The organism is Ensifer sp. VA4 (genome assembly GCF_055710065.1).
Genome location: NZ_JBVQPO010000024.1, coordinates 1 through 52,392, shown reverse-complemented (window position 1 = coordinate 52,392; position 52,392 = coordinate 1). Strand labels below are relative to the sequence as shown.

Here is a 52,392-nt window from a genome sequence, read left to right as displayed (position 1 = left end):
CGCCAAAGGCGCTGCGGACGGCGCGCCGGACTTCCGGCGGCTCGGCTCTGCCGGCTGCTGCAATTATCCGGATAAGACGCAAAGACGTGTTCAAATCAAAAAGAGGCTCTGCCTCACCAGCTTCTCAATACGGTTTTGCCATGCCATGCATGCGAAACTCGTTCTGATCCAACGGTGCCTCCTCGTGAGGTGCCCGGATGGCCAGCGCGGCTGCCCTTCGAGCGACTAGCGAGAAGGACAAGCTTAGCCGCGCCAGCAAAGAGCGAGATTGAGCCTGCATCGCAGGCACAATCTTGCGCTTTGCCGACCTGGTGGTTCTGGCGGGGTGGCTGCACCCGTTCCCATTCCGAACACGGCCGTGAAACGCCCCAGCGCCGATGGTACTTCGTCTTAAGACGCGGGAGAGTAGGTCGCTGCCAGGTCTGCAAAACGCAAGATAACAAACCGCAAACGCCGCTCCCCTTCGAGGCAAGGCCGAGAAGGACAAGGCAGCGGCGAAACAAAGATCACCTTCTCGACACAAGCCTCGGCCCAGCCGAAACAACGGGCCGCCAACAAGCGGCCTTTTTGTTTGGCTAGACTGAAATTCCCCTTACGCGAGACAAATTGCTGAAGCAATTTGCTCGGCACAGACCGCAAATCCAACGGATTTGCGTTACCGTGATAAATCCCTTCGGGATTTACACTTGGCGCGGGGTGGAGCAGCCCGGTAGCTCGTCAGGCTCATAACCTGAAGGCCGCAGGTTCAAATCCTGCCCCCGCAACCAAATTCTCCCAAATCCATCAAAGCGCTCCGGGGAAACTCAGAGCCCCTTTTGCCGTCTCTGGGACATAAGCGCCCAAGGCAAACGCCAGCCCAAAGTCCGCGCCGTCTTGCCAAGGGCCAAACGCCGCCCGTTGCCTCGGCAGTTGCCACGCTCTCTGCTGCATGTCTTCGTCCTTAAATCGAGGTCGATTTAGTGAGACATGCAGCAAAATCAAAGCGCTACGGCGACCTTTGCGCGTCTCATAAGACGCGCGGCGCTGTAGGCAGATACCACAAAAGCAGCGGCCCATGACCGCCACACTCCGCTCACTCCAGGGGAGTGGGCGAAGCAATCGCGTCTCGCTGGAGTGGTAGAGCGAGGAGGGCCGACGCGCTATCGCGTATCCCTGCAGATGCCCCTCAGAATCGGACAAGCCGAAGCGTGGGCAGCCGTAGCGTCTCCGGCAACAGACGCACGTACACCAATGCGATCGGCGCGGCAGTCGCCGCGCTGCGAGCGTTGAGGGAGGTCCGGCGTCCAGCCGGGCCGCCGCTCAATCGGGTACGACGTCCCATTTGTCGTCGGGATCGAAACGATCGATGAAGGGCACGATCTCCGCGGTGCTGGGCCCGAGATCGCGTTCGTAGACGATGCCCTGCTGGTTGACGACGAAGGTCTTGACGCCGGTTTCGGCATAGCTGACCGGCCAGGCAATCAAGGCGAAACCGCCGATCATGTTGCCGTTGATGACATAGTCATAGCGGCCGCCGGCAATATTGTCGCCCTGCGATGTCAGAATGCGGAAACGGTAGCCGAAATAGCCTTGGCCCGCCTTCGCCTTTTCCAGCGCCGCTTCGCTGATCGCGTCGCCGACCGGGCTTTCGCCATCGCCGTGGCCGGCCGGCCAATAGAGCCCGTCGGTCTGGCCTGGCGTGCTGATCAGTTTCTGCGCATATTCGAGGACGCCGTCGGCGTCGCGATCCCGCGAGGCATATACCCGCTGGGCATCGACATAGGCCTGTACCGTATCGATCGCCTCGAGCTCGTTCTCGCCGACGCGGCGATTGAGGATCTCCTCGAGCCCGACATAGGTGTCGAAAGCCCATTTGCCGTCCTCGCCCTTGGTGAGCGGGAAAGGCAGGGGCCAGAGCCGATCACCGATCTGGATGATCTTGCGCCCTTCGAGGTCGCGGACAGTGACATTGCGGGCGGCACCTTCGCGGATGAGCGCGAAAGTATCCATCGCCCCTTCACCCGCCTTCAGCTTCTCCGCATTGAGCCCCAGTAGCTTCGCCAGACCGGCGAAGTCGTTGGCGGCGAGCTTCGCCTTGAATTCGTCGACCGCCTTGGCGGGATCATCGAAGACCGGTGGATCCTCGTCCGCCGCATAGGCATCCAGGCCCGCGGCCATTTGATCGGTTGGCGCCTGTTCCGCAGGCGTCTGTGTCTGCGCGAAGGACGCGTCGATTGGCACGGCGGCCAACGCCAGAACCGATGCCAGGAGAAGCGGATTGAAGAGCTTGGTCATGGTCGATCTCCTGTGATCCCGTCAACGCCTGCGGCCGCCGCCGCGCCCGCCGCCACCGCCGCGGTGCATCGGCGGCCTGCCGCCGCCGCGGCTCATCTGTGGCCGCCCGCCGCCGCGATGGCCGCCGCCCATGCTCTGACCGCCGCGGCGTGACGAGTTGATTTCGCGTCGTCCGGGGTTGACGTTGCCGAGGCCCGACGGCTTGTTCGGTCGGTTCTGCGCCTTGGCGGCCATCTTCTTCTTGCCGCCCTGACGGTTCACCTGGGAGGGCTTGCTGCCGCCAGGACGGTTGAGGCTCGGCTTGCCGTCGCCGGGCCGCGCTTTTGCCGCCGCCTGCCCGCCTCCGGGCCGGGCCGCCGGCCTCTGTTGCGCCTTCAGCCCTTCGAGCGTGCTCTTGCGCACGTCCCTGATCTGGCCGCCGCCACCGCCGCCCGGACGCGCGTTCGGCCGATCGCGATTGATCTCGGCGGCGCGATTGCGCAGATTGTTGTTGCCGTTCGCCTTGATGTCGTTCTTGATGCTGTTTCGGTCGAAATGCTGAAGCTGGTCGCGATCGAAGTTGATCTTGCTGCGATCGACATTCTTCCAGTCGATGTCGTTCCACTTCACCTTGCCGTTGATGTTGTTGAAGCAGTTGTTGCAGTCGACATCGATGTCGCCGTTCCAGCGGCCGCCCCAGACGCCCCAATCGTCCCAGTCGACGATCGCCGCGAAGGCAGCACCTGTCACTGCGCCGGCGAAGAAAGCCGCTCCCGGATACCAGTAGGCGGGATAGGGTTCTTCATAGTAGCCGATCGGCGCTGGCGCATAGTTGGGCTCATACAGCATCTCCGGCGGATACTGCGGCACGTAGATCGTTTCAGGGTTGGCTGCCTGGATGACGACGTTGTCGCCTTCCTGGACCACCTTCACCTTGTCGTCGCTCTTGATGATGTTCTTGGCGACGGCCTCGTCGCGCAATTGCTGTATGGCGATCAGCACGTCTTTCTGCTGATTGGCAATCGCCTCGCCGAAGGACTGCGTCCATTCGAGGTCTTCGCTCATCATCTTGACGATCTGGGGATAGTTGAGCAGCGAGATGACGCTGCCGTCCCAATCGTCCTTTGGCTTCATGTCGGGCTTCTTCTGGCGAGCCTCCAGGAACCGCTCCGCCTCGACGATCTGCAGCGGGTAGAGCGCGGCAGCGGAAATGAGCGCCACCAGTTCGTCCGGATAAAGCGCGATGCGCGCGACCAAAATCTCGAGCTCGTCGTCGCTGAGCGGTTCCGGCGCTGTCTGCTGTTCGGCGGCCGGCGCGCTCGCCGTCTGCTGTGCCAAAACAGCCGTAATGGGCATTGAAACCAGTATCGTCACTGCGCTACCGAGCGCGATGATCGTTTTCCGGATCATCTATCCAGCCTCCCTTTGTTGGCTGAGGCGCGCGAGCGCTTGAACAAGCGCGCGTGACAGCCCCTGTCGGCGCTGTTTCTGCTGCAACCAGAACTTGATCGTGTCGCAGCTTGCGTTCCTTCTGCCGTCCGTCACTGGTATCTCTAGAGGAGGCTTGCCGATGAGGAAGCCCAAATGACGTATGCTACTGTATGTTACTGCCGATTGGCACTCGCCGGCATCGGATCCGCATGACTGTTGCACGAGGGGAGCTATGCTGGCCGCCTGGGTTGCAGGGGCAGCCCCAGGCCTATTGGTTTCTGCAGGACGTGTGGCCGTCGAGAAGCCGCAGCGAAGCGGTGAACAGCCGCATGAAGGAGTGAGAGATAAGAATGGCGGAAGATTCCTCCCGAACGGGCGTGGTTCGCGATGGGCCGACCGGTCCCTCCTTCGAGGCGAAAATTACGGATATCGCCAGGATCGGCATCGTCGGGCTTTTTGCCTATTGGTCGCTGACGCTGATCGCGCCATTCGCTATCATTCTCATATGGGCGACAATCCTCGCCGTCGCGCTCTATCCTGCTTATGCCCGGCTTGGTCGCCTTCTCGGTTCGCCGCGACTGGCATCATTTCTCATCACGCTGGCCTGTCTGGCCGTCATCGTCGCACCATTGACCGCGATTGCGGTCAGCTTTGCCGAAGGGCTCCAGGCGCTGCTTGCAAAACTTGCCGACGGTTCTTTCACCGTACCGGTACCGCCGGATTACGTTCGCGACTGGCCGATCGTCGGCGAACGGGCTCATGCGGTCTGGAGCATGGCATCGGATAATCTCGAAGCCCTCCTGCGCAAGCTCGAACCTTCGCTGATGCAGGCCGGCAGCAAGGCGCTTGGCAAGATTGCGAGCGTCGGCGCCGAGGTGCTGAGCTTCGTGGTGTCCGTCCTGGTGGCTGGCTTTCTTTTCGGCTCCGGCGAACGGCTGGCGGAGATAGCACAACGCTTCTCCGGCAGGATCGGTGGCGACAGGGGTATCGGCTTCCTGCGTCTGGCGGCTGCGACGATTCGAAACGTCGCGCGGGGCGTCATCGGCGTCGCGTTGCTGCAGGCGTTTCTCTGTACCTTAGTGCTCGGGCTGTTTCAGGTTCCGGCGCCCGGTGCGATCGCCTTCGTCGTGCTTGTTCTCTGCATCATCCAGATCGGCCCGGCGCTGGTTCTGCTGCCTGTGATCATCTGGGCCTGGGTGACAATGGATTTCGGTCCGGCGCTGCTTATGACAATTCTGTTGGTCCCGCTCTTCGTCATCGACAATGTGATGAAGCCGATCCTGGTGGCCCGCGGGCTTTCGACGCCGACGCTCGTGATTCTGCTGGGGGTACTCGGCGGGACGCTTTCCTACGGATTGATCGGCCTCTTCCTGGGGCCGATCGTCCTCAGTGTCGTCCACGATCTGCTGATGGTCTGGATGCAGGGGGAGACGGTGCGGGAAAAGCCTCAACCCGATGCATCGCAATCGCCGCGGCCGGTCTGATCACAGGTCGGTCAGTGAATGGAACTGTCGCTGCGCGCCTGCTCGAATTCGGATTCGGGAATCGGTACGCCCGCCTTGCGCAAACCGTCAAGAAGCTGTTGCCGGTCCTGCGGACGGCGCAGCCTCAGGGCGGTCTCCTGGGGGACAGCCTCAAGCAGGCCCGGCAGGTTGGTTTCGATCCATTTCCGTTCTTCCTGGGCCTCGGCGCCTTTGCCAAGCTTGCCCAGAGTGGCCAGAAGCATGACGCGGGAGAATGGATGGGTGCGAAGATCCGCCATGCGCGCCCATCGCTCGGCAGCGACATAGTCGCCCCCGAAGTAGGCGCAGACCGAGAGTGCGGCTTCGAAATAGCCGGCGGGACCGGAGTTGCGGGCGACGGTTTCCGACAGAAGCTTGCAGCCGGAATCCCATTGGCCCGACAACGCCAGCCGGAACCCGTATTCGCCGGCGAGTTCAGCGTCGTTGGGATTGATCGCAAGTGCCCGCGCGCCAACGGCCAAGGCAGCATCGACGTCACCACGGAAGAACAGCGTAAGCATCCGCGCCTCAAGGGCACGCACGTCCTGGGGATCCAAATCCATGGCGCGGACTGCCGCTTCGGTTGCCCGCTCCAGCGTCGCCGATGAGGAACGATAGAGGCGTCCCTCGAAAGCGTCGATATAGGTCATCGACAGCAGCGCCCAGGCCGTCGCGTAGGTCGGGACCTGCCGGGTCGCCTGTTGCAGGCACCCCTGAACGGCGGCCAGGCTTTGCGCACTGACGTCGCCGCGGTGGTCGTAGTAGCTCAAGGTGCAGGCATAGGCTTGCCAATCATCGGGAACCGACTGCTTGAATGCAGCGGCGCTCGCCTGGAAAATGGCGCCATAGGGTTGTGCCACCGCACCGGCTACAGCCGCTGCGGTCCTTGCCTGCAGGTTTATGGCGTTGCCGGCTTCCATCTGCTCATCGTAGGTATTCGCCCATACCACCGATCCATCGGATCGATGGAGGAGTCTCGCCACAAGCCGAAGTCTTTCGCCGTCGAAGCGGACCCCGCCCACCAGGGCAAAGGCCGGCCCCCCTTGTGGCGAGGCGTCGGCCTCGTCACGGGTCGCGACGGTGATTTCCTTGAACTTGGCCAAGCTGCCGACGACCTCGTCCATGAGCCCGCGGGTCATCATCGCCGATTGAGGGCTGCCTGAGAGATCTTCAAAGGGCGTGACGACGAGCCTCGGGATCTTCGGCGGCATGCTGGTAGCGGTATCGCTGTCCTTCTGAAGGAGGAGTGCACCGGCTGTCAGGCCACCGCCGATGCAGACCATGGCCGCTGCGGCGAGCCAGGCTCTTCGCCTGGCGAGTGGTGCGGTAGGATCTTGTCCAGCGCCTTCGTTGGCGCTCCTGTCGGACGGGGGCGACGCGTCGAGGCGTCGTTCGAAGATCGGTACGTAGGCGCCCTTGGGAATGCTGATGATGATCGGGTCGGATCGCCCGGCGACGAGATAGTAGCGTTCCAGCGCCCGGCGGATGCGGCCTGCTTCGATCCGCACCGCCGGATCCGTCTGTGGGTCGAAAGAGGAATCCCGGCCGAAGACCTCGGTTGCAATCGAATAGGCCTTTATGCGATCTCCCCGGCCCGCGAGCGTTTCCTCGATGACATAGGTCAGGAACTTGCGGTCACGCTCCGGTGCGTCGAACTCGGCGCTGCGGCGAATTCGATCAAGTTGCGCCAGAATTTCCGCATCGGTGGCTGGGGCAGTTGCCGGCTCGACCCGGCCGTCCTGCCGACTTTCCATGGCCATGCGCGCTCCCATGGTCACAATGTGAGATTGTATCCGGCGGTACCGTAAGTTCCTGTATCCTACGTCTCCACGCGGCCAAAGCGCAATATGTATTGGCGCGCTGTATTAAAGTTGTGCCTCGGTTGTATACAGCGCTCGGGCGCACAGTGGCGCAACCACCTACCCTAGGATCGCGCGCCGTTTCGTAGCGGGATGCGGGGCTTGTCCGGCGGCGTGCGGAAGGTCTCTGCCGGCGCAGGGCGACCGACGTGAAAACCCTGGACCTGGTCGATCCGGAAGCGCCGCATCAGCGCCAGTTGCTCGTCGGTCTCGACACCTTCGATCAGGATCTTGTGGCCGCGGTTCCTCACCAGGCCGATGATGTCCTGCAACATGGCGCGACCCTTGGGTGTACTGCAATCATGCAGGAACGAACGGTCGACCTTCACGGTATCAAAATCGATCAGGCGCAGCCAGGAAAGGCCGGCAAAGCCCGTGCCGAAGTCATCCAGCCATATGCGGATGCCGAGAGTCTCGAGGTCGCTGATGCAGCGCAGGATGCCGGAGTGCATCTCCATCTCCAGCCCTTCGGTGATTTCGAAGGCAAGGCGGCTGCCGGCCACGCCGGTCTCGCCGAGGATCGCGGCGACCGAGGTTGCAAAGCCCGGAGTCTTCAGCTGAATCGGCGAGACGTTGACGCTGACCAGCGGAATGTGGTTGTCGACGAGGAGCTCGTGGCAGACGGTCTTGATCGCCCAGCGGCCGAGGTCGAGAATGGCGCCGGTGCGCTCGGCAACCGGAATGAAAAGGCTCGGCGGGACCGACGTGCCGTCCAACATCGTCAGGCGCATCAGCGCCTCGACGGCTTCGACCTCACCGGTCATCACGTTCCTGATCGGCTGGTAGACGAGCGATACCAGATTCTGATCGACCGCGATCTTCAGAAGCGCGGCAATGTTCTCGCTTTCGTCGCTGCTTTGCGGATCATTCGGGTCGAACAACTTGGCGCAGTTTCGGCCGCTCGCCTTGGCGGCATAGAGCGCACGGTCGGCCTCGTGGATGATCTTCTCGAGCTTGGCGCCGGTCTGGTTGCGGGTGAAGGCAGCGCCGACGCTGACGGTCACGATGGAGACCCCGTCGCGCCGCTGCTCATGCACCAGCCGCATGTTCTCGACGGTACGGCAGATGACCTCGGCCAGCTCGGCTGCCTGCGCCAGGGTGTCCAGGCGGGCAAGGACGATGAATTCTTCGCCGCCGTAGCGGCCGATCGAACCGTTATAGTCCTTGATCGCCTCGCCGAGCGCATTGGCCACCAGAACCAGGCAGCGATCGCCCTCCTGATGGCCGTAGCAGTCATTGTATTTCTTGAAGAAATCCACGTCGATCAGCATGGCGGCGAAGCTCCTTCCGAGCTTCTGCCAATCGTTCCAATAATCGCGCAGTTGCTGGTCGATGGCGCGGCGGTTGTCCAGGCCGGTCAGGGGGTCGGTGTTGGATAGCCGCAGGAGCGCCATGCCGCGTTCCGACGCCTCGTTCTGCTGGATCTTCGCCTCGAAGGCGTTCAGGAAAACCTTATAGCGCTCGCGGTTGAGCTTCCAGTTCACATAGGAGGTGAAGATGAAACAGGAGACATAGAAGGTCCCGAAGGCGATCAGATAGGCAGGATCGTGTTCGGAGAAGAACGACAGCGCGACGAAGAACGTCGTGAGCACGATGCCGGAGGCGACGACCGAGAGGCGGAATCGGAAGCTGAAGAAGAGATTGGCGCCCATCATGAAGATCGCGCCGAAGATCATGTAGTAGGACATGCTGGCCGAGTCCGCCGTCGTCATCGCGGGGACGAGCCAGCCGATATAACCGAAAACAAGCGCCGCGGCGCAGGTCCCGTCGAGCCACTTGGTTCGCGCCTTGATGCGATAGAGGATCTCGAAACACAGGAGCGCGCTGATGCCGATGACGAGGCGTGCGAGGATCGTATAGAACGCGACATCGGGGACCAGCAGGATGTCGATTGCGAAAAACAACAGGTAGACGGCAACCGCGACCCACAGGCCCTGCCTGGTTGCCGCGCGCCGGCCAGCCTCGCCCTCCATTCGATAGAGTGTCTGAAGCTCAGCCAATTGCGGCCTGTGCGGCTGCTTGTGCAGGTCGATGTCAACTACGTCGGCCAACGTGTGCTTCATGCACTGATCCATCGCGTTGCGTCACGGTCAACGGAAACGGTCGTCGCTTTTCCATCAATGGACGTTGTTTCGGACACTCCATGCTTGCCATCCGCTTCAAGCCTGCAACAGAAGCGGGTGGTGCGGGGTGGGATGATAGGAGGTGTCCATTAAGTTTTGTTAAATTAAAGGGCCGGAACACCCAGGATTAGGTGTAACCCAAAGGGAGGAAGCACGAGAATTTACCTTATTATATACAAAAACTTGCAAACCGAGCCGTAATGCGCGCATCTTCGCGACCATTGTTAACAAAGCATTAACGGATGGTCTCGCGTGCGCCAATTTCAAACGGTTTTCGACGGTCAAAGCCTGATTACTCCCAAGGCGATGGCCGATGAGTTCATTTCGCCCAGGAGCGATCGACACGACGAACAGCTCACGGTCGGCAAGGCCGAGCTCGCAGTGATTCTCAGGATTGCGCAGGAGCAGTTCTTGCAGGGAACGGACCCGGCGAAGATTATCGATCGGCTTGCCGCCGCTCTTCATGATACCCGGGCCAAGTTCCACCCGAACGTTTGGCAGGAACTGATTCCGATCGCCCAGGCGCACCCGGTGTCGGAGTACTTCCTCCAGGATCCGTTCACCCGGTGGTCCTTCGAAAAGCCCCGGGGTTACTCGGGCGACGCACAATTGCTCGATTTCATCTATGGCCACGCGAGCGTTGCCAACGAGATCGAGCGTGCATCACCCATCGGACGAGCGCTCTATGATTACACCAAGGACGCGTCTTCCTCGGTCGCGGTGCGTGAGCGTCGCGACCTTCTGACCCGTCACGTCGACGAGATCGCAGCCAGCCGCGGTACCCAGGCGGAAATTCTGACGATTGCCGCCGGACATCTGCGCGAAGCCAACCGCTCGGTGGCGCTCGAAGAGCGCCGCATCAAGCGTTGGGTGGCGCTCGACCAGGATCCGCTCAGCGTCGGTTCGATCAGCCGCGACTTCGGCGGCACCTGCATCGAAGCCGTGGATGGCTCCGTCCGCAGCCTGCTTGGCCGCGACCAGAAGCTCGGCAAGTTCGACTTCATCTATGCCGCCGGCCTCTACGACTATCTTGCCGACAAGGTGGCCATCAAGCTGACCCATCGCTGCCTGCAGATGCTGAAGCCGAACGGTGTTTTCCTGTTTGCCAATTTCGCCCAGGATATCGGCGTCGACGGCTACATGGAGACCTTCATGAATTGGGCGCTGTTGCTGCGTTCGGAGGCGGACATGTGGAACATCATCCGTAAGAGTGCGGGCAAGGCCGCCGTCGACGCGCGCGTCCAGTTCGGCGCCAACCGGAACATCGTCTACGGCATCATCCAGAAGCATTCCTGATTTGCTTCCGTCTTGACGGGCCCTCCGGCGAAGGCCGGAGGGCCTGAAATCAATGACCGCGGCAAGCGAATGCTTGCTTCGCCCATTCCGTTCGCAAGGCATTAGCCTTGCGGGCGGAGAAACCGGGTCAGGAGGAGCCGCAGCATCGCGCCTTCATCCTTCGGCTTGAAGCCGGGGTCGACAGCGACCCGGCTGAAGATGCCGTCGATGATTGCGGCGATCCATCGGGCGGCACCGGCGGCGTCCACAGTCCGATCGATCTGATTTCTGCTGGCCGCGCCGCGAAGCAGCGCTGCAAGGGCTCCCTGAAGCTCGGCGTCATTGGCGGCGGCGAGCGTGCCGATCCGCTCGTCGCGCATCGCTTCAGCGGCGATTTCAAGCGCCAGGCTCGAATAGGTCGGGTCGCCCGCGAGCTCGAGAACAGTATCCATGAAACCGAGCAGCGCGGCGAACAGGTCTTCGGCTTCACCCAATTTACGGAAGATCTCCGCCGTCTCTTGACGCTCCTCCTCCACGATCGCCGCGATAATGGTGTGCTTGGTCGGAAAATAATGGAAAAGATTGCCCGGGCTCATGCCTGCCTCGGCACAGATTTCGGCAGTCGATGTGCCGTGAAAGCCCTTTCGCGCAAAACAGGCGATTGCTGCATCGAGGATCAGTCGGCGTTTGGCGGCGTGTTTCTCGGGGTCGACCTTGCGCATCGCCAATTCTCCTTGCTGGCCGGTCTCATTATTAGACCGAACACTCTAATTTCGTGGGGTAGCGCGCCGCTGTCAAGGTCGTCCGCTGACAGGAACTCCGCCATCTTCCCGCAATGCTGGTGTGGGATCTGCCTTACAATTGTCGCTTTTGATGGATCAGATAATTAGATCGATTGATCTAATTATTATACGGCGCACTTTGCCCGACCTCGAGGCCGAGAGCTCGGACCGCCCATTTCCGATCCGACCGGCCTTGCCAATGGAAAGCCAATGAAATGAGACGTACAGTTGAGTTGAACGTCATCCTTGCTGCGCTCGTCGCACTCGCCATGACACATGGTGTGGCGCACGCCTCCGGGGAGGCTGCAGCCTCCGTTCCCGTCGACGGCGCCGCAATCGCCCGCACCGTGTCGACATTCGTCGCCGACAGCCGTCCCCAAGAGTGGACACGATCCTTTGCCGGTATCTTCGTCGCTCGCGAGGAGATTGCCGTCGGCACGACCCTGACCGATCAGCGTATCGCCAAAGTCGAGGTAGAGATCGGCGACCGGGTTACGGCCGGGCAGGTGATTGCCCGATTGGAGACCGACATGCTGGAAAACCTTCTGCGCGAGGCGGAGGGCCGGGTGGCGCGTGCCGGCGCTACGATGGCGCGGGAGGCGGAAACGGTCACGCAGGAGCAGAGGAAGCTCGCCCGTGCCCGGCAATTGCGCCACCTTCAAGCCGAAACCATTCTCGAGGAACGGGTCTCGGCGCTCGCGATCGCCGAGCAGGCGGTGAAGGTGGCGCGGGCCGACTACGAGCAGGCGGAAGCGCTCGCGGCCGAGGCCCGCCGCAAGCTCGAACGCGCCGTCATCCTGGCTCCCGCCGCGGGAATCGTCTCCGAGCGGCTTGCCCGCGCCGGTGCGCTTGCGGGCTCGGATCCGCTCGTCAAGCTGATCCGCGACGGCGAGATCGAGTTCGCCGCAGAGGTCCCGGAAACCGAACTGCCGCTGCTCGCCGTCGGCCAGATCGTCAGGGTCAGGCTCTCCGGTCGCAGTGACTGGATCGAGGGGACGGTGCGGGTGATCAATCCGAAGATCGATCGCGAAACCCGGCTAGGCACCGCTCAGGTCACGCTGAAAACGGGCACGCCGCCCTTTGCCGGCACCTTCGGCCGGGCGGAGATCGTCGTGGCCGAGCGCAAGGCGATCATGGTCGGCGATTCCGCGCTGCTTTACGGGGCCCCCGACGGTACGGTTTCGGTCTTTGTCGTCGATGCCGGCAAAGTGACCCGCAAGACGGTTCAGCCGGGCATGCGCCAGGGTGGCAAGGTCGAAATCGTCTCCGGGCTCGCACCCGGCGACCGGGTCGTTCTCAAGGCCGGGGTGTCGCTGCGCGAGGGAGAGGCGGTCCTGGCGAGAGATGTCCAGCCGGCACAGGCGGGCGAGCTGCAATGACCAGCAACATCTCTGCCTGGGCGATCCGAAAGCCCGTTCCGACGATCGTTCTGTTCGTCGTCTTCACATTGATGGGCATCGCCTCGTTCCTGCGGCTGCCGGCCAATGCCAATCCGAGCGTATCATTCCCGGTCGTGACGGTTGTGATCACGCAGCCGAGCGCCCAGCCGGCCGAAATGGAAACGCAGGTGACGCGCCGCGTCGAAGGCGTGGCCGCCGGCCTTGTCGGGGTCAGCCACATGCGCTCGACCATCACCAATGGCGTGTCGACGACCACGGTCGAGTTCAAAATCGGCACGGATCCCGACCGCGCCGCCAACGACGTGCGCGAGGCCGTGGCGCAGATCCGCTCCGACCTGCCGCAGTCGATCCAGGAACCGATCGTCTCGCGCGTCGATGTCGACGGCAGCGCCATCGTCTATTACGCGGTGCGCGCCCCCGACATGTCGCCGGTGGAACTCACCTGGTTCGTGGACGATACGATCAACAGCGAACTGCTGACGCTGCCCGGCGTGCAGAAGGTACAGCGTCTCGGCGGCGTCAATCGCGAGGTCCGCGTGTCGCTCAATCCCGAGCGTCTGCTGGCGGCCGGGGTGACGGCCGACCAGGTGAATACGGCGCTGCGTGAGATCAACACCAACATCCCGAGCGGACGCGGTGAGATCGGTGGCCGCGAGCAGTCGATCCGCACGGTTGGCAGCGCCGCCTCGGTGGAGGAATTGTCGCGCCTGTCGATCCCGCTATCGGGCGGCCGCTGGGTGCAGCTTTCCGATATCGCGACGATCGAGGATACGTCGTCCGAACCGCGCAACTTCGCGCGCGTCGACGGCGAGCCGGTCGTCAGCTTCTCGGTCTCGCGCAGCAAGGGGGCGAGCGATACCGTCGTTGCCGACGCCGTTGCCGCGCGACTGAAGGAAATCCGCCAGCGCATGCCGGGGGTCGAATTCACGGAGCTGATCTCGCTCGTCGAATACACGCAGGAAAGCTACGACGCGGCCGTCACGGCCCTGATCGAAGGCGCGATCCTGACCGTCGTCGTCGTTTTCGCCTTCCTGCGCAACTGGCGGGCGACGCTGATCTCCGCGCTTGCCATGCCGCTCTCCATCCTGCCGACCTTCGCGGTGATGGACCTGCTCGGCTTCACCCTCAACGGCATCAGCCTGCTGGCGCTGACGCTCGTCATCGGCATTCTCGTCGACGACGCCATCGTCGAGATCGAGAACATCGAACGCCACGTCGATATGGGCAAGCGCCCATTCATCGCAGCGATCGACGCAGCCGACGCGATCGGTCTTGCCATCGTCGCCACGACCCTGACGATCGTCGCGGTCTTTGCACCGGTCAGCTTCATCGGCGGCGCAGTCGGGCAGTATTTCAAGCAGTTCGGCCTGACCGTTGCGATCGCCGTGCTGTTTTCGCTGGCGGTGGCTCGCCTGCTGACACCGCTGATGGCGGCCTACCTGCTGCGGCCAAGGGGCGGCCATGGCCATTCCGGCAAGCCATCGCGCATTGCCGACGGCTATCGCCGCTTGCTCGGCTGGACGCTCGATCATCGCAAGACGGCTTTGTCGCTGGTCGCCCTGATCTTCATCGGCTCGATCGGGCTGCTGACGATGCTGCCGACCGGCTTCCTGCCGACGAGCGACAGCAACGTGTCGCAGCTCAAGATCACCCTGCCGCCGGGCACGCGGCTTGAGGAAACGGCCCGCATCTCCGACCACCTGGTCGCTCAGATCAAGGCAAAGCCTGAGGTCGACAGCGTTCTGGCGACGGCGGAAAACCTCAACGAGGTGTCTCTGCGCATCAAGCTCAAGCCGCGCGAGGAACGCGGGCTCGATCGCAAGTCCTTCGAGCTTTCGCTGCGCCCGCTGTTGGCGGCGACGCCTGATATCCAGGCAACGTTCTCGTCCGTCGAGGGGGTCAAGGATCTGTCGATCTATCTGACGAGCGACGATCCGGAGGCGCTGATGGCTTCGGTGCGCCGTCTCGAAAAGGAGATGCGTGCACTTCCCGGATTGGTCAACGTTCAGTCCACGGAGCCGCTGCTTTCGCCGGAGCTGCTGGTCAAACCGCGCTTCGACGAGGCGGCAAGGCTCGGCGTTTCGGTGACCTCGATCGGTACCGTCGCCCGCATCGCCACGATGGGTGATAGCGAAAGCAATTCGGCACGCTTCAACCTCGGCAATCGCCAGGTGCCCATCCGCGTCATGCTCGACCAGTCGGCCAGGGGTGACGTCGATACGCTCCGCAATCTGAGGGTCGGCACGAATGCCGGCACCGTGGTGCCGCTGACATCGGTCGCCGATATCTCTTTCGGCGCGGAGGAAAGCAGCGTCGAACGCCTGGATCGCAAGCGCCTGATCGCCGTCGAGGCCAACCTCAACGGCATCACGCTCGGGACCGCGTTCCAGGCGATCTCGGCGCTGCCGGCCATGACCGAACTGCCCTTGGGCGTGTCGCAGGCCAACTACGGCGAAGCGGAGTACATGTCGGAGATGTTCCGCAACTTCGCGCTGGCGTTGCTTGCCGGCATCCTGATGGTCGCGGCGGTTCTGGTGCTGTTGTTCAAGGATTTCCTGCAGCCGATCACCATCCTGGTGGCCCTGCCTTTGTCGATCGGCGGGGCGGCGCTCGCCTTGCTGCTCTTCGGCGCTTCGCTCGATCTCTCGTCGACGATCGGCATCCTCATGCTGATGGGCATCGTCTGCAAGAACTCGATCCTGCTCGTCGACCATGCGATCGAGTGCCGCAACGGGGGTGCCGATCGGCGGACGGCCTTGCTGACGGCGGGCGTCACCCGCGCGCGGCCGATCATCATGACGACCATCGCCATGGTGGCGGGCATGGTACCCGCCGCGATCGGCATCGGCGCCGATGCCGCGTTCCGGGCACCGATGGCAATCGCCGTGATCGGCGGCCTGATTACCTCGACGATGCTCAGCCTCGTCTTCGTTCCCGTCATGTTCACCGTGATGGACGACATCAATGCGAAGCTTGGTCGCCGGCTGAAGCGGTTCTCTTCTGTGACGGACGAGGACAGGGCAACGGATGCGGCCCGGATCGGCCAGGGCGCACGGGGCGCCGCTGGGTAGCGCAGAGCGCGCAAGCGCGGTCCTATCGATCAAGGCGCGTTGCACGGGATTACCGTGCGGCGCGCTTAGAGCATCCGCCCTATTCGAAATAATTGACCAACCGCTTTTCGCCGACGGCGTGAACGTGGCAATCGACGTCGAAGATCGCTCTCAGGCGGGCTGGCACGATCATCTCCTCCGGCGGTCCCTCGAAGGCGAGGCGACCGCCCTGCATCGCGACGATGCGGTCGGAATAGGCGGAGGCGAAGTTGATGTCGTGCAGGACGACGACCACGGTCTTGGCGAAATCGTCGGCCAGTCGCCGCAAGAGCTTCATCGTCTCGACCGCATGCTTGATGTCGAGATTGTTGAGCGGCTCGTCGAACAGCATGTAGTCGGTGTCCTGGCAGAGCACCATGGCGATGAAGGCACGCTGGCGCTGGCCGCCCGAGAGCTCGTCGAGAAAACGGTTCCGATAGGGATCGAGCCCGAGATAGGCGATCGAGCGTTCGATGTGCTCGGCGTCGGCTGCCGTCAGCCGTCCCTTGGAATAGGGGTAGCGGCCGAAGGCAACGAGGTCGCGCACGCTGAGGCGGGCGGTGACGTGGTTGTCCTGGCGCATGATCGAGAGCCGCCGGGCCAGCACATCGCCAGCCGTGCGGCTGACGTCGAGACCGTCGACCAGCACCTTGCCCGTATCCATCGGCATCAGCCGGCTGACGATCGACAGCAGCGTCGACTTGCCGGCGCCGTTCGGTCCGATGATCGAGGTCAGGCCGCCGGCGGGCAGCGTCAGCGACACCCGGTCGACGACCGTGTTGCCGCCGTAGGATTTCGTCACCCCCTGGATTTCGATCATCGGGCGGAACCTCGGACAAGCAGGAAGATGAAGACAAGGCCACCGGAGAATTCGATGACGATGCTGAGTGCCGTGTTGAAGGCAAACAGCCGCTCGAGGATGACCTGACCACCGACGAGCGTGGCGATCGCGATGGAGACGGCGACCGGCAGCACGAAACGGTGGCTGGCGGTGGGTGTCAGTTGCCAGGCAAGACCGGCGACCAGCAGGCCGAAGAAGGTGACCGGTCCGACGAGCGCGGTAGAAACCGACACCAGTACCGCGATCAACACCAGGAGGAGGGTGACGACGCGCTGGTGATCGACGCCGAGGCCGATCGCTGTCTCTCGGCCGAGCGAGAGCACGTCGAAGGCCGGCGAAAGCCGCCACAAAACGAAGGTCGCGGCAAATGTGGCAACAGCGGCAATGCCAAGCAGATTGGCATCGATGCTGTTGAAGCTCGCAAACAGCCGGTCCTGGAGCACGACGAACGCATTGGGATCGAGGATGCGCTGCAGGAAAGACGAAAGGCTGCGGAACAGGCCGCCCAGGATGACGCCGACGAGCATCAGAAGATGCAGGCTGCGGCTGGCGCCGGAAAACAGGGCGCGAAACAGCAGGAGCGAGAGGCCAACCATGACGGCCATTTCGACGAGGAACTGCAGCCGCGGATCGATGCTGCTGGCGCCTGCAGCACCCAGGAAGAACACCATGATCGTCTGCAGCAGCGTATACATGGCATCGAAGCCGATGATCGATGGCGTCAGGATTCGGTTGCCGGAAATCGTCTGGAACAGCACGGTGGAGACGGCGATCGCATAGGCGACGAGCACCATGCCGAGCAGTTTCGTGCCGCGGAAGGAGAGGAGGAAGGACCAGCTTCCCTTGGCACCGATGGTCATGAAGGCGACCATCGACACGAATGCAAGCGCGGCAGACGCAAGCAGGATGATGGAGGGTGCGGTCCTTTTGACATCAGCCTGCATGGGATCGCCTCGAAAGCAGGAGACGGAGGAAGACCAGGCTGCCGATGACGCCCATGACGGTTCCCACGGGAATTTCGTAGGGAGCGATCAGCCGCCGTCCGACGATGTCGCAGGCGAGCACTAGGCCGGCGCCGGAGACGGCGACCACGGGCAGCGTGCGCCTGAGATTGTCGCCCATGATCAGGCTGACCATGTTCGGGACCACGAGGCCGAGGAACGGGATCATGCCGACGGTGGCGACCACCGTCGCCGTGACCATCGAGACGATGGCAAGCCCGAGTGTCACGACCTTATCGTAGTTGAGCCCGACATTGCGTGCGATCGCCTCACCCATGCCGATCACGGTGAAGCGGGCGGCGGTCGCATAGGCGAGGAGAGTAAGCGCGAAGCCGATCCACAACAGCTCGTAGCGGCCGCGCAGCACCACCGAGAAGTCTCCGGACATCCAGGCGCCCAACGATTGCATCAGGTCGTAGCGATAGGCGATGAAGGTGGTGATGGCGTTGACGACGCCGCCGAGCATGAGGCCGATGAGCGGCACCATCAGCGCCGAGCGCAGGGGAATGCGCCGCAGGATCTGCACGAACAGGGCCGTGCCGGCAAGCGCCGTCAACACCGCGAAAACCATCTTGCCGGCCACCGGCAGATCGGGAGCGATGAGCATGGCGAGCAGCATTCCGAGTGCGGCGGATTCGGCGGTCCCCGCCGTCGACGGTTCGACGAAGCGGCTGCGCGCCAGCATCTGCATGATCGTGCCGGATACCGCGAGGCCGGCGCCTGCGAGCATCAGCGCAAGCGTACGCGGCAGGCGGCTCTCGACGACCAGGAACCAGCCGCGGCCGTCGTCAGTTGTGGCGAGGCTGCCGACGCCCGTGAAAACGCTGACGGTGGCAAGCAGGAGGATGACGGGGATGGCGATCAGGGCCGGCTTCATCGTTCGGGCTCGTCCCGCCTGTTGTTCGTCTTGACCACCGTCTGCATGTTCCTTGCCGTTATGAACGACGCTCCTTCCGGAACGCTCAAGCTTGCCGTCGGGTCGGGGCACTCCCCGGACGGTTCGCCTTAGTCTTATATATGAACTAATCAGTCAAGTTTACTGCGACATCTTCGGCAATCGGAAGCTGTGCATTGCCCTCATCGAAAAATCGCGCTACGACGACCGGAAAAGATGAGGAAAATAGTCATGAATATATCGTCGTTTTCTAATGGTCTGCGCAGCCTCGCCGTCGCGGCGACAATGGCAGTCGTCGGCGCGCCGACCGTCATGGCCGAGACGCTGAAGATCGAGCACAGCAGCGGCGTCACCGAGGTGGAGAAAAACCCGAAGACGGTGCTGGTTTATGACTTCGGCATGCTGGAGACGCTGGACATGCTCGGCATTCCCGTTGCCGGCGTTCCCGGCTCGGCAATTCCGCCTGCGCTCGCAAAATACAAGGCGGATAGCTATCCGAAGATCGGCACGCTGTTCGAGCCCGATTACGAAGCCATCAATGCGGCGGAGGCGGACCTGGTGATCGTTGGCGGCCGGTCGCAGGCGAAATATGCCGACGTCGCCAAGATCGCGCCGACGATCGACCTCACCTCCGACGACAAGGACCTCATCGGCAGCGTCAAGAAGAACGCCGGGATCCTCGGCCAGATCTTCGGCAGGCAAGCGGAAATCAAGGCAAATGTCGACAAGCTCGACGCCTCGATCGAAAAGCTCCGCGGCATCGCGGCGGAGAAGGGCACTGGCCTCATCCTGCTCACCACAGGCGGCAAGATCAGCGCCTACGGCAAGGGATCGCGTTTCGGTGTGTTGCACGACGTCTTCGGCATCAAGCCGGCCGATCCGGATCTGCAGGTGGCCACCCACGGCCAGGCGGTTTCCTATGAGTATATTCTCGAGACCAATCCGGATTGGATCTTCGTCGTCGATCGCGATGCGGCCATCGGCCAGCAGGCGCAGCCGGCGGCGGCGTTGCTCGACAATGAACTGGTGCGCCAGACGAAGGCCTGGAAGGATGGCCATGTCGTCTATCTCGACTCCGCCAAGCTCTATCTGACCGCCTCCGGCCTGAAGTCGCAGCAGGATATCGTCGACCAGCTGACACAAGCGCTCGAGAAGAAGTAGGTTCACCGAGACCCATTATCCGCCTTGCCTTTCGTGAAGGCGCTCGACCGGAGCGAGTGCAAAGACCGAGGCTGGCTCGAGGAGCAGGGATCCGGCCCCCTGGTCGAGGGCGCCGAGGCGGTGTTTCGATTAAATGGGAGCCAACACCAAATACCCTTAAATCTTACGGTATTTTTGCCGGGGTTGGCTCCGTTTTGAGGAAGAAACAGTATTCTAATCCGACTTGTATTGCTTTATCGAAATAAATTTCGACTTTATACTTTTTTTAAATGACGGAGCGGATCGAGATCCGCAATCGATTAATGTATACTCTAAACTTACTCGGGACTACGCTTACGCCACGCGCTGGGTTGAATGGAAATGAGCGGAATAGCGTTCCGCCGAAACCCAAGCTGGATACTCAAAAACGAAATGCCAATGTGACTCCAAATGCGGGCGCGCGGAAGATACCCATTCTAGTTAGTGGGTTGTAATTATTGGCTCTTTTCGGCGTAATCCGCAGCCTCCAAGCCGTTGTTATAGCGTTTGAATTTGCGCAGGCCAACGTGGCCGTCGACGCCGACCATGCGATAGTTCTCACGCATCTTCGCGCGATCGCTCGATCCGCTTCGCCTGCGCCGCCAACTCACTAGCTCGAAGGAAGTATTTTTAGGTATATCGGCCGAAGTGGATGGATCGGCAGCGCCGAGAATACCTGGGGCAGCTAATCCATCTTTTCGTCTCGGAACGGGCTGCCTTTCGCGGAAATGGGTGGGGCGCCGTGTCCGATGGAAGAGCGGTCGTTGCCATCGGGATGGCATTTTTCGCGCGCCAATGCGTGAGCCAGTCGCCGTGTAACCCAAAGATGGTTCGATTTATAACGATTTAAGGACACTCAGGGGGCGCCAATAATCCTTTTGGGTTGTTTCGTAATGAAGATCTTTACGTTACATTAGCTATCGCGAATTTTCTCCGGGGCGGGAAGTCGCCGTGATGCATAGTGGTTCCGAATAAATTTTCTGAAAGTGTGGTGCACTGCGGGAAAAACGCGGCACCCATAAAAACAAATGGAAAAATCCTAGGAGGGCGTAATGTATCCGGGAAGCTCCAGCGTTGATGATTTTGAAGAAAACAACAAGGCATTGTCGCAGAAGAAAAAGATTGTCATGCTCGCCAAGATTGATCTGTTTGCCGAGTGCCTGATGCAGGCGGTCGGTTCGCGGTTTCAGGGGCACGACATCGTCTGCTTTTCCGATCCGGACAATCTGTTGGACGGCAGTCTCGTCGACGTGACGCTGATCATGCTCTACCGTATGCCGGCCAAGTCCTTTCCAGCAATCTTGCGGACCATTCACGAGTTTCACCCCAAGACCTCGATCGGTCTGGTGGTGGAGAATGCCGACGAACTCGATCCGTCGATCGCCGGCTTCGTTGAGGAACGGTTGATCCACGGCGTTCTGCCGCTGAACCTGAACCTGGACGTTTGCCTTGCAGCCATCGATTTGCTGATGAAGGGGGGCGAGCACTTCCCCGCCGCCTTGCTGCGGCGGCTTTCGCCCGAGCCCTTCGCTGCGAGCAGCCTCTATGGCCGGCGGTCAGAGCTGTCCGGGGCGAGCGCGGGGGCAGGTCGGCGCAAGCGCGATGCCGGGCCCGACGGATTGACGACCCGCGAAGTTCAGATCCTCGATCTGATCTGCAAGGGAACGCAAAACAAGATCATCGCCGATCGTCTTGGGTTGTCCGAGAATACCGTCAAGGTTCATGTCCGCAACATCTACAAGAAGATGAACGTTCGCAACCGCACGGAAGCGGCGTCGCGTTACTTCACCAACGATGCAGCGGCCGAGCGCGGTGGCGACACGCTTTCGTCGCGCTGGAAGAACTAAACTCGGAAGCATCGGCCAAGCATTTCATTGCTGTGCCTCGACACGATCGAGAGCGCAGTTAATTGCGTTTTGACTGCCCGTGAGGGTCTTCATGCCAGCTTCCCGTGACCTCGCTTGTGGCGAAGGATGGTCCCACGGCGGAACACGCGACCCGATATCGTTTGACGGCTACTCCCCCGGAAAAAGCAGGATTTCTAGAGTGACCGGTAGTCCGTAGTGATTACATTATGGTTAACAAAGGATTAAGCGACTATTTCTTTCTGGATTATAGCGTAATTACGCATAAGTATTTTAGGATTACTCTATTATTATTTCAGATTATATTATATCAATCGATATTGTTTTAGTTGACTGGTCAGTAGTTATTTGATAACTAGCTAATATTGAAATTGAAGATAAGTAGGTATTGAGATGAGTTGTAGAATTCGTGTTCTGTCGGGTCGTGCGTGAAATTTTAATAAAGAAACAAATTCCTTATTATATTTCCTATGGGCAGCCCGATCTCCAATCGCCATGAGAATGGTGTTTACAATAATTGGAGGTGCGCATGCGAAAGGTCGTTCCGTGGCCGTTGTCAGTCGTCGGGCAACGAGAGTTTCTAAAGAAAATCGCAGGAATACCAAGGAGAATTCTAGTAACAGGCGGAAGTGGTTTTCTTGGTTCTCATATTTGCGAAAGACTTCTTTCTCTAGGTCATACGGTTATTTGTCTCGACAATTTTTCAACGGGACGGCGCGAAAATCTCTCTCACTTGGTGCAGAACCCGCATTTCCACATCATCGATCATGACGTTCGCAATCCCTATCTGATCGATGCTGACGTCATCTTCAATTTTGCTTCTCCGGCATCACCGCCCGACTATCAGGCCGATCCGGTCGGCACTCTCATGACCAACGTCCTCGGCGCGCTGCATGCACTCGAAAACGCGCGCGCCACCGGCGCCACGGTCATCCAGTCCTCGACCTCGGAAGTCTATGGTGATCCGCTCCTCAGTCCGCAGCGCGAGGTCTATTTCGGCAACGTCAATCCGATCGGCCCACGTGCCTGCTACGATGAAGGTAAACGGTCGGCCGAAACCCTGTTCTTCGACTACCACCGATGCCATCGGGTCAAGATCAAGGTCGCGCGCATCTTCAATACCTACGGCCCGCGCATGCGTGCGGACGATGGCCGGGTGATCTCCAATTTCGTCGTCCAGGCCCTGCTCGGCAAGGACCTGACGATCTATGGCGACGGGCAGCAGACCCGGTCCTTCTGCTATGTCGACGACCTGATCGACGGTTTTCTCCGGCTTTCAGTCTCGGCTGGTGATTGCATCGGCCCGATCAACCTCGGCAATTCCGGCGAATTCACGGTTCTCGAGCTTGCGGAAATGGTGCGGTCGCTCACCGGCTCACGCTCGCGCATCGTTCACCAGGCAGCGGTCGTCGACGATCCTCGTCAGCGCCGTCCGGATATATCGCACGCGCTGACGGAGCTCGCCTGGGAGCCGAAGGTCATGCTGCGCGACGGGCTCGAGCGCACCATCGCTTACTTCGAGGGCCGCCTCAGCGCAGGCGATCGCGCAACGGCGGGACAGGCGGTATGAGATGTCCCGCGTCGTACTCGTCACCGGCGGTGCCGGTTTCATAGGAAGCCACACCTGCAAGCGCCTTGCCGAGCAGGATTTCGTTCCCGTCGTCTATGACAATCTTTCGACGGGGCACAGGACCAACGTAGGCTGGGGTCCCCTCGTTGAAGGCGAGCTCGAGGACACGGAACGGCTGGCGACGGTGATCCGGACGTTTCTGCCCGAATGCGTGATCCACTTTGCGGCTTCCGCCTATGTCGGGGAATCCGTCGAAGACCCGGGAAAATACTACCGCAACAATGTCGCAGGCAGCATCGCGCTGCTAGAAGCCTGCCGTGCAACCGGGCTTGCACGCATCGTATTTTCCAGCTCCTGCGCCACCTACGGCGTGCCGCCGCGGCTTCCGATCACCGAGGACACGGAGCAACTTCCGATAAACCCCTATGGGCGCACGAAACTGATGATCGAGCTGATGCTCGGCGACTACGCACGCGCCTATGATTTTCGTTCCGTCGCCTTGCGCTACTTCAACGCCGCGGGCGCCGATCCGGAAGGGCAGCTCACGGAACGGCACGATCCGGAAACGCATCTCATACCGCGCGCCCTGATGGCGGCGGCCGGCGGGATCGAAAGGCTCGACGTCTTCGGCGACGATTATCCCACGCCGGACGGAACCTGCATTCGCGACTACATTCACGTGACCGACCTCGCCGACGCGCATGTCGCGGCCGTCAACTATCTGCGTGACGGCGGCGAGGTGCTGCGCGCCAATCTCGGCTGCGGACACGGAACCTCGATCCGGCAGGTTCTCGAAGCCATCGATCGCGTCACAGGGCGACAGGTTCCCGTGCAGATGTTGCCGCGTCGCCCCGGCGATCCGCCCGTGCTCTATGCCGACACGAGCCGGGCGCGGCAGCGGCTGGGCTTCCGCCCGGCGCTCTCGGACATCGACACCATCATCCGCACGGCGGCGCCAGGTTTCGGGCTGGAGGTGCGGTGATGAGCTGGGCGGCCGCACTCGGTGGTTTTCGCCACTCTGCCGATCTCGCGCATGCGGGGCATGTCAATCCGCATCTGACGGCACTGTTTTCCGGGCGTCTGCAGATGCTGAACATATTGGGCGTTACCGCGTGGTTCGCGGCCTTCGTGTATTTCTGGCGGTGGTGGCTTGATCCGGCCCATGTCATGGACTGGCCGTCCTACATCCTCATCACCGTCGTCGTCGGGTGGATCACTCTGCTGCCGGTCTACTTCATCATGATCTTTTCCGGCGCGAAGGTGGCCACCGTGAGCAACGGTCCGGTACCCCGGGGACGTATCGCGATGGTCGTCACCAAGGCGCCGTCGGAGCCGTTCGCCGTCGTGCGCAAGACGCTGCAGGCGATGCTGGACCAGACCGGCTGCGATTTCGATGTCTGGCTGGCGGATGAGGACCCGTCGCCGGAAACGCTTTGCTGGTGCGCGGCCCACGGGGTTTTCATCTCAACGCGAAAGGGTGTCGCCGAATATCATCGCGCCGCCTGGCCACGCCGCACGCGCTGCAAGGAAGGAAACCTTGCCTATTTCTACGATCACTACGGCTATGAGCGCTACGATTTCGTGGCGCAGTTCGACGCCGATCACGTGCCCGAAAGCACCTATCTCGTCGAGGTAATGCGTCCCTTCAACGACCCGTCGGTCGGCTATGTCTCGGCGCCGAGCATATGCGATGCGAATGCCACCACAAGCTGGGCGGCACGCGGGCGGCTTTATGCGGAGGCAAGCCTGCATGGCTCCCTGCAGGTCGGCTACAACAACGGCTGGGCGCCGTTATGCATCGGTTCGCATTACGCCGTGCGGACAAAGGCGCTGAAGCAGATCGGCGGGCTGGGTCCGGAACTCGCCGAAGATCATTCGACGACGCTGATGATGAACGCCCATGGCTGGCGCGGCGTGCATGCCCTGAACGCCATTGCCCATGGCGACGGGCCGGCGAACTTTGCTGATCTCGTGGTTCAGGAATTCCAATGGTCGCGCAGCCTCATGGCGATCCTGTTGAAGTATTCGCCTGTATATGTGCCGAAGCTGTCGCCGCGGCTGCAGTTCCAGTTCCTCTTTTCGCAGTTCTGGTACCCGCTGTTCTCGTGCTTCATGGCGCTGATGTTCGTGATGCCGATCGCGGCGCTTTTCATGGGGCGGATCTTCGTCGCGGTCGACTTTCCCGATTTTCTGCTGCATTTCGTGCCTTTGTCGCTGGTGCTGGTCGTGCTCGCCTATTTCTGGCGTTCGACCGGCACCTTCCGCCCGCATGACGCGCGGGTGCTGAGTTGGGAGACGATCCTGTTCCTGTTCGCGCGGTGGCCCTGGTCGCTGCTCGGCTGCCTGGCGGCGGTGCGCGATCATCTGAGCGGCTCGTTCGTCGATTTTCGCATCACGCCAAAAGGCGGCGGCGCAGCAGGTCCCCTGCCGCTTCGGGTGCTGATGCCCTATCTCCTGCTTTCCCTGATGTCGGCGCTCGCCGTCTGGTTGATCGCCGATGCGGGAACGGCGCGCGGCTTCTACGTCTTCGCCGGGATCAACGCTCTTCTCTATGCCGGGCTCGTGGTGGTGATCCATGTTCGGCACGCGCGCGAGAACGGGCTGCCTCTCGTGCCGCGTTCGACGATGACCGCGATGATGGCCGGCTCTCAGGTGCTGGTCTCGGTCCTGTCCGCCCAATCGGCCGTGCGTCACGGTGCCGAGGCCACGGAGGCCCTGTCGCACGGCCTGGGCTTCGTGACGTTCACCGAGGCGAAATTCGCGGTTGCCGGCGCCGGACTCGGCACGAAGCTGAGGATCGTTCGCTTCCATCTGCAATGGAAAGGCTTTTCGCAGCCGGCTGAGAGCCGAGCACGGTTCGAACCTGCCCGGTCACGGCCCACCGCTAAGGGCGTCGAAAGACGGAGTGTCAGCGAAGCGGAATACCGGGAAACGACGACGACAAGGAAGGTCGGCCGATACTTCGTGCCGTCATGACAGCGGCGAGAAATCGAGTGTGTAAATCTCCAACACGAGGAGAATGGCGATGAAAGGGTCGACAAAAGTCATGATTCTGCCGCTGTTGCTGCCGTTTGCAGCTGCCGCGGTCTACTTGGGCGCCGAGCCGGTCAAGGCGAAGATGGAGATCAAGCCGACGCCGCTCAGCGCTTATGAAGTCTATTTGCTCTACCGCAACAAGACCTGGCAATGGTCGACCGGCGGCGCACGCTTTACCGCGCATGACCGAAAGCTGGTGGCCTTTGTCGACAAGGGCAACGGTGACCGATCCTTCGCCGAAGGCAACTGGTATGTCAGCGACCTCGGCATGATGTGCATGCAGGCCGTATGGACGACTGCGGTCGATGCGGGCGATGCTCGGACCTGTTTCGGCCACGCCAAGATCGGCGACACGATCTATCAGCGGAAAGTGCCAAACGGCGAGTGGTATGTCTTCAAGCACGCAAAGCCCAAGCCCGATGACGCTTACTACAGCCTCGTCGCGCAGGACGACATCACGGCAAAGGCATTGCATCTCAAGGAACAGTTCCTGGCCAAGAAATAGAGGCAGCAGGAGGATGAAATGAAACGCAAATTGGCATTCGCGCTCAGCACTGCCCTGGCCCTGCAGCTGGACTTCGGCAGCCTGGTGTCCGCGCTGGCGCAGGAGCAAGCCAATCCTGCGGGCAATGCCGGACAGACCGAGACGATGATCGACAAACGTCCCATCATGCACCCCGGCGGAACGAAATTCGGCGCCTATGATCCGCATGGCGACTTCGGCGCCCAGAGCGACGTGACGACCGAGGCCCTGTTCCTGCCGTGGGAAGACGTCGATCTCGCATCCTTGCGCACCGCTGACGAGTATGCGCTTCAGCGCAAGCGCAATCTGCTGATCACCATCGAGCCCTGGTCCTGGTCGCTCGACTGGAAACTGACGCCGACGCAGCTCCGCGACCGGATGCTCAGGGGCGAATATGACCCCAACATGGAAGCGATCGCCGACGTGATTGCCGAGCTGAAAAGCCCGGTCATCGTGCGCTGGGGGCAGGAAATGGAAGACACCTCCGGCCGCTTCTCCTGGGCCGGGTGGCAACCTCAGGATTGGATCAAGGCCTACAGGCACGCCATGGACATCGTGCGCAAGAAGGCGCCGAAAGCGCAGATCATGTGGTCGCCGAAAGGGCTGCCGAACCTCGAAGCCTACTATCCGGGTGACGATTATGTCGATCTCGTCGGGCTGTCCGTCTTCGGGCTCGAGCCCTTCGACAAGATCGAGTACGGCGGACCGAAGACATTCGCCGAGGCGCTGAAGCCCGGCTACGACCTGGTGGCCAAGTACAACAAGCCGATCTGGGTGGCCGAACTCGGATGGGAAGGCAGCCAGGCCTATATGCAGCCGTGGATGAACGCCGCGACACAGCCGGATCCGCAGTTCCCGAAACTGGCCGAAGTCGTCTACTTCAACGATCGTGACGTGATCGAATGGCCGCATGACCTCGGCCGCCCGAACTGGCGCGTCGTCAATGATGTCACGAACTGAGTTCGACGACTGCGCTACCTGTTCGATTGTGCACGCGGACGCGATCGCGTTGTGAGATGTCGGCTCCATAGAAAAGCCCCTCGCTTGGGGCGAGAGGCTCTTGAGCTTCGAGAGGCCGGCCCTGCGTCCGGCCAAGATTTTCCGGGCCAGGCCTGTTTACTCGGCCGCCTGCGGTCCCAGTTCGCCGCGGCGGATCTGGTCGGCTTCGATCGATTCGAACAGGGCACGGAAATTGCCCTCGCCAAAGCCTTCATCGCCCTTGCGCTGAATGAACTCGAAGAAGATCGGGCCGATCACGGTCTTCGAGAAGATCTGCAGCAGGATCTTCGTCATGCCGCCATTCACCACACCTTCGCCGTCGATCAGGATGCCGTGTTTCTTCATGCGCTCGATCGGCTCGTCATGGCCGTGCACGCGTTCGCGTGACATCTCGTAATAGGTTTCCGGCGGGCCGGGCATGAACTTCAGGCCATTGTCGGCGAGCTTGTCGGTGGCATCGTAGATCGCTTCGGTGCCGACGGCGATGTGCTGGATGCCTTCGCCCTTGTACTTGCGCAGATATTCCTCGATCTGGCTCGTATCGTCCTTGGATTCATTCAACGGAATGCGGATCTTGCCGCAGGGCGAGGTGATCGCGCGGCTGACGAGGCCGGTAATGCGGCCGTCAATGTCGAAGAAGTGGATCTGCGTGAAGTTGAAAAGCTCACGGTAGAAGGCCCACCACTTGTCCATGTTGCCGCGATAGACGTTGTGGGTCAGGTGGTCGAGATAATAGAAGCCGACGCCTTCCGGCTTCGGGTTGCGCTCGCCGGTCCATTCGAACTCGGCCTCGTAGGCCGATCCCTTGGCGCCGTAGGTCTCGACGAAATAGAGCAGCGAACCGCCGATGCCGACGATGGCCGGAACGTCGAGACACTTGTCGTTGCCTTCGTAGGGGATCGCGCCCTTCGAGACCGCATGGTCGAAGGCGTGCTTGGCATCGACGACGCGCCAGGCCATGGACGGCGCGCAGGGGCCATGCTGATCGACGAAGCGCGTGGCATGGGAACCCGGCTCGGCATTCAGGATGTAGTTGATGTCGCCCTGCCGCCAGACGGTGATGTTCTTGGTTTTGTGCTTGGCGACCGGGCTGTAGCCCATGCGGGTAAAGAGTTCGGCAAGCTTCTCCGGTTCCGGATGGGCGAACTCGACGAATTCGAAGCCATCCGTGCCAGCGGGGTTTTCGGCCGTGATTTTTGCCGGCGGGGCGTCATGCGGGAAGGGGCCCATCGGAAGTCTCCTCTCATTCTTCCAAACTTTGCTGGAGTATGACGCAATTCCCATGCATGATGCTTGTATTCTTGCGCCGTTTGGACAGGATGGCGCACGAAACATGCGAAATACTGTATTAGGGTGCACGAATGGAGCAACTTGACGGCTTCGATCTCAAGATCCTCAGCGAATTGCAGCGCGACGGGCATCTGACCAACAACGAACTGTCCGAACGTATCGCGCTTTCGCCGTCGCAATGTTCTCGGCGGCGCACCCGGCTCGAAGCGGAAGGCTATATCACCGGCTATCAGGCACAGATCGATCGGCAGAAGCTCGGCCTCGATCTGATGGTGGTGATCTCGGTGACGCTCGCCACCCACAATCGCGACAATGCCAAGCGGTTCGGCAAGCTCGTCTCCAGCCTGCCCGAAGTTCTGGAGGCCTATGCGCTGACCGGCGAGATGGATTATCACCTCAGGGTGGTGACGCCGGATCTCGCCGGGCTTTCGCGCTTCGTCAACGACGTGCTGCTGCCCCATGACAGTGTGCAGCATGTGAAGACCTCGATCGTGCTCGAAACGCTGAAAAGCTTCGAAGGCGTGCCGATCCCGGAGCGGATGAAAGGCTGAGCTCTCAGCCGCGGGCGTTGTCGGGTTTTTCGATCCTGACGATGGCGCGTTCCACTGCTTCCAGGCCGGCAGCCAGCGCCTGCATCTCGGTCGGGCCGATCAGCGTATTCAATTCCGCCTGATAGCGGGCAGCAAGCTCGGTCAACTCGCCATAGGCCCGAATGCCTGTCTTCGTCAGTGCCAGATGCTCGACGCGGCGGTCGTCCTCATGTTCGCGCCGCGTCAGCCAGCGGCGTTTTTCGAGGGCCGCGACGGCGCGGCTGACTTTGGTCTTGTGCATGGCCGAGTGGGCGCCGACCTCGGTCGCCGTCATCGGGCGGCCGGTGCTGCCGAGGGCTGCGAGCGTGCGCCATTCCGGGCGGGTGAGCTGGTAGCGTGCCTTGTATTGGGCGGCAAAGCGCAGGGCGACGAATTCGGCTGCACGGTTCAAGCGATAGGGCAGAAAGGCGTTGAGTTCGAAGCCATCGGTGGCCATCGCGGTGTCCTTGATAGTTACAAAATCGATAGTTACGATTGCAACTAATATGCCGAAAGCGCCGCTCGCGTCCACGAGGATGAGCCGTCGCCGTGGCACCAGAAGTGTGCCGGCCCCTTTTTAAAGGGGGCGCTCCTCTGCTGGAGCCAGGCGCTTGGAGGAGGAGGATCGAACCATGCTCGAGAAGGCAGGACAACAGGCCGATGCACAGGCCAAGGCAGCCGAGGCGCTCGGCTACATGCCGGGCTTTGGCAACGATTTCGAGACCGAAAGCTTGCCCGGCGCTCTGCCGCAGGGGCAAAACAGCCCGCAGAAATGCGCCTACGGGCTTTATGCCGAGCAGCTTTCCGGCTCGCCCTTCACCGCTCCGCGCGGCACCAACGAGCGTTCCTGGCTCTACCGTATCCGCCCGAGTGTCCGCCACACCGGGCGCTTCAGCAAGATCGACTATCCGCACTGGAAGACGGCGCCGCATATGGCCGAACATTCGCTGGCACTCGGCCAGTTGCGCTGGAACCCGCTGCCGACGCCATCGGAAAAGCTCAATTTCCTTGAAGGCATCCGCACGATGACGACGGCAGGCGACGCACCGACGCAGACCGGGATGGCGGCGCATGCCTATGCCTTCAACGCCGACATGGTGGACGACTATTTCTTCAACGCCGACGGCGAGCTCCTGATCGTTCCGGAGACCGGCGCGATCCAGGTCTTCACCGAACTCGGCAAGATGGATGTGGAACCCTCCGAGATCTGCCTCGTGCCGCGCGGTACGATGTTCAAGGTCACGCGGCTTGGCGACGAGAAGGTCTGGCGTGGTTACATCTGCGAAAACTACGGCGCCAAGTTCACGCTGCCGGATCGCGGCCCGATCGGCGCAAACTGCCTCGCCAACCCGCGCGATTTCAAGACGCCGGTCGCCGCCTTCGAGGAGAAGGAGACGCCCTGCCGCGTGCATGTGAAGTGGTGCGGCGGCTTCCACGTGACCGAGATCGGCCATTCGCCGCTCGACGTGGTTGCCTGGCACGGCAACTACGCGCCCTATAAATACGACCTCAAGACCTTCTCGCCCGTTGGCGCGATTCTCTTCGATCACCCGGATCCGTCGATCTTCACGGTCCTGACGGCACCTTCCGGCGAAGAGGGGACGGCGAACGTCGATTTCGTCATCTTCCCGCCGCGCTGGATGGTCGCCGAACACACCTTCCGGCCGCCCTGGTACCACCGCAACATCATGAGTGAGTTCATGGGGCTGATCTACGGCCGTTATGACGCGAAGGAAGAGGGTTTCGTGCCCGGCGGCATGAGCCTGCACAACATGATGCTGGCACACGGGCCTGACGCGTCTGGCTATGACAAGGCGACAAACAGCGAGTTGAAACCGGTGAAGCTCGACAATACGATGGCCTTCATGTTCGAGACCCGCTTCCCGCAGCAACTGACCCGCTTCGCCGCCGAACTGGAGACGTTGCAGGACAACTACATCGATTGCTGGAGCGATCTCAAGAAGCGGTTCAACGGGACGCCGGAAGGCGATTGGTCTTGAGTTCACGCCTCGTTTTGCTCGGCAGCAAGGGCGGTCCGGCGATCCGGCCGGGCGGCCCGTGGCCGACCTCGTCCCTGCTTCAAATCGGCGGCCGGACCATCGTCGTCGATTGCGGCCTCGGCGTCACCCGCGGGCTGACCAGTGCCGACGTGCCGCTGAAGGCGCTCGACCTCATCGTCATCACCCACCTGCATTCGGACCACGTGCTGGAACTTGGGCCGCTGATCCACACCGCGTGGACTGCCGGGCTCGCTGCTCCCGTGCGCGTCTTCGGTCCCGTCGGGACCCGCGCCTATTGGCACGGCTTCCTTCAGGCGATGGCTTTCGACATCGACATCCGCATCGTCGACGAAGGGCGGCCGGACCTGCGTGCGCTGGTCGAGGTCATCGAATATTCCGAGGGCAAAATCTTCTCGGAGAACGGCCTGACGTTGTCGGCGCTGCGCGTCGACCATCCGCCGGTCACCGACTGTTTTGCGCTCCGCTTCGACCATGCGGAGGGCTCGGTCGTATTCTCGTCCGACACGGCCTATTTCCCGCCGCTTGCCGATTTCGCCAGAGGCGCCGACATTCTCGTGCACGAGGCGATGCTCGCCGAAGGCGTCGACCGGCTGGTAGCGCGCACCGGCAATGGCGCGCGGCTGAAGGAGCATCTGCTGGCGAGCCACACATTCGCCGAGCAGGCGGCCGCGGTCGCAATGGCCGCCGGCGTCGGTCGGCTGGTGCTGCACCATCTGATCCCGGCCGATGATCCGGAGATAACCGAAAACCAGTGGATTGCCGCCGCCCGCAAAAACTGGGCGGGCGCCTTGACGATCGCTGCCGACGGCCTTGTTGTGAAGCTTACGGACGATTCGTCCGACTAGGTCGGTTTTCTGCCTGGTGATACGAGAAACAAAGAAAAGATCGAGAGGGAGGACTGCATGAAACTGGCGACACTCAAGGACGGTTCGCGCGACGGAAAGCTCGTGGTCGTCTCCCGCGATCTGACACGCTGCTCCGAGGTCGGGCACATCGCCCGCACGCTGCAGGCCGCGCTCGATGATTGGGCGCATGCCGGCCCTCGGCTGGCACGCGTGGCCGACGGGATCGAGACCGGCTCGCAGCCGACGATCCGGTTCCATGAACATGATGCGCTCTCGCCGTTGCCGCGCGCTTACCAATGGGCCGATGGCTCGGCCTACGTCAATCACGTCGAACTGGTCCGCAAGGCCCGCAATGCCGAGATGCCGTCGAGCTTCTGGACCGATCCGCTGATGTATCAAGGCGGCTCCGACAGTTTCATCGCGCCGCGTGATCCGATCCCGCTTGTTGACGAAAGCTGGGGCGTCGACATGGAAGGCGAAGTTGCCGTCATCGTCGACGACGTGCCGATGGCGGCGACGATCGAAGAGGCGCGGGCGGCCATCCGCCTTATCATGCTGGTCAACGACGTGTCGCTGCGCGGCCTCATCCCGGCGGAGCTCGCGAAGGGCTTCGGCTTCTTCCAGTCGAAGCCGTCTTCCGCCTTCTCGCCGGTCGCCGTTTCTCCGGATGAATTAGGCGACGCCTGGGACGGTGGCAAGCTGCATCTGCCGCTCTGCGTCGACCTCAACGGCAAGCCCTTCGGCCGCGCCAACGCCGGCATCGACATGACTTTCGACTTTGCCCAGCTGGTTGCCCATGCCGCCAAGACCCGTCCTCTTGCTGCAGGCACGATCATCGGTTCGGGCACGGTCTCCAACAAGCTCGACGGCGGCCCGGGCAAGCCGGTCGCCGAGGGCGGTGCCGGCTATTCCTGCATCGCAGAACTGCGGATGATTGAGACGATCGTCGGCGGCGCAGCAAAGACGCATTTCCTGAGGGTCGGCGATGTCGTGCGCATCGAGATGAAGGACAGGGCGGGTCATTCGATCTTCGGCGCGATCGAGCAGACCGTCGAAGCCTACACCAAGGCCTGATACGGCCGGGCGACAGAACGGGCAAAGGCATGAGCGAGACCGTCCTTTACGATTACTGGCGTTCGTCGGCGAGCTACCGAGTGCGGATTGCGCTCAACAGCCTCGGCGAAAGCTATCGTTCGGTGCCGGTCGACCTGCTCGCCAAGGCCCACAAGCAGCCTGAGCATCTGGCCCGCAACCCGCAGGGGCTCGTGCCTGTGCTCGACATCGATGGCGAGCGCCTCACGCAATCGCTCGCCATCATCGAATATCTCGCCGAGACACGCGCCAATTGCGGCTTCCTGCCGGATGATGCCGTCGGGCGCCAACGGGTGCGTACTCTGTCCTTTGCGATCGCCATGGACATCCACCCGGTGTGCAATCTCGGCGTGATCTCCCATGTCATGGCCAATGCCGCGGATGGCGAAGCGGCGCGGCGCGACTGGATGCGCAAGTTCATCGGCGAAGGGCTCGCCGCCTTTGAACGGCTGCTCGACCATCCCGCAACCGGCCGGTTCTGCCATGGCGACACCCCGACGATGGCGGATATCTGCCTCGTGCCGCAGGTCTACAATGCCCGCCGCTGGGAGGTGGATCTCGGCGCTTGTCCGCGGCTTGTCGCGATCGATCAGAATTGTACGGAGATCGAGGCTTTCGCTCGCGCGCACCCGGATCGCACGCCGCGCTGAGGCGGTGCGACTTTCTGCCCGATCCTCTCTCCAGGCACCATCAGGCTGAAGCTCCATTGTGCTGACCGGCTCGTCTGGCCGGTTCCGTCAAGCGAATGTCGCGAATGGATCGACGGCGGCGGAAAGGCCGCGCTAGTTTTTGCGTGACTGGCCGTATATGGGGGGGCCGGAAAAACCTCTGGAGCGAGAGACCTACCGATGAAAAGCTATGTGCTGAACGTCAGCTGCAAGACCACCCGCGGCATCGTCGCCGCCATCACCGGCTATCTCGCCGAAAAGGGCTGTTACATTTCAGACAGTTCGCAGTTCGACGACCTCGAGACCGGCCTGTTCTTCATGCGGCTGACCTTCATCAGCCAGGAAGGCGTCAAGCTCGATGAGCTCAAGGAAGGCTTCGAGCCGGTCGTCAAGCGCTTCAACATGACGGCGGAAATCCGCGACAGCGAAGAGCGCATGAAGGTGCTCCTGATGGTGTCGCGTTTCGGCCATTGCCTCAACGACCTGCTCTATCGCTGGAAGATCGGCGCGCTGCCGATCGACATCGTCGGCGTCGTCTCCAACCACTTCGATTATCAGAAGGTGATCGTCAACCACGACATTCCCTTCCATCACATCAAGGTGACGAAGGAGAACAAGCCGAAGGCGGAAGCGCAGCTCCTGGAGATCGTCGAGCAGACCGGCGCCGAGCTGATCGTGCTTGCCCGCTACATGCAGGTTCTGTCGGATGCGCTCTGCAAGAAGATGTCGGGCCGGATCATCAACATCCACCACTCCTTCCTGCCGTCGTTCAAGGGGGCCAACCCCTACAAGCAGGCCTATGAGCGTGGCGTGAAGCTGATCGGCGCGACGGCGCATTATGTTACCGCCGACCTCGACGAGGGTCCGATCATCGAGCAGGACATCGCTCGCATCACCCACGCCCAGAGCGCGGAAGACTATGTCTCGATCGGCCGCGACGTCGAAAGCCAGGTGCTGGCCCGTGCGGTGCACGCGCACATCCATCACCGCTGCTTCATCAACGGCAACCGAGTCGTCGTCTTCCCGCCGAGCCCGGGTTCCTACGCTTCCGAGCGCATGGGCTAAAGAGCGGCCGATCTGACCCTCTCGCCATCAATGGGAGAGGGGCGAAAGGCAAATCGCCGCTGAAAACGACAAGCGCCGCCCGTTCGATCGGCGGCGCTTCTCATAAGTTGGAGCGGGATGCGGGCGGAAAACCGCGCGCACTTTTCCTCATCCCGCTCGTAACCTACTGCAACAGCTCCAGCCCCACCGCCGTCGCCTCGCCGCCACCGATGCAGAGAGAGGCAATTCCGCGTTTGACGCCCTTGGCGCGCATGGCGTGAAGCAGCGTCACGATGATGCGGGCGCCGGACGCGCCGATCGGATGGCCGAGTGCGCAGGCGCCGCCGTTGATGTTGACGATCTCGTCTGAGAGCCCGAGATCACGGATCGCCGCCATCGCCACCACGGCGAAGGCCTCGTTGATTTCGTAGAGGCCGACGCTGCCCTTTTCCCAGGCGAGCTTGGCCATCAGCTTGTCGATCGCGCCGATCGGCGCGGTCGTGAACCAGGCCGGTTCCTGTGCGTGGCCGGCGTGGCCTGCGACGATCGCAAGCGGCGTCAGCCCCCGCTTTTCTGCCTCGCTTGCACGCATCAAAATCAGCGCCGCTGCACCGTCGGAGATCGACGACGAATTGGCCGCGGTCACGCTGCCGCCGTCGCGGAAGGCGGGTTTGAGCTTCGGGATCTTTGCCGGATCCGATTTGGTCGGCTGCTCGTCGCGATCGAGGTTGGCGGTCTGCCGCTTTCCAGCGCCGCTGACCACTACCGTTTCCTCGGCAAAGGAACCATCTTCAGCCGCCCGGTTGGCACGTTCCAGCGAGCGAAGCGCGAAGGCGTCCTGATCGGTGCGCGAGAATTGGTAGTACTCGGCCGTGTCCTCGGCATAGGTGCCCATCAGCCGGCCAGAGTAGGCGTCTTCGAGGCCGTCGAGGAACATGTGGTCCTTGACCTCGCCATGACCAAGGCGGAAGCCGCCGCGCGCCTTCGGCAGCAAATAGGGGGCGTTGGTCATCGATTCCATGCCGCCCACGGCCAGCACGGTGGCGCTGCCGGACAGCAACGCATCGTGGCCAAGCATCAGCGCCTTCATGCCGGAGCCGCAGACCTTGGAGACGGTCGTCGACGGCGTTTCCTTGCCGAGGCCGGCGCCAAGGGCTGCCTGGCGTGCTGGGTTCTGGCCGATGCCGGCCGGCAGCACATTACCCATCAGCACCTCGTCGACAGCGTCTAGGCCGGCGCGATCGAGCGCTGCCTTCAGCGCGATGGCGCCGATTTCCGGCGCGGTCAGATCCTTGAGGCTACCCTGAAAGGCGCCCATCGGAGTGCGTGCCGCCGAAACGATGACGATCGGATCAATTCTGCTCATGTCTTTCTCCCGTGCGACAATAGGCACAATGGTTGGAGCGGGCGCCGCGTGTGTCCTTCTGCCCGCGTGGCGGGGAGAAGGTGGCCGGCAGGCCGGATGAGGGGCCATTTTACAACGCGTCGATCAGATATGCAGCGCGTGTCCCAGCGCCTTCAGTGCGGATTCCTGGAAGGCTTCCGATTGCGTTGGGTGGGCATGGATCGTCCCGGCGATGTCTTCGAGACGTGCACCCATTTCGATCGCAAGGCTGAAGCTTGCCGAGAGTTCCGAGACCCCGTGACCGACCGCCTGGATGCCGAGCACCAGGTGGTTGTCGGCGCGGGCGACGACGCGGATGAAGCCGTCTTCCGACAGCGTCGTCATGGCGCGGCCATTCGCCTGGAAGGGGAACTGGCCGATCTTGATCTCGATGCCGCTGGCGCGGGCCTCGTCGGGCGAGAGCCCGGCGGTGACGATTTCGGGGTCCGTGAAGCAGACGGCCGGGATGCAGCGCTTGTCCCAGCTTCGCTTATGGCCGGCGACGATCTCCGCCACCATTTCCCCTTGCGCCATGGCGCGGTGTGCCAGCATCGGCTCGCCGGTGACGTCGCCGATGGCGTAGATGCCGCGCATCGAGGTGCGGCACTGGTCGTCGATACGGATGAAGCGGCCGGTGCGGTCGAGGTCGATCTCCTCCAGGCCGAAGCCTTCGGTCACCGGCCGGCGGCCGACGGTGACCAGCACTTTTTCGGCGGCGACGTCGACGGCGCGGCCGTTGTGCTCGGCATGCAGGCTATTGGTCTCGGCGGAGTAGCTCTTGGCGACCGTCTGGGTGAAGACCTCGATGCCGAGTTCTCCGAGGCGCTTGCCGATCGGCTTCGTCAGGTCGGCATCATATTGCGGCAGGATGCGCGTCAGTGCCTCGACGACGGTGACGTGGCTGCCGAGCTTGGCGAAGGCCGTGCCGAGTTCGAGGCCGATATAGCCGCCGCCGATGACGGCGAGGCTCTTCGGCACGCTCTTCAGCGACAGGGCTTCGGTCGATGAAATGATCGGCCCGCCGAAGGGCAGGTCCGGAAGCTCGACCGGTGCCGAGCCGGTGGCGATCACGACCGCCTCGGCGCGGATGCGCTGCAGCCCGGTTTCGGTTTCGACGTCGACGGTCTTGCCATCGACGAAGCGAGCCGACCCGATCACCGCCTTGACGCCGGCCTTCTTCAAGAGCCCGATCACCCCGCCGTTCAGCCGGCCGACGATGCCGTCCTTCCAGGCGACGGTGTGGGCAAGATCGATTGAGGGGTTGGCAAGTGAAAGGCCGAGCGGGCTGCGGCCGGACGCCGCCGCGCGCAGCTTGTGGAACTCTTCGGCCGCATGGATTAAAGCCTTGGAGGGAATGCAGCCGACATTGAGACAGGCGCCGCCGGCCTTGGCCTTTTCGACGATCACGGTGTCGATGCCCAGTTGACCAGCGCGGATGGCTGCGATGTAGCCGCCGGGGCCGGCGCCGATGACGAGCAGCTTGCAGGAAATTTCCTTCATAATCGCCTCAGGCCTCCACGAAAATAAGCGCCGGCGTTTCGAGCAGGGTCTTCAGCCGCTGCACGAAGACGGCCGCATCCCAGCCGTCGATGACGCGGTGATCGAAGCTCGAGGACAGGTTCATGATCTTGCGCGGCACGAACTGCGTGCCGTCCCAGACGGGGCGGATCGCCAGCTTGTTGACGCCGACGATCGCCACTTCCGGGTGGTTGATGACCGGGGTGGAGACGATGCCGCCGAGCGCGCCGAGGGACGAGATGGTGATCGTCGATCCCGTGAGCTCGTCACGGGTGGCGGTGCCGGTGCGGGCTGCCTCGGCAAGACGGTTGAGCTCGTTGGCGCAATCCCAGATGCCACGCGCTTCGGCGTGGCGGACGACCGGAACGGTGAGGCCCGCCGGCGTCTGGGTGGCGATGCCGATATGCACGGCATGATGGCGATGGATGATGCCGGGGCCGTCGTCGAAGATCGCGTTGACGGCGGGCTGCTCGGCAACGGTGCGAACGAGCGCCCGCATCAGATAGGGCAGGATCGTCAGCTTCGGCTGGTCCGCCTTGCGGTCGCGATTCATCGTGGCGCGCAGGTCCTCGAGCGCCGTCATGTCGACCTCCTCCACATAGGTGATGTGGGGAATGCGCGAGGTCGAAAGCGACATCTTCTCGGCGATGCGGCGGCGCAGCCCCGTCACCTTGATTTCGTCGACCGCGGTCTTGCGCTGGAGGCCGGCGGGCGCCAGCGCCGGCTGGGCACCGCGGGCAATGAATTGGTCGAGGTCGTCATGGGTGATCCGGCCGGCTGGACCGGTGCCGGTCACCTGACGGAGATCGACGCCGCTTTCCTTGGCACGCAGCCGCACGGCCGGCGAGGCAAGCGCCTTTTCCTGCCGTTCGGCCGCCGGCGGGATGCCGTTGGCCGCCGGTGCCTTCGCCTCGACTTTTGCCGGTTGAGTGGTTTTCGCTACCGGCGCGGGTGCCTCGACTTTCACATCGGGCTTTTCTTCAGCCTTGGCGACCGGCTTTTCGTCGAGAGGTGCGGCCCGCGCACCTTCGCCGGCGATTTCGATGCGCACCAGCGGCGACTTCACCGCGACGGTGTCGCCCACTTCGGCGCCGAGCCAGAGCACGGTGCCGGTCACCGGCGAGGGGATTTCGACGGTCGCCTTGTCGGTCATGACGGCGGCGAGCACCATGTCCTCGCGCACGGGATCGCCGGGCTTCACATGCCATTCGACGAGTTCCGCCTCGGCCACGCCTTCGCCGACATCGGGCATCTTGATTACAAATTCGCCCATGTCAGGCCTCCATCACTTCGACGAGCGCGCGTCCGACGCGCGCGGGGCCGGGGAAATAGTCCCATTCCTGGGCGTGCGGGTAGGGCGTGTCCCAGCCGGCAACGCGCACGACGGGCGCTTCGAGATGGTAGAAGCAATGCTCCTGCACGAGGGCGGCGACTTCGCCGCCGAAGCCCGATGTGAGTGTTGCCTCGTGCACGACGACACAGCGGCCGGTCTTCTCGACGGATTTCACGATCGTGTCGAGATCGAGCGGCAGGAGGCTGCGCAGGTCGATCACCTCGGCGTCGATGCCGGTTTCTTCGGCCGCAGCGAGCGCCACATGTACCATGGTGCCATAGGCGACGACGGTGACGGCGGAACCCCGGCGGCGGACTTCGGCCTTGCCGATCGGGATCGTGTAATGGCCTTCCGGCACCTCGCCGAGATCGTGCTTCGACCAGGGGATGACCGGTCGGTCGTGATGGCCGTCGAAGGGGCCGTTATAGAGCCGCTTCGGCTCCAGGAACATCACCGGATCGGGATCTTCGATCGAGGCGATCAGCAAGCCCTTGGCGTCATAGGGGTTGGAGGGTACCACGACCTTGAGGCCGCAGACATGGGTGAAAAGCGCTTCGGGGCTCTGGCTGTGCGTCTGGCCGCCGAAGATGCCGCCGCCGGTCGGCATGCGCAGCACGATCGGGCAGGTGAAATCGCCGTTGGAGCGGTAGCGGATGCGGGCCGCCTCCTGGGTGATCTGGTCGTAGGCGGGATACATGTAGTCGGCGAACTGGATTTCGACGCAGGGCTTCAATCCGTAGGCCGCCATGCCGATTGCGGTGCCGACGATGCCGCTTTCGCTGATCGGCGTGTCGAAACAGCGGGTCTTGCCGTATTTCGCCTGAAGCCCCTGCGTGCAGCGGAAGACGCCGCCGAAATAGCCGACGTCCTCACCGAAGACGACCACATTGTCGTCGCGCTCCATGGAGACGTCCATGGCGCTGCGCACGGCTTCGATCATTGTCATTCTGGCCATATCAGTATCCTGCCTTCTGCCGCTGGCGGCGAATGTGCGGCGGCATCTCGGCATAGACGCCCTCGAAGATATCGCGCACCGAGGGTTTGCCGCCAGCATGCAGCGTGCCGTGGCCTTCGGCCTGTTTCTGCGCCTGGATCACCTCGTCCAGGATCTCGGCCTCGGCCTGGGCGTGGCGTTCCTCCGACCAGGCGCCGCGCAGGATCAGGTGCTTCTTCAGCCGCAGGACCGGGTCGCCGAGCGGCCAGGCTTCCGATTCCGTCTTGGGGCGATAGGCGCTCGGATCGTCGGAGGTCGAATGGGCGCCGACGCGGTAGGTGACGTATTCGATCAGCGTCGGGCCGAGGTTGCGTCTTGCGCGCTCGGCCGCCCATTTGGCGACGGCGTAGACGGCGAGATAGTCGTTGCCGTCGACGCGGAGCGCCGGGATGCCGAAGCCGAGGCCGCGGGCGGCGAAGGTGCCGGAACCACCGCGGGCAATGCCCTGGAAGGTCGAGATCGCCCACTGATTGTTGACGATGTTGAGGATGACCGGCGCCTTGTAGGTGGAGGCGAAGACGAGTGCCGAGTGGAAGTCCGATTCCGCCGTCGAACCATCGCCGATCCAGGCGGCGGCGATCTTGGTGTCGCGCTTGATGGCCGAGGCCATCGCCCAGCCGACCGCCTGCACATACTGGGTAGCGAGATTGCCGGAGATGGTGAAGAAGCCGTGCTCCTTGGAGGAATACATGATCGGCAATTGCCGACCGCGCAGCGGATCGCTTTCATTCGAGAAGATCTGGTTCATCATCTCGACCATCGGGTAGCCGTCGGCGATCAGTAGACCCGCCTGGCGATAGGTCGGGAAGTTCATGTCGCCTTTGTTCAGCGCCTTGCGGAAAGCGCAGCTGACAGCTTCTTCACCCAGATGCTGCATGTAGAAGGAGGTCTTGCCCTGGCGCTGGGCCATCAGCATGCGCGCATCGAAGGCGCGCAGAGTCATCATGTGGCGGAGACCGGCGAGAAGTTCGTCGTCCGAGAGCAGCCCGGCCCAGGGGCCGACCGCCTCGCCATCGCGGTTAAGCACACGGATGATCGAATAGGCGAGGTCGCGGATCTCCTCGGGCGCGACATCCACCTCCGGGCGCGGCACCGAGCCGGCCTTCGGAATCTTGACGTTGGAGAAATCCGGTTCACCACCGGGCCGAACCGCCGGTTCGGGGACATGCAGGCTAAGTCGATCGAGATCGCTCATGCGGTTCCGGCCTCCTCCGGAGTGCGCAGCGCACCAATTCAAGAGCGGTTCCAGCCGAACCGCTCTCCATCTCTGTTCTCACGCATTTCCGGACGCAAAACCGCTCAGCACGTTTGCCGGAAATGCTTTTGCTTCGGAAGAACCGTAGGCCTGAGGTGTACGAGGACGTGCAATGTGACCCGCAAGGCTCCTCCGCCCGAGGTCTGCACAGACTCCTCCTAAAAGCCCCCGTTCTCCCGACGGGAATACTCACAGACTGCCACGAGTTCCGGGGCTTATGAAGGTCTTTCCGTCGTGTGGGGCAGGGGCAGGCGAAGAAAGATAGAATCCTGCCGGGAGCGCGCCCACGCGTTGTGTTGCGCATATTGCTGCCGGTCGCTGCTTGTAATTTTCTTTCGCGGCCGGACTCCGGGGACGACGGTCAAACCGGAGGAGCAAGCGTGATCGGCGTTCCATCGAAGAAGCGCGAGAGCCGGAATGGCGTCGGATCGACGATCGGTGTCTTGCCGGTGACGAGATCGGCGACGAGATGGCCGGCACCGGGGCCGATGCCGAAACCGTGACCCGAAAATCCCGTCGCGATGATGAGGCCCGGAACGGCGTCGGCGGGCGAGATGACGGGCACGGCGTCGGGCGTCACGTCGATCAGGCCCGCCCAGATCTGCTGCACCTTGGTTTCGCGCAGGAACGGGAAGGCTTTGCCGGCGGCCTCCAGTGCCTTCAGCGCCCGGCGCGAATCCGGGTTGGGATCGAGCACGCGGTGCCGCTCGAACGCGCCGGGCCGGTCGAGCGGCACGGAACCGATCTCGAACAGTTCGTTCCAGCTCTGGGCGCTGATCCCCACCTGGACAGCCTCGCCCTCGGCCTTTCGCGCCGGCTGGAAATCGCGGAAGAAGGCGAAGCTGTCGGGCACGATCGCATGCAGGTTGGCGGCACCGTCGGCAATCGTGTAGCCGCCGTCGAGCCGCTTGCGATAGGCATAGGTCGCCGTTGCGCCGGCCCCCTCGGGGCCACCGGACACGGCCCCGGTTCTCAGCACCGTATTGCGAACTTTCAGTTGCGGCAGGCGGATGCCAAGGCCTTTGAGAAACAGCCGAGACCAGGCGCCGCCGGCGACGACCACCGTCGACGTTTCGATGCGACCCTTCTCGGTCACAACCGCGGAGATCCGCCCGGCGGCCTTCTCGACGCCGCGTACGGCGCAGCCGGTCAAGATGCGGGCACCGGCGCGGCGGGCGCCGGCAACCAGCGCCGGCACTGCCTTCTGCGGTTCGGCCCGACCATCGCTCGGCGTGAAGAGCGCGCCTTCATAACGGATTGCGGTACCAGGCATCGCGACCCCGGTGGCGTCGGGGCCGAGTTGTTCACTATCGACGCCATAGGGTCTGGCCATGGCGAGCCAGGCCTCGCGGTTGGCGACGTCGCGCTCGTTCTCGGAAATGTAGAGAATGCCGCTGCGGCGAAAGCCGGTCTCGCCGCCAATGCGGGCGTCGAGCGTATCCCAGATCTTCAGCGCCTCGATCGCCAGCGGGATCTCGCGCTCGTCGCGACCCATGACCCTTACCCAACCCCAGTTGCGGCTCGACTGCTCCGCTCCGGGCGTGCCCTTCTCGCAGAGAACGACGTCAACGCCGCGTTCGGCGAGGAACAGAGCGGTGCTGACGCCAATAATGCCGCCGCCGACGATGACGACGTCGGTCTTGGCGGGCAAGGTGGTATCGGTTGCGATGGGATCGAGCGTCGGACCGGGCATGGAGAAGGTACTTTCGGGCAGGACTTGTCGGTAGCATCGGTGCATGTCGAAGGCGCGAGATCAAGACCCGCTATTTGGCCATTGCTCGAAAGCTTGGGTTTGCCGGCTCACTTTGCTTGGGAAACCCGGTCCGCCTCGTCACCGGGCGGACTTCCGGTTTGTTCGGCGAGCTTCTATGCTCGCCCGCATGAGTGACAAACGCCCCGATCTTCGCACCGTCCTGCGCATCGATTTTCCGCCCGCCGATCGGCTCGGTCGCGGCAAGATCATGCTGCTCGAACTGATCCGCGAGACCGGTTCCATCTCCGCCGCCGGGCGGGCGATGGACATGTCCTATCGCCGCGCCTGGTTGCTGGTCGATGCCTTGAACCGGATGTTCGGCGAGCCATCGGTCGATACGCAGCGCGGCGGCAAGCAGGGCGGCGGAGCACTGGTGACGCCGTTCGGCGAAGAGCTGATCCGACGCTACCGGCAGATGGAAGAAAGGGCGCAAGCCGCGATTGCCGAGGATCTCGCCTGGCTCGAGTCCGTCCGCCGCAGCGATGGATCGTCCGATACTGCCGACGCTGTTTCCAAGTAGGCCTAGTGATCAATCGCCACGGACTTGATGATGGCGTAGACCGTCGTGCCAGGAACGAGCCGCAGTGCGTCGCGTGAAAAGCGCGTAATGCGGGCGGCAATCGTCGCATCGCCGCAATTCACCCTGACATCGATGCTGCCGTCTTCCTCGGTCGCGATCGCAAGGATTCGCCCTTCGAGCACGTTCAGCGCACTGATCTCCACCGGTCTTGATGTCGCCAGCATGACGTCGCGCGCGGCAATGTGCAGGCGAAGCCTGCTGCCGGGTGTGGCACTGACGCCCGCAATGCGCAGCCGTTCCCGTCCGACCCGGACGGTCGTCAACTCGTGGGACGGATCGGTTCCCTCGACCTCGCCCTCAAGCAGCACGCCGGCTTCGCGCCGGCCGGTGGCGAGCGTGGCGGCAGGGGCGCTCAACACCTCAGCGGCCGCGCCCGATGCCGTGACCCGACCATTTTCGAGCACCACGACGCGCCGCGCCAGCCGGGCGACTTCGCTGACGGAGTGGCTCACATAGACGATCGGAATGCCGGCATCGTCACGCAGCCGTTCGAGATAGGGCAGGATCTCCGCCTTGCGTGCCTCGTCGAGGGCGGCAAGCGGTTCGTCCATCAGCAGCAGGCGCGGTGCCGCCAGCAGGGCGCGACCGATCGCGACGCGCTGCCGTTCGCCGCCGGACAGGGCTGACGGGTTGCGATCGAGCAGGTGGCCAATGCCGAGCATGTCGACGATACGTGTGAAATCGCTGCCGACACTCTTGCCGGCGAACCAGCGGCCATAGGCAAGGTTGTGGCCTACGCTGAGATGCGGAAAGAGCCGCGCCTCCTGGAAGACGTAGCCGAAGCGGCGGCGATGCACCGGGGTAAAGATCCGGCGCTCGCTGTCGGCGATGACATCGCCGTCGAGCACGACGCGGCCGCTTTGCGGCTTCAGCAGCCCGGCGATGATGTTGATGAGCGAGGTCTTGCCGGAGCCGGAACGGCCGAACAGTGCGGTCACACCGCCGTCGGACGTAAAGGCGGCATCGAGCGCGAAATTGCCGAGCTGGTGGCGGGCTTCGACGGTGAGGCTCATGGGGCCGTCACCCGTCTGGCGGCGAGGGCCGCCAGCAGTTCCGAAAAGGTCAGGGCGGCCATGGAGATGATGATCGAAATGATCGTCAGCCGCATGGCGCCGGCATCGCCGCCCGGCACCTGGGTGAAGGTGTAGATCGCCGAGGATATGGTCTGCGTCTCGCCGGGAATATTGGAGACGAAGGTGATCGTCGCGCCGAATTCGCCCATTGCCTTGGCGAAGGCGATGATCATACCGGCGATGATGCCGGGGATGATCAGCGGCAGTGTAATCGTGACGAATACCCAGGGCGGGCTGGCGCCAAGCGTGGTCGCCGCGTCTTCCAGCTTGCGGTCGACCGCCTCGATCGACAGGCGGATGCTGCGCACCATCAGCGGAAAGGCCATGACGGCGGAGGCGAGTGCCGCGCCCGTCCAACGGAAGGAAAAGACCAGACCGAAATAGTCGGCGAAGAAGGCGCCGAGCGGTCCGCGGCGGCCGAAGAGCAAGAGAAGGAGGAAGCCGGTGACGACGGGCGGCAGGATCAGCGGCAGGTGAACGAGACCGTTCAGCAGCGTCTTGCCCCAGAAGCGGCCGCGGGCGAGCAGGATGGCGACAGCAAGCGCGAAGGGCAGGCTACAAATCATTGCGACGGTTGCGACGCGCAGGCTCAGCATGATCGCCGTCCATTCCGCATCGCTCACTGCAAACCAGTCCAATGGATGTCGCTCCCCCGATACGCGGCCGGTGGGACGCGGCTTCCGCCTGCGTCCGCCGTTGCCTCTGGCACACGATTGCGTCGCCCGCGTTTGGGCGCGGGCGACGCGTGACGATAGATGCTTCGCCTGCCTCTGGACAGCCGAGATCCAACGTCGTTTCAGGCCGACTACTTGAGAACCGTGAAGCCCTGCTTTTCGAAGAGGGCGGCTGCCTTGTCCGACTTGACGAAGTCGACATAGGCGGCGGCATCCGGGCTCTTGCTTTCGGCGGTGATCGCGATCGGATAGACGATCGGCGGATGGCTGTCTTCGGGGAAGGTACCGACGACCTTCACGCCTGGATCGGCCGCGGCGTCGGTCTGGTAGACGATGCCGTAGGGCGCCTCGCCGCGGGAGACGAGGAGCAGGGCGGCGCGAACGCTTTCGGCACCGGCGACCTTCTTCTCGATGGAGGACCAAGCGCCGAGTTTTTCGAGAGCAGCCTTGCCGTATTTGCCGGCGGGAACGGAATCGACCGCACCCATGGCGAGGCGACCGTCGCCGACGAGGGAGGCCAGGTCGAAGCCCTGCTTGATCTCGACCGGTGCCGCGTCCTTCTTGCCGGAGACGAGCACGATGCGGTTGCCGAGCAGGTTCGAGCGGGTGTCATCCTTGATCAGCTTCTTGTCAGCGAGATAGTCCATCCAGGCAAGATCGGCAGAAATGAAGACATCGGCCGGGGCGCCCTGTTCCACCTGCTTGGCGAGCGCGGAGCTTGCAGCGTAGGAGACGGTGGTTTCCTTGCCGCTTTGCTTCTGCCACTCGGCGTTGATCGCATCGAGCGCATTCTTCAGGCTCGCGGCGGCAAAGACCGTCACCTTCTCTTCAGCCTGCGCGGCTGCCGGCATCATGGTGCTGCCGGCCCAGGCGAGGCCGAGTGTCAGCACTAGGCTCCTCAGCCAGTCTCTTCTCTTGATCATCAAATTCCCTCCAACGAAGCGTGATATCTTTTCAGGATACAACGGTTTCGCCTTCTGATTATCGTTGTATTCTTTGAAATACAATGCTCTTGAGCGAGGTTAGTGATCCGCACGGAAGGCGCGCCGATAAATCGGGCAAAACCCGTGCAACATCCGACGGACGCGGGCGATAGTCCTTGCGATGACGGTCGGGCGGCCTAAATTGCTGGCCTCGAACCAAAGAGATGGACCGGAGATGTGATGGAGACGGCGGTGAAGCTCGAAGAGAGCTGGAAAGCGGTGCTGGCGCAGGAATTCGCCAGCCCTTACATGGCCGGCCTCAAGCAGTTCCTGCTCGCTCAAAAGAACGAGGGACGGCAGATCTTTCCGCGGGGAGCCGAGTATTTTCGCGCCCTCGACCTGACCCCGCTCTACAAGGTGCGCGTCGTCATCCTCGGGCAGGACCCCTACCATGGCGACGGCCAGGCGCACGGGCTGTGCTTCAGTGTCCGCCCCGGCGTCAGAACGCCACCCTCGCTCGTCAACATCTACAAGGAACTGAACAGCGATCTCGGCATTCCGCCGGCGCGGCACGGCTTTCTCGAAAGCTGGGCAAAGCAGGGCGTACTGTTGCTGAATAGCGTGCTGACGGTGGAGCGCGGGCTTGCGGCCTCGCATCAGGGACGGGGTTGGGAGCGGTTCACCGACGCGATCATCCGCGCCGTTAATGAGGCCGACCATCCCGTCGTCTTCATGCTCTGGGGCTCCTATGCGCAAAAGAAGGCAGCTTTCGTCGATCGCTCGCGCCATCTGGTGCTCAGGGCGCCGCATCCCTCGCCATTGTCGGCTCACTCCGGATTTCTCGGTTGCCGGCATTTCTCCCAGGCCAATGCCTTCCTCGTGTCCAAGGGTTACGATCCGATCGACTGGCGGCTGCCGGACAATCCGGTCGCAGCCGAGATCAATTGAGGTCGGTCTCGGCCCGACGCGGATGGCGGTCTCGCTGTCGCGCTGAGGCCTTGCGCCGACGGCGACGATGCGCCTAAGACGCCAGGACAGGAATGGTGGAGGCGGGCATGCGCAAAATTCTGATCATCGGCATCGGTTCCGGCAATCCGGAGCACATGACGGTGCAGGCGATCAATGCGCTCAACCAGGCCGACGTGCTCTTCATCCCGACCAAAGGGGCGAAGAAGACCGAGCTTGCCGAAGTGCGCCGCGACATCTGCGCCCGATACGTGACGCGCAACGACAGCCGCACCGTCGAATTCGCGGTGCCGGTCCGCCGCACCGAGGGCGTCAGCTACGACGGCAGCGTCGACGACTGGCATCAACAGATCGCAGCGATCTACGAAAGGCTGCTTGCCGACGAGTTGGGCGAGGAGGGAACCGGTGCCTTCCTCGTCTGGGGCGATCCGATGCTCTACGACAGCACCATCCGCATCGTCGAGCGGGTCAAGGCGCGCGGGCAGGTTGCCTTCGATTATGACGTCATCCCGGGGATCACCAGCCTGCAGGCGCTCTGCGCCAGCCACAGGATTCCACTGAACCTCGTCGGCAAGCCGGTGGAAATCACCACCGGGCGCCGGCTGCACGAGAGCTTTCCCGGGAGGAGCCAGACCTCCGCCGTCATGCTTGACGGCGAGCAGGCGTTCCAGCGGATCGACGATCCGGATGCGGAGATCTATTGGGGTGCCTATCTCGGCACGCCGGATGAGATCGTCATTTCAGGTCGCCTTGCCGACGTGAAAGACCGGATCCTCGAAACCCGCGCGGCGGCGCGTGAGAAGATGGGATGGATCATGGATATCTACCTGCTTCGCAAGGGCGCCGACTTCGAGGAATGACGGGGCGGGCAGATCCGCGTCGCGTTTGATCTCACTCAAGGTTTGCGGCTGTGTTATAGCGTCTGTAGAGGCGTCTTCAGGGAGGAGAGCCTCAAGCTATGACGGATTTGATGATCAGTTGTGCCGTTCCATCGACCGGAGAAATCGGTGCCGCCGCTTCGATGCGGCGCGGCGCCTGTCCGTCGCTCGCAGCACCGATGCAGACCGGCGATGGCCTGCTCGTGCGGCTCAGGCCCGATGACGACAGTCTGACCATTCCAAAGGTCCTGGCGCTTGCAGCAGCGGCTGAAACCTTCGGCAACGGCATCGTCGAGATCACCGCGCGCGGAAACCTGCAACTGCGCGGCCTGAGCGATGCGACGGTGCCGGCCCTGGCACAGGCGATCGGCGATGCGGAGATCACGATCGCCGAGGGACTGGCGATCGAGGTTCCGCCGCTTGCCGGTATCGACCCGGCAGAGATTGCCGATCCCCGTCCGATCGCGGCGGCTCTTCGCGGGGCCTTGCAGGTGCACCGGCCGTCCTTGAAACTCGCACCCAAATTGTCCGTTGTCATCGACGGTGGCGGCCGCTTCGGGCTCGATGCCGTCGTTGCCGATATTCGCCTTCAGGCACTTTCGGCGCCGGATGGTGTCGTCTGGCTGCTGTCGCTTGGCGGGACCGCTGCGAGCGGAAGCATCGTCGGCGTGCTGAAAGGCGACGCGGTGGTCCCGGCGCTGATCGCCATTCTGGAGAAGCTTTCGGGCCTTGGCACGACCGCGCGCGGGCGCGATCTCGATCCCGGCGAGGTTCGCGCCCTTTGTCGTTGCAAGGAGCATTCCGTGCGTCCAGCCGCCCAAGGCCCTGCCGCGATACCCGGCATTCACGAGTTGGGGCACTTCGAAGCAGTTCTTGGGCTCGGCCTCGCATTTGCGCAGGTCGAGGCATCAGTGCTCATCTCCTTCCTTCACCAGGTCGAGGCGCTCGGCGCCACTGCGATCCGACTGGCGCCGGGGCATGCCTTCTTCGTGCTCGGTCTGGCACGCGAAGCGGCAGCTGCGGCCCTGGGCCTGGCAGCGGCACTCGGCTTTCGCATCGCTGCCGCGGACCCGCGCAACGCGATCGCGACCTGCGCCGGCAGCAAGGGCTGCGCCTCCGCGCGGATGGAAACCAAGGCGATGGCGCAGGGTCTCGTCGAGGCGGCGCCCGCGTTGCTCGACGGGTCGCTCACCGTCCATCTTTCCGGCTGTGCCAAGGGGTGTGCCCGGCCGAAACCGTCGGAATTGACGCTGGTCGGTGCGCCATCAGGATACGGGCTTGTCGTAAATGGGGCTGCCAACGACTTGCCAAGCGCCTACACCGATGAGAATGGAGTGAAATCCGCGCTTGCCCGGCTCGGCCGGCTGGTGCGGCAAAACAAAGACGCTGGCGAATCGGCGCAGTCCTGTCTTACACGGCTCGGAGCTGCACACATCTCGGCAGTGTTCGAACAGGGATAGACATGCCTGAGTATGATTACATTCGCGATGGCAATGCCATCTACGAGCGTTCCTTCGCCATCATCCGCGCCGAGGCCGATCTCTCGGGCTTCTCCGACGAGGAAGCGGATCTTGCAGTACGCATGGTGCATGCCTGCGGTTCCGTCGAAGCGACCAAGCAGTTCGTCTTCTCTCCCGATTTCGTGACCTCGGCCCGCGCGGCTCTGAAGGCCGGTGCGCCGATCCTCTGCGATGCCGAGATGGTCGCTCACGGTGTCACCCGCGCTCGACTGCCGGCCGGCAACGAGGTGATCTGCACGCTGCGCGATCCGCGTACGCCTGAGATTGCTGCGGAGATCGGCAACACGCGGTCCGCGGCGGCCTTGAAGCTCTGGAGCGAGCGTCTGGCCGGTTCGGTCGTGGCGATCGGCAACGCGCCGACGGCCTTGTTCTTCCTGCTCGAAATGCTGCGCGACGGCGCGCCGAAGCCGGCGGCGATCCTCGGCATGCCCGTCGGTTTCGTCGGTGCGGCGGAATCGAAGGATGCGCTGGCCGAAAATTCCTATGGCGTTCCCTTCGCGATCGTCCGCGGCCGCCTCGGCGGCAGCGCGATGACGGCGGCGGCGCTGAATTCGCTCGCGAGGCCGGGCCTGTGAGCGGCGCCGGCGTGGGGCGCCTGATCGGCGTTGGAACCGGCCCGGGCGATCCGGAGCTTTTGACCGTCAAGGCGGTGAAGGCGCTCGGCGAAGCCGATGTGCTCGCCTATTTTGCCAAGGCCGGGCGTAGCGGCAACGGCCGCGCGGTCGTCGAGGGCCTGCTGAAGCCCGATCTCGTCGAGCTGCCGCTCTACTATCCGGTGACGACCGAGATCGACAAGGACGACGGCGCCTACAAGAGCCAGATCACCGATTTCTACAACGCCTCCGCCGAAACCGTGGCGGCGCATCTTGCCGCCGGACGTACGGTCGCCGTGCTCAGCGAAGGCGATCCGCTGTTCTACGGATCCTACATGCATCTGCATGTGCGGCTCGCCAACCGTTTTCCGGTCGAGGTGATCCCCGGCATTACCGCCATGTCCGGCTGCTGGTCGCTTGCCGGCCTGCCGCTGGTGCAGGGCGACGACGTGCTCTCCGTGCTTCCAGGCACGATGGCCGAAGCCGAGCTTGGCCGGCGGCTCAAGGATACCGAAGCCGCCGTGATCATGAAGGTCGGGCGCAACCTGCCGAAGATCCGCCGGGCGCTTTCCGCCTCCGGCCGTCTCGACCAGGCCGTCTATGTCGAGCGCGGCACCATGAAGAACGCGGCGATGACGGCGCTTGCGGAAAAGGCCGACGACGAGGCGCCCTATTTCTCGCTGGTGCTCGTTCCCGGTTGGAAGGACAGGCCATGACCGGTACGCTCTATGTGGTCGGCACCGGTCCGGGCAGCCCGAAGCAGATGACGCCGGAAACGGCCGAGGCGGTTGCGGCGGCTGAAGAATTCTACGGCTATTTTCCCTATCTCGACCGGCTGAACCTGCGCCCCGACCAGGTGCGCGTCGCCTCCGACAATCGCGAGGAGCTCGATCGGGCGCAGGTGGCGCTGACGCGGGCCGCTGCCGGGGTGAAGGTCTGCATGGTCTCCGGCGGTGATCCGGGCGTCTTTGCCATGGCGGCCGCCGTCTGCGAGGCGATCGACAAGGGGCCAGCGGAATGGAAGTCGGTCGAACTGGTGATCACACCCGGCGTGACCGCCATGCTCGCCGTTGCCGCCCGCATCGGCGCGCCGCTCGGCCACGATTTCTGCGCGATCTCGCTTTCCGACAACCTGAAGCCCTGGGAGGTCATCACCCGGCGGCTCAAGCTGGCGGCGGAGGCAGGGCTCGTGATCGCGCTCTACAATCCGATCAGCAAGGCGCGCCCGTGGCAGCTCGGCGAAGCCTTCGAAATCCTGCGCGGCGTTCTGCCCGCAACCGTTCCGGTGATCTTCGGGCGCGCCGCGGGACGGCCGGACGAGCGCATGACGGTAATGCCGCTTGGCGACGCCGATGCCAACCGCGCCGACATGGCGACCTGCGTCATCATCGGTTCGCCGGAAACACGTATCATCGAGCGTGAAGGCCAGCCGGATCTCGTCTACACGCCGCGTTTCTATGCCGGAGCGAGCCAGTGAGCGATGCGGTCGAGCGCCTCGTCGCAACTGCCCGCCGTCGGCACGTCCGCGGGCTTGCGCCGCTCGACCATGATCACCTCGATGCCGAGCCGGCGCGCCGCGGCGATCTTGCCATAGGTGGCGCTGCCACCACTGTTCTTGGCGACGATCACGTCGATCTGCCGGCTTTTGAGCAGCGTGGCCTCGTCACCCTCTGCGAAGGGGCCGGTCGCCAGGATCGCCTCCTGGTCCGGCAGGTTCAACGGCGGGGTCACCGGATCGACGCTGCGGATGACATAGCTGTGCTGCGGCGCGGCTTCAAAGTGGAAGGCCTCCTGCC

Annotated in this window: 44 protein-coding genes, 1 tRNA gene and 1 rRNA gene; 26 read left to right on the top strand and 20 right to left on the bottom strand. The window is 62.9% G+C overall.

Features of this window, described 5'->3' with window-relative positions; all coding sequences use genetic code 11:
- The first annotated feature begins 307 nt into the window (after positions 1-307).
- Both rrf and AC0C6X_RS28575 read left to right on the top strand, forming a co-directional pair.
- A 5S ribosomal RNA gene (gene rrf, locus AC0C6X_RS28580) occupies positions 308-422 on the top strand.
- A 268-nt stretch (positions 423-690) separates the two neighbouring features.
- Positions 691-767, top strand: a tRNA-Met gene (locus AC0C6X_RS28575).
- Positions 768-1,299: 532 nt separating this feature from the next.
- Here the strand turns inward: AC0C6X_RS28575 and AC0C6X_RS28570 are convergent.
- Both AC0C6X_RS28570 and AC0C6X_RS28565 read right to left on the bottom strand, forming a co-directional pair.
- Positions 1,300-2,274 carry a DUF2950 domain-containing protein gene (locus AC0C6X_RS28570; protein ID WP_472956397.1) on the bottom strand — a complete coding sequence of 325 codons (975 nt, stop codon included), beginning with the start codon at positions 2,272-2,274 and terminating at the stop codon, positions 1,300-1,302.
- Positions 2,275-2,295: 21 nt separating this feature from the next.
- Entirely contained in the window at positions 2,296-3,663 is a 1,368-nt protein-coding gene (locus AC0C6X_RS28565; protein ID WP_173520233.1) for a DUF3300 domain-containing protein, read from the bottom strand.
- A 371-nt stretch (positions 3,664-4,034) separates the two neighbouring features.
- On the opposite strand from AC0C6X_RS28565, the gene AC0C6X_RS28560 reads away from it, so the two are divergent.
- Positions 4,035-5,168 (top strand): AI-2E family transporter, encoded by a 1,134-nt coding sequence (locus AC0C6X_RS28560; protein ID WP_472956394.1) that lies wholly within the window; start codon positions 4,035-4,037, stop codon positions 5,166-5,168.
- A gap of 11 nt (positions 5,169-5,179) precedes the next feature.
- Here the strand turns inward: AC0C6X_RS28560 and AC0C6X_RS28555 are convergent, their stop codons facing one another.
- Complete coding sequence (locus AC0C6X_RS28555; RefSeq protein WP_472956392.1) at positions 5,180-6,946, bottom strand: hypothetical protein; 1,767 nt, start codon at positions 6,944-6,946, stop codon at positions 5,180-5,182.
- A gap of 164 nt (positions 6,947-7,110) precedes the next feature.
- Entirely contained in the window at positions 7,111-9,108 is a 1,998-nt protein-coding gene (locus tag AC0C6X_RS28550) for a putative bifunctional diguanylate cyclase/phosphodiesterase (RefSeq protein ID WP_247959880.1), read from the bottom strand.
- A gap of 312 nt (positions 9,109-9,420) precedes the next feature.
- On the opposite strand from AC0C6X_RS28550, the gene AC0C6X_RS28545 reads away from it, so the two are divergent.
- Complete coding sequence (locus tag AC0C6X_RS28545) at positions 9,421-10,464, top strand: class I SAM-dependent methyltransferase (protein ID WP_472956390.1); 1,044 nt, start codon at positions 9,421-9,423, stop codon at positions 10,462-10,464.
- Between the two features lie 101 nt (positions 10,465-10,565).
- Here the strand turns inward: AC0C6X_RS28545 and AC0C6X_RS28540 are convergent, their stop codons facing one another.
- The gene (locus AC0C6X_RS28540; protein WP_173520237.1) at positions 10,566-11,165 is read right to left on the bottom strand and encodes a TetR/AcrR family transcriptional regulator; all 600 of its coding nucleotides are present in this window, start codon (positions 11,163-11,165) and stop codon (positions 10,566-10,568) included.
- A 275-nt stretch (positions 11,166-11,440) separates the two neighbouring features.
- Here AC0C6X_RS28540 and AC0C6X_RS28535 point away from each other — a divergent pair, with 275 nt between their 5' ends.
- Together AC0C6X_RS28535 and AC0C6X_RS28530 are read left to right on the top strand one after the other, a co-directional pair.
- Positions 11,441-12,604: an efflux RND transporter periplasmic adaptor subunit gene (locus AC0C6X_RS28535; RefSeq protein ID WP_173520238.1), complete on the top strand. Its 1,164-nt coding sequence runs from the start codon at positions 11,441-11,443 to the stop codon at positions 12,602-12,604.
- The gene (locus AC0C6X_RS28530; protein WP_472956387.1) at positions 12,601-15,696 is read left to right on the top strand and encodes an efflux RND transporter permease subunit; all 3,096 of its coding nucleotides are present in this window, start codon (positions 12,601-12,603) and stop codon (positions 15,694-15,696) included. Before AC0C6X_RS28535 ends, AC0C6X_RS28530 begins: the two co-directional genes overlap by 4 nt.
- 79 nt (positions 15,697-15,775) lie before the next feature.
- Here the strand turns inward: AC0C6X_RS28530 and AC0C6X_RS28525 are convergent, their stop codons facing one another.
- The 3 genes from AC0C6X_RS28525 to AC0C6X_RS28515 are packed head-to-tail and all read right to left on the bottom strand — an operon-like array spanning position 15,776 to position 18,433.
- A complete protein-coding gene (locus AC0C6X_RS28525; protein ID WP_472956386.1) occupies positions 15,776-16,534 on the bottom strand; it encodes an iron ABC transporter ATP-binding protein in 759 nt (252 codons plus the stop codon).
- Complete coding sequence (locus AC0C6X_RS28520; protein WP_472956384.1) at positions 16,531-17,499, bottom strand: iron chelate uptake ABC transporter family permease subunit; 969 nt, start codon at positions 17,497-17,499, stop codon at positions 16,531-16,533. Before AC0C6X_RS28520 ends, AC0C6X_RS28525 begins: the two co-directional genes overlap by 4 nt.
- Positions 17,489-18,433 carry an ABC transporter permease gene (locus tag AC0C6X_RS28515; protein WP_472956382.1) on the bottom strand — a complete coding sequence of 315 codons (945 nt, stop codon included), beginning with the start codon at positions 18,431-18,433 and terminating at the stop codon, positions 17,489-17,491. Before AC0C6X_RS28515 ends, AC0C6X_RS28520 begins: the two co-directional genes overlap by 11 nt.
- A 249-nt stretch (positions 18,434-18,682) precedes the next feature.
- Between AC0C6X_RS28515 and AC0C6X_RS28510 the strand changes: the two genes are divergently transcribed.
- The 7 genes from AC0C6X_RS28510 to AC0C6X_RS28480 all read left to right on the top strand — a co-directional run bounded on the left by AC0C6X_RS28510 (position 18,683) and on the right by AC0C6X_RS28480 (position 27,584).
- Positions 18,683-19,612 (top strand): siderophore ABC transporter substrate-binding protein, encoded by a 930-nt coding sequence (locus AC0C6X_RS28510; protein WP_247959874.1) that lies wholly within the window; start codon positions 18,683-18,685, stop codon positions 19,610-19,612.
- Between the two features lie 1,070 nt (positions 19,613-20,682).
- Entirely contained in the window at positions 20,683-21,477 is a 795-nt protein-coding gene (locus AC0C6X_RS28505; RefSeq protein ID WP_173520244.1) for a helix-turn-helix transcriptional regulator, read from the top strand.
- 547 nt (positions 21,478-22,024) lie between these two features.
- Complete coding sequence (locus tag AC0C6X_RS28500) at positions 22,025-23,065, top strand: UDP-glucuronic acid decarboxylase family protein (protein ID WP_173520245.1); 1,041 nt, start codon at positions 22,025-22,027, stop codon at positions 23,063-23,065.
- 1 nt (position 23,066) lies between these two features.
- Positions 23,067-24,047, top strand: coding sequence for a UDP-glucose 4-epimerase GalE (galE, locus tag AC0C6X_RS28495; protein WP_173520246.1), 981 nt, complete (start codon positions 23,067-23,069; stop codon positions 24,045-24,047).
- Positions 24,047-26,041, top strand: coding sequence for a glycosyltransferase (locus tag AC0C6X_RS28490; RefSeq protein ID WP_472956379.1), 1,995 nt, complete (start codon positions 24,047-24,049; stop codon positions 26,039-26,041). The genes galE and AC0C6X_RS28490 overlap by 1 nt, the downstream gene beginning before the upstream one ends.
- A gap of 49 nt (positions 26,042-26,090) precedes the next feature.
- Entirely contained in the window at positions 26,091-26,606 is a 516-nt protein-coding gene (locus AC0C6X_RS28485; protein WP_173520247.1) for a DUF995 domain-containing protein, read from the top strand.
- Positions 26,607-26,624: 18 nt separating this feature from the next.
- The gene (locus AC0C6X_RS28480) at positions 26,625-27,584 is read left to right on the top strand and encodes a glycoside hydrolase family 26 protein (protein ID WP_173520248.1); all 960 of its coding nucleotides are present in this window, start codon (positions 26,625-26,627) and stop codon (positions 27,582-27,584) included.
- A 156-nt stretch (positions 27,585-27,740) separates the two neighbouring features.
- Here the strand turns inward: AC0C6X_RS28480 and hppD are convergent, their stop codons facing one another.
- The gene (gene hppD / locus AC0C6X_RS28475) at positions 27,741-28,853 is read right to left on the bottom strand and encodes a 4-hydroxyphenylpyruvate dioxygenase (RefSeq protein WP_247959871.1); all 1,113 of its coding nucleotides are present in this window, start codon (positions 28,851-28,853) and stop codon (positions 27,741-27,743) included.
- A gap of 131 nt (positions 28,854-28,984) precedes the next feature.
- Here hppD and AC0C6X_RS28470 point away from each other — a divergent pair, with 131 nt between their 5' ends.
- A complete protein-coding gene (locus tag AC0C6X_RS28470) occupies positions 28,985-29,464 on the top strand; it encodes an Lrp/AsnC family transcriptional regulator (protein ID WP_065375464.1) in 480 nt (159 codons plus the stop codon).
- Positions 29,465-29,468: 4 nt separating this feature from the next.
- Here AC0C6X_RS28470 and AC0C6X_RS28465 read toward each other — a convergent pair whose 3' ends face one another.
- Positions 29,469-29,939 carry a MarR family winged helix-turn-helix transcriptional regulator gene (locus AC0C6X_RS28465; RefSeq protein WP_173520250.1) on the bottom strand — a complete coding sequence of 157 codons (471 nt, stop codon included), beginning with the start codon at positions 29,937-29,939 and terminating at the stop codon, positions 29,469-29,471.
- 175 nt (positions 29,940-30,114) lie between these two features.
- On the opposite strand from AC0C6X_RS28465, the gene hmgA reads away from it, so the two are divergent.
- The 5 genes from hmgA (at position 30,115) to purU (ending at position 35,173) form a co-directional block, all read left to right on the top strand.
- Positions 30,115-31,482: a homogentisate 1,2-dioxygenase gene (gene hmgA / locus AC0C6X_RS28460; protein WP_472956377.1), complete on the top strand. Its 1,368-nt coding sequence runs from the start codon at positions 30,115-30,117 to the stop codon at positions 31,480-31,482.
- A complete protein-coding gene (locus tag AC0C6X_RS28455) occupies positions 31,479-32,348 on the top strand; it encodes an MBL fold metallo-hydrolase (RefSeq protein WP_247959869.1) in 870 nt (289 codons plus the stop codon). The genes hmgA and AC0C6X_RS28455 overlap by 4 nt, the downstream gene beginning before the upstream one ends.
- Positions 32,349-32,405: 57 nt before the next feature.
- Entirely contained in the window at positions 32,406-33,422 is a 1,017-nt protein-coding gene (locus AC0C6X_RS28450) for a fumarylacetoacetate hydrolase family protein (protein WP_247959868.1), read from the top strand.
- A gap of 29 nt (positions 33,423-33,451) precedes the next feature.
- A complete protein-coding gene (gene maiA, locus AC0C6X_RS28445) occupies positions 33,452-34,090 on the top strand; it encodes a maleylacetoacetate isomerase (RefSeq protein WP_472956375.1) in 639 nt (212 codons plus the stop codon).
- Between the two features lie 198 nt (positions 34,091-34,288).
- Complete coding sequence (gene purU / locus AC0C6X_RS28440) at positions 34,289-35,173, top strand: formyltetrahydrofolate deformylase (RefSeq protein ID WP_173520255.1); 885 nt, start codon at positions 34,289-34,291, stop codon at positions 35,171-35,173.
- 163 nt (positions 35,174-35,336) lie between these two features.
- Here purU and AC0C6X_RS28435 read toward each other — a convergent pair whose 3' ends face one another.
- The 6 genes from AC0C6X_RS28435 to AC0C6X_RS28410 all read right to left on the bottom strand — a co-directional run bounded on the left by AC0C6X_RS28435 (position 35,337) and on the right by AC0C6X_RS28410 (position 43,329).
- The gene (locus AC0C6X_RS28435) at positions 35,337-36,518 is read right to left on the bottom strand and encodes an acetyl-CoA C-acyltransferase (RefSeq protein ID WP_472956373.1); all 1,182 of its coding nucleotides are present in this window, start codon (positions 36,516-36,518) and stop codon (positions 35,337-35,339) included.
- 123 nt (positions 36,519-36,641) lie between these two features.
- Positions 36,642-38,036 (bottom strand): dihydrolipoyl dehydrogenase, encoded by a 1,395-nt coding sequence (lpdA, locus tag AC0C6X_RS28430; protein ID WP_472956371.1) that lies wholly within the window; start codon positions 38,034-38,036, stop codon positions 36,642-36,644.
- Between the two features lie 7 nt (positions 38,037-38,043).
- The gene (locus AC0C6X_RS28425) at positions 38,044-39,327 is read right to left on the bottom strand and encodes a dihydrolipoamide acetyltransferase family protein (protein ID WP_472956369.1); all 1,284 of its coding nucleotides are present in this window, start codon (positions 39,325-39,327) and stop codon (positions 38,044-38,046) included.
- A gap of 1 nt (position 39,328) precedes the next feature.
- Positions 39,329-40,342, bottom strand: a complete 1,014-nt coding sequence (locus AC0C6X_RS28420) for an alpha-ketoacid dehydrogenase subunit beta (RefSeq protein WP_173520259.1) — start codon at positions 40,340-40,342, stop codon at positions 39,329-39,331.
- A gap of 1 nt (position 40,343) precedes the next feature.
- A complete protein-coding gene (locus tag AC0C6X_RS28415) occupies positions 40,344-41,576 on the bottom strand; it encodes a 3-methyl-2-oxobutanoate dehydrogenase (2-methylpropanoyl-transferring) subunit alpha (protein ID WP_173520260.1) in 1,233 nt (410 codons plus the stop codon).
- Positions 41,577-41,997: 421 nt separating this feature from the next.
- Positions 41,998-43,329: an NAD(P)/FAD-dependent oxidoreductase gene (locus tag AC0C6X_RS28410; protein ID WP_173520261.1), complete on the bottom strand. Its 1,332-nt coding sequence runs from the start codon at positions 43,327-43,329 to the stop codon at positions 41,998-42,000.
- Positions 43,330-43,516: 187 nt separating this feature from the next.
- On the opposite strand from AC0C6X_RS28410, the gene AC0C6X_RS28405 reads away from it, so the two are divergent.
- Positions 43,517-43,909 carry a winged helix-turn-helix domain-containing protein gene (locus tag AC0C6X_RS28405; RefSeq protein WP_173520262.1) on the top strand — a complete coding sequence of 131 codons (393 nt, stop codon included), beginning with the start codon at positions 43,517-43,519 and terminating at the stop codon, positions 43,907-43,909.
- A gap of 2 nt (positions 43,910-43,911) precedes the next feature.
- On the opposite strand, the gene modC is transcribed toward AC0C6X_RS28405, so the two are convergent.
- The 3 genes from modC to modA form a co-directional block, all read right to left on the bottom strand.
- Positions 43,912-44,982, bottom strand: a complete 1,071-nt coding sequence (modC, locus tag AC0C6X_RS28400) for a molybdenum ABC transporter ATP-binding protein (RefSeq protein WP_472956366.1) — start codon at positions 44,980-44,982, stop codon at positions 43,912-43,914.
- Complete coding sequence (gene modB / locus AC0C6X_RS28395; RefSeq protein WP_472956401.1) at positions 44,979-45,638, bottom strand: molybdate ABC transporter permease subunit; 660 nt, start codon at positions 45,636-45,638, stop codon at positions 44,979-44,981. Before modB ends, modC begins: the two co-directional genes overlap by 4 nt.
- 209 nt (positions 45,639-45,847) lie before the next feature.
- Complete coding sequence (modA, locus tag AC0C6X_RS28390) at positions 45,848-46,639, bottom strand: molybdate ABC transporter substrate-binding protein (RefSeq protein WP_472956364.1); 792 nt, start codon at positions 46,637-46,639, stop codon at positions 45,848-45,850.
- Between the two features lie 240 nt (positions 46,640-46,879).
- Between modA and ung the strand changes: the two genes are divergently transcribed.
- From ung to AC0C6X_RS28360, 6 genes are all read left to right on the top strand, one after another.
- Positions 46,880-47,587, top strand: a complete 708-nt coding sequence (ung, locus tag AC0C6X_RS28385) for a uracil-DNA glycosylase (RefSeq protein WP_247959861.1) — start codon at positions 46,880-46,882, stop codon at positions 47,585-47,587.
- 107 nt (positions 47,588-47,694) lie between these two features.
- Positions 47,695-48,465 carry a precorrin-6A synthase (deacetylating) gene (gene cobF, locus AC0C6X_RS28380; RefSeq protein WP_472956362.1) on the top strand — a complete coding sequence of 257 codons (771 nt, stop codon included), beginning with the start codon at positions 47,695-47,697 and terminating at the stop codon, positions 48,463-48,465.
- A 110-nt stretch (positions 48,466-48,575) separates the two neighbouring features.
- A complete protein-coding gene (cobG, locus tag AC0C6X_RS28375) occupies positions 48,576-49,943 on the top strand; it encodes a precorrin-3B synthase (protein ID WP_472956399.1) in 1,368 nt (455 codons plus the stop codon).
- Positions 49,944-49,945: 2 nt separating this feature from the next.
- Positions 49,946-50,578 (top strand): precorrin-8X methylmutase, encoded by a 633-nt coding sequence (locus AC0C6X_RS28370; protein ID WP_173520268.1) that lies wholly within the window; start codon positions 49,946-49,948, stop codon positions 50,576-50,578.
- Entirely contained in the window at positions 50,575-51,312 is a 738-nt protein-coding gene (locus AC0C6X_RS28365; RefSeq protein WP_247959859.1) for a precorrin-2 C(20)-methyltransferase, read from the top strand. Before AC0C6X_RS28370 ends, AC0C6X_RS28365 begins: the two co-directional genes overlap by 4 nt.
- The gene (locus AC0C6X_RS28360) at positions 51,309-52,073 is read left to right on the top strand and encodes a precorrin-3B C(17)-methyltransferase (RefSeq protein ID WP_173520270.1); all 765 of its coding nucleotides are present in this window, start codon (positions 51,309-51,311) and stop codon (positions 52,071-52,073) included. The genes AC0C6X_RS28365 and AC0C6X_RS28360 overlap by 4 nt, the downstream gene beginning before the upstream one ends.
- Here the strand turns inward: AC0C6X_RS28360 and AC0C6X_RS28355 are convergent.
- On the bottom strand, positions 52,052-52,392 hold a 341-nt coding region (locus AC0C6X_RS28355; RefSeq protein WP_472956360.1), incomplete at its 5' end, for a precorrin-6A/cobalt-precorrin-6A reductase. The two genes, AC0C6X_RS28360 and AC0C6X_RS28355, sit on opposite strands and share 22 nt — an antisense overlap.

What these genes read in the sequence shown, in the direction of transcription:
- AC0C6X_RS28480 (WP_173520248.1), top strand. Translation starts at nt 26,625, where the DNA reads ATGAAACGCAAATTGGCATTCGCGCTCAGCACTGCCCTGGCCCTGCAG.
- AC0C6X_RS28570 (WP_472956397.1), bottom strand. Translation starts at nt 2,274, where the DNA reads ATGACCAAGCTCTTCAATCCGCTTCTCCTGGCATCGGTTCTGGCGTTG.
- maiA (WP_472956375.1), top strand. Translation starts at nt 33,452, where the DNA reads ATGAGCGAGACCGTCCTTTACGATTACTGGCGTTCGTCGGCGAGCTAC.
- purU (WP_173520255.1), top strand. Translation starts at nt 34,289, where the DNA reads ATGAAAAGCTATGTGCTGAACGTCAGCTGCAAGACCACCCGCGGCATC.
- AC0C6X_RS28435 (WP_472956373.1), bottom strand. Translation starts at nt 36,518, where the DNA reads ATGAGCAGAATTGATCCGATCGTCATCGTTTCGGCGGCACGCACTCCG.
- AC0C6X_RS28535 (WP_173520238.1), top strand. Translation starts at nt 11,441, where the DNA reads ATGAGACGTACAGTTGAGTTGAACGTCATCCTTGCTGCGCTCGTCGCA.
- cobG (WP_472956399.1), top strand. Translation starts at nt 48,576, where the DNA reads ATGATCAGTTGTGCCGTTCCATCGACCGGAGAAATCGGTGCCGCCGCT.
- AC0C6X_RS28425 (WP_472956369.1), bottom strand. Translation starts at nt 39,327, where the DNA reads ATGGGCGAATTTGTAATCAAGATGCCCGATGTCGGCGAAGGCGTGGCC.
- AC0C6X_RS28450 (WP_247959868.1), top strand. Translation starts at nt 32,406, where the DNA reads ATGAAACTGGCGACACTCAAGGACGGTTCGCGCGACGGAAAGCTCGTG.
- modA (WP_472956364.1), bottom strand. Translation starts at nt 46,639, where the DNA reads ATGATCAAGAGAAGAGACTGGCTGAGGAGCCTAGTGCTGACACTCGGC.
- galE (WP_173520246.1), top strand. Translation starts at nt 23,067, where the DNA reads ATGTCCCGCGTCGTACTCGTCACCGGCGGTGCCGGTTTCATAGGAAGC.
- AC0C6X_RS28500 (WP_173520245.1), top strand. Translation starts at nt 22,025, where the DNA reads ATGCGAAAGGTCGTTCCGTGGCCGTTGTCAGTCGTCGGGCAACGAGAG.
- modB (WP_472956401.1), bottom strand. Translation starts at nt 45,638, where the DNA reads ATGCTGAGCCTGCGCGTCGCAACCGTCGCAATGATTTGTAGCCTGCCC.
- AC0C6X_RS28405 (WP_173520262.1), top strand. Translation starts at nt 43,517, where the DNA reads ATGAGTGACAAACGCCCCGATCTTCGCACCGTCCTGCGCATCGATTTT.
- lpdA (WP_472956371.1), bottom strand. Translation starts at nt 38,036, where the DNA reads ATGAAGGAAATTTCCTGCAAGCTGCTCGTCATCGGCGCCGGCCCCGGC.
- AC0C6X_RS28370 (WP_173520268.1), top strand. Translation starts at nt 49,946, where the DNA reads ATGCCTGAGTATGATTACATTCGCGATGGCAATGCCATCTACGAGCGT.
- AC0C6X_RS28555 (WP_472956392.1), bottom strand. Translation starts at nt 6,946, where the DNA reads ATGGCCATGGAAAGTCGGCAGGACGGCCGGGTCGAGCCGGCAACTGCC.
- AC0C6X_RS28550 (WP_247959880.1), bottom strand. Translation starts at nt 9,108, where the DNA reads ATGAAGCACACGTTGGCCGACGTAGTTGACATCGACCTGCACAAGCAG.
- AC0C6X_RS28470 (WP_065375464.1), top strand. Translation starts at nt 28,985, where the DNA reads ATGGAGCAACTTGACGGCTTCGATCTCAAGATCCTCAGCGAATTGCAG.
- AC0C6X_RS28540 (WP_173520237.1), bottom strand. Translation starts at nt 11,165, where the DNA reads ATGCGCAAGGTCGACCCCGAGAAACACGCCGCCAAACGCCGACTGATC.
- AC0C6X_RS28520 (WP_472956384.1), bottom strand. Translation starts at nt 17,499, where the DNA reads ATGCAGGCTGATGTCAAAAGGACCGCACCCTCCATCATCCTGCTTGCG.
- AC0C6X_RS28410 (WP_173520261.1), bottom strand. Translation starts at nt 43,329, where the DNA reads ATGCCCGGTCCGACGCTCGATCCCATCGCAACCGATACCACCTTGCCC.
- AC0C6X_RS28565 (WP_173520233.1), bottom strand. Translation starts at nt 3,663, where the DNA reads ATGATCCGGAAAACGATCATCGCGCTCGGTAGCGCAGTGACGATACTG.
- AC0C6X_RS28510 (WP_247959874.1), top strand. Translation starts at nt 18,683, where the DNA reads ATGAATATATCGTCGTTTTCTAATGGTCTGCGCAGCCTCGCCGTCGCG.
- AC0C6X_RS28485 (WP_173520247.1), top strand. Translation starts at nt 26,091, where the DNA reads ATGAAAGGGTCGACAAAAGTCATGATTCTGCCGCTGTTGCTGCCGTTT.
- AC0C6X_RS28530 (WP_472956387.1), top strand. Translation starts at nt 12,601, where the DNA reads ATGACCAGCAACATCTCTGCCTGGGCGATCCGAAAGCCCGTTCCGACG.
- hmgA (WP_472956377.1), top strand. Translation starts at nt 30,115, where the DNA reads ATGCTCGAGAAGGCAGGACAACAGGCCGATGCACAGGCCAAGGCAGCC.
- AC0C6X_RS28505 (WP_173520244.1), top strand. Translation starts at nt 20,683, where the DNA reads ATGTATCCGGGAAGCTCCAGCGTTGATGATTTTGAAGAAAACAACAAG.
- cobF (WP_472956362.1), top strand. Translation starts at nt 47,695, where the DNA reads ATGCGCAAAATTCTGATCATCGGCATCGGTTCCGGCAATCCGGAGCAC.
- AC0C6X_RS28525 (WP_472956386.1), bottom strand. Translation starts at nt 16,534, where the DNA reads ATGATCGAAATCCAGGGGGTGACGAAATCCTACGGCGGCAACACGGTC.
- AC0C6X_RS28360 (WP_173520270.1), top strand. Translation starts at nt 51,309, where the DNA reads ATGACCGGTACGCTCTATGTGGTCGGCACCGGTCCGGGCAGCCCGAAG.
- AC0C6X_RS28560 (WP_472956394.1), top strand. Translation starts at nt 4,035, where the DNA reads ATGGCGGAAGATTCCTCCCGAACGGGCGTGGTTCGCGATGGGCCGACC.
- AC0C6X_RS28420 (WP_173520259.1), bottom strand. Translation starts at nt 40,342, where the DNA reads ATGGCCAGAATGACAATGATCGAAGCCGTGCGCAGCGCCATGGACGTC.
- AC0C6X_RS28415 (WP_173520260.1), bottom strand. Translation starts at nt 41,576, where the DNA reads ATGAGCGATCTCGATCGACTTAGCCTGCATGTCCCCGAACCGGCGGTT.
- ung (WP_247959861.1), top strand. Translation starts at nt 46,880, where the DNA reads ATGGAGACGGCGGTGAAGCTCGAAGAGAGCTGGAAAGCGGTGCTGGCG.
- modC (WP_472956366.1), bottom strand. Translation starts at nt 44,982, where the DNA reads ATGAGCCTCACCGTCGAAGCCCGCCACCAGCTCGGCAATTTCGCGCTC.
- AC0C6X_RS28490 (WP_472956379.1), top strand. Translation starts at nt 24,047, where the DNA reads ATGAGCTGGGCGGCCGCACTCGGTGGTTTTCGCCACTCTGCCGATCTC.
- hppD (WP_247959871.1), bottom strand. Translation starts at nt 28,853, where the DNA reads ATGGGCCCCTTCCCGCATGACGCCCCGCCGGCAAAAATCACGGCCGAA.
- AC0C6X_RS28515 (WP_472956382.1), bottom strand. Translation starts at nt 18,433, where the DNA reads ATGAAGCCGGCCCTGATCGCCATCCCCGTCATCCTCCTGCTTGCCACC.
- AC0C6X_RS28465 (WP_173520250.1), bottom strand. Translation starts at nt 29,939, where the DNA reads ATGGCCACCGATGGCTTCGAACTCAACGCCTTTCTGCCCTATCGCTTG.